Origin of the sequence: Nocardioides furvisabuli (assembly GCF_021083185.1) — a bacterium.
Lineage (GTDB): Bacteria > Actinomycetota > Actinomycetes > Propionibacteriales > Nocardioidaceae > Nocardioides > Nocardioides furvisabuli.
In genome coordinates, this window is sequence record NZ_JAIGQB010000009.1 from 111,775 (window position 1) to 168,576 (window position 56,802).

General features: G+C 71.3%; 55 protein-coding genes (2 of these 55 cut by a window edge). 21 read left to right on the plus strand and 34 right to left on the minus strand.

Annotated features, from left to right (window positions below; all coding sequences use genetic code 11):
- Positions 1-464 carry the beginning of an alpha-glucan family phosphorylase gene (glgP, locus tag K4G59_RS16490; protein ID WP_231252156.1) on the minus strand. Its footprint begins 2,119 nt before the window's first position, so only the first 464 of its 2,583 coding nucleotides appear in the window; its start codon is at positions 462-464; its stop codon lies beyond the left edge, outside the window.
- 182 nt (positions 465-646) lie between these two features.
- Between glgP and K4G59_RS16495 the strand changes: the two genes are divergently transcribed.
- Genes K4G59_RS16495 through glgB form a run of 4 tightly spaced genes read left to right on the plus strand, consistent with a single transcriptional unit; the run spans position 647 to position 7,705 of the window.
- Positions 647-2,641 carry an alpha-1,4-glucan--maltose-1-phosphate maltosyltransferase gene (locus K4G59_RS16495; RefSeq protein WP_231252157.1) on the plus strand — a complete coding sequence of 665 codons (1,995 nt, stop codon included), beginning with the start codon at positions 647-649 and terminating at the stop codon, positions 2,639-2,641.
- Between the two features lie 38 nt (positions 2,642-2,679).
- Positions 2,680-4,407, plus strand: a complete 1,728-nt coding sequence (treS, locus tag K4G59_RS16500; protein ID WP_231252211.1) for a maltose alpha-D-glucosyltransferase — start codon at positions 2,680-2,682, stop codon at positions 4,405-4,407.
- Positions 4,404-5,813, plus strand: a complete 1,410-nt coding sequence (locus tag K4G59_RS16505) for a maltokinase N-terminal cap-like domain-containing protein (RefSeq protein WP_231252158.1) — start codon at positions 4,404-4,406, stop codon at positions 5,811-5,813. The genes treS and K4G59_RS16505 overlap by 4 nt, the downstream gene beginning before the upstream one ends.
- A complete protein-coding gene (gene glgB / locus K4G59_RS16510; protein ID WP_231252159.1) occupies positions 5,810-7,705 on the plus strand; it encodes a 1,4-alpha-glucan branching protein GlgB in 1,896 nt (631 codons plus the stop codon). The genes K4G59_RS16505 and glgB overlap by 4 nt, the downstream gene beginning before the upstream one ends.
- A 27-nt stretch (positions 7,706-7,732) precedes the next feature.
- On the opposite strand, the gene K4G59_RS16515 is transcribed toward glgB, so the two are convergent.
- Positions 7,733-8,611: a hypothetical protein gene (locus K4G59_RS16515; RefSeq protein ID WP_231252160.1), complete on the minus strand. Its 879-nt coding sequence runs from the start codon at positions 8,609-8,611 to the stop codon at positions 7,733-7,735.
- A gap of 175 nt (positions 8,612-8,786) precedes the next feature.
- Between K4G59_RS16515 and K4G59_RS16520 the strand changes: the two genes are divergently transcribed.
- Genes K4G59_RS16520 through ppdK form a run of 3 tightly spaced genes read left to right on the plus strand, consistent with a single transcriptional unit; the run spans position 8,787 to position 14,127 of the window.
- Positions 8,787-10,637 carry a multicopper oxidase domain-containing protein gene (locus K4G59_RS16520; protein ID WP_231252161.1) on the plus strand — a complete coding sequence of 617 codons (1,851 nt, stop codon included), beginning with the start codon at positions 8,787-8,789 and terminating at the stop codon, positions 10,635-10,637.
- A gap of 41 nt (positions 10,638-10,678) precedes the next feature.
- Entirely contained in the window at positions 10,679-11,419 is a 741-nt protein-coding gene (locus K4G59_RS16525) for an NUDIX hydrolase (RefSeq protein ID WP_231252162.1), read from the plus strand.
- 14 nt (positions 11,420-11,433) lie between these two features.
- Positions 11,434-14,127, plus strand: a complete 2,694-nt coding sequence (gene ppdK, locus K4G59_RS16530) for a pyruvate, phosphate dikinase (RefSeq protein ID WP_231252163.1) — start codon at positions 11,434-11,436, stop codon at positions 14,125-14,127.
- On the opposite strand, the gene K4G59_RS16535 is transcribed toward ppdK, so the two are convergent.
- On the minus strand, positions 14,113-15,066 hold the full coding sequence (locus K4G59_RS16535; protein ID WP_231252164.1) for a tetratricopeptide repeat protein: 954 nt from the start codon (positions 15,064-15,066) through the stop codon (positions 14,113-14,115). The genes ppdK and K4G59_RS16535 overlap by 15 nt on opposite strands.
- Positions 15,067-15,124: 58 nt before the next feature.
- On the opposite strand from K4G59_RS16535, the gene K4G59_RS16540 reads away from it, so the two are divergent.
- The 3 genes from K4G59_RS16540 (at position 15,125) to K4G59_RS16550 (ending at position 17,262) form a co-directional block, all read left to right on the plus strand.
- Positions 15,125-15,712, plus strand: coding sequence for a GtrA family protein (locus tag K4G59_RS16540; protein ID WP_231252165.1), 588 nt, complete (start codon positions 15,125-15,127; stop codon positions 15,710-15,712).
- A gap of 101 nt (positions 15,713-15,813) precedes the next feature.
- Positions 15,814-16,548: an SDR family oxidoreductase gene (locus K4G59_RS16545; protein WP_231252166.1), complete on the plus strand. Its 735-nt coding sequence runs from the start codon at positions 15,814-15,816 to the stop codon at positions 16,546-16,548.
- Positions 16,549-16,767: 219 nt separating this feature from the next.
- A complete protein-coding gene (locus tag K4G59_RS16550) occupies positions 16,768-17,262 on the plus strand; it encodes a hypothetical protein (protein WP_231252167.1) in 495 nt (164 codons plus the stop codon).
- Here the strand turns inward: K4G59_RS16550 and meaB are convergent.
- On the minus strand, positions 17,239-18,207 hold the full coding sequence (gene meaB / locus K4G59_RS16555; protein WP_231252168.1) for a methylmalonyl Co-A mutase-associated GTPase MeaB: 969 nt from the start codon (positions 18,205-18,207) through the stop codon (positions 17,239-17,241). The genes K4G59_RS16550 and meaB overlap by 24 nt on opposite strands.
- A gap of 22 nt (positions 18,208-18,229) precedes the next feature.
- Positions 18,230-19,414, minus strand: coding sequence for an acetyl-CoA C-acetyltransferase (locus K4G59_RS16560; RefSeq protein WP_231252169.1), 1,185 nt, complete (start codon positions 19,412-19,414; stop codon positions 18,230-18,232).
- Positions 19,415-19,568: 154 nt separating this feature from the next.
- Here K4G59_RS16560 and mce point away from each other — a divergent pair, with 154 nt between their 5' ends.
- The 4 genes from mce to K4G59_RS16580 all read left to right on the plus strand — a co-directional run bounded on the left by mce (position 19,569) and on the right by K4G59_RS16580 (position 24,181).
- On the plus strand, positions 19,569-20,015 hold the full coding sequence (mce, locus tag K4G59_RS16565; RefSeq protein WP_231252170.1) for a methylmalonyl-CoA epimerase: 447 nt from the start codon (positions 19,569-19,571) through the stop codon (positions 20,013-20,015).
- A 97-nt stretch (positions 20,016-20,112) separates the two neighbouring features.
- The gene (gene ccrA / locus K4G59_RS16570; protein WP_231252171.1) at positions 20,113-21,453 is read left to right on the plus strand and encodes a crotonyl-CoA carboxylase/reductase; all 1,341 of its coding nucleotides are present in this window, start codon (positions 20,113-20,115) and stop codon (positions 21,451-21,453) included.
- 149 nt (positions 21,454-21,602) lie between these two features.
- Positions 21,603-22,874: a coiled-coil domain-containing protein gene (locus K4G59_RS16575; protein WP_231252172.1), complete on the plus strand. Its 1,272-nt coding sequence runs from the start codon at positions 21,603-21,605 to the stop codon at positions 22,872-22,874.
- A 104-nt stretch (positions 22,875-22,978) separates the two neighbouring features.
- Complete coding sequence (locus tag K4G59_RS16580) at positions 22,979-24,181, plus strand: AI-2E family transporter (RefSeq protein WP_231252173.1); 1,203 nt, start codon at positions 22,979-22,981, stop codon at positions 24,179-24,181.
- On the opposite strand, the gene K4G59_RS16585 is transcribed toward K4G59_RS16580, so the two are convergent.
- On the minus strand, positions 24,159-25,166 hold the full coding sequence (locus K4G59_RS16585; RefSeq protein ID WP_231252174.1) for an EamA family transporter: 1,008 nt from the start codon (positions 25,164-25,166) through the stop codon (positions 24,159-24,161). The genes K4G59_RS16580 and K4G59_RS16585 overlap by 23 nt on opposite strands.
- A 38-nt stretch (positions 25,167-25,204) precedes the next feature.
- On the opposite strand from K4G59_RS16585, the gene K4G59_RS16590 reads away from it, so the two are divergent.
- A complete protein-coding gene (locus tag K4G59_RS16590; RefSeq protein WP_231252175.1) occupies positions 25,205-25,741 on the plus strand; it encodes a CGNR zinc finger domain-containing protein in 537 nt (178 codons plus the stop codon).
- Positions 25,742-25,753: 12 nt separating this feature from the next.
- Here the strand turns inward: K4G59_RS16590 and K4G59_RS16595 are convergent, their stop codons facing one another.
- Both K4G59_RS16595 and K4G59_RS16600 read right to left on the minus strand, forming a co-directional pair.
- Positions 25,754-26,521 (minus strand): alpha/beta fold hydrolase, encoded by a 768-nt coding sequence (locus tag K4G59_RS16595; protein ID WP_231252176.1) that lies wholly within the window; start codon positions 26,519-26,521, stop codon positions 25,754-25,756.
- Between the two features lie 53 nt (positions 26,522-26,574).
- Positions 26,575-27,336, minus strand: coding sequence for a hypothetical protein (locus K4G59_RS16600; RefSeq protein ID WP_231252177.1), 762 nt, complete (start codon positions 27,334-27,336; stop codon positions 26,575-26,577).
- A gap of 210 nt (positions 27,337-27,546) precedes the next feature.
- Here K4G59_RS16600 and K4G59_RS16605 point away from each other — a divergent pair, with 210 nt between their 5' ends.
- A complete protein-coding gene (locus K4G59_RS16605) occupies positions 27,547-29,964 on the plus strand; it encodes a helix-turn-helix domain-containing protein (protein ID WP_231252178.1) in 2,418 nt (805 codons plus the stop codon).
- 50 nt (positions 29,965-30,014) lie between these two features.
- Positions 30,015-30,476 carry a VOC family protein gene (locus K4G59_RS16610; RefSeq protein WP_231252179.1) on the plus strand — a complete coding sequence of 154 codons (462 nt, stop codon included), beginning with the start codon at positions 30,015-30,017 and terminating at the stop codon, positions 30,474-30,476.
- A gap of 108 nt (positions 30,477-30,584) precedes the next feature.
- On the opposite strand, the gene K4G59_RS16615 is transcribed toward K4G59_RS16610, so the two are convergent.
- A complete protein-coding gene (locus K4G59_RS16615; protein ID WP_231252180.1) occupies positions 30,585-32,378 on the minus strand; it encodes a 3-hydroxyacyl-CoA dehydrogenase family protein in 1,794 nt (597 codons plus the stop codon).
- A gap of 46 nt (positions 32,379-32,424) precedes the next feature.
- Entirely contained in the window at positions 32,425-33,411 is a 987-nt protein-coding gene (locus K4G59_RS16620) for a hypothetical protein (RefSeq protein ID WP_231252181.1), read from the minus strand.
- On the opposite strand from K4G59_RS16620, the gene nucS reads away from it, so the two are divergent.
- On the plus strand, positions 33,400-34,122 hold the full coding sequence (nucS, locus tag K4G59_RS16625; RefSeq protein ID WP_425572361.1) for an endonuclease NucS: 723 nt from the start codon (positions 33,400-33,402) through the stop codon (positions 34,120-34,122). The genes K4G59_RS16620 and nucS overlap by 12 nt on opposite strands.
- Positions 34,123-34,361: 239 nt before the next feature.
- Positions 34,362-34,817: a DUF952 domain-containing protein gene (locus K4G59_RS16630; protein ID WP_231252183.1), complete on the plus strand. Its 456-nt coding sequence runs from the start codon at positions 34,362-34,364 to the stop codon at positions 34,815-34,817.
- Here K4G59_RS16630 and K4G59_RS16635 read toward each other — a convergent pair.
- The 6 genes from K4G59_RS16635 to K4G59_RS16660 all read right to left on the minus strand — a co-directional run bounded on the left by K4G59_RS16635 (position 34,810) and on the right by K4G59_RS16660 (position 39,567).
- Complete coding sequence (locus K4G59_RS16635; protein WP_231252184.1) at positions 34,810-35,421, minus strand: histidine phosphatase family protein; 612 nt, start codon at positions 35,419-35,421, stop codon at positions 34,810-34,812. The two genes, K4G59_RS16630 and K4G59_RS16635, sit on opposite strands and share 8 nt — an antisense overlap.
- Entirely contained in the window at positions 35,414-36,319 is a 906-nt protein-coding gene (locus tag K4G59_RS16640; RefSeq protein ID WP_231252185.1) for an FAD-dependent oxidoreductase, read from the minus strand. Before K4G59_RS16640 ends, K4G59_RS16635 begins: the two co-directional genes overlap by 8 nt.
- A 12-nt stretch (positions 36,320-36,331) precedes the next feature.
- Positions 36,332-36,862 (minus strand): ferritin, encoded by a 531-nt coding sequence (locus K4G59_RS16645; protein WP_231252186.1) that lies wholly within the window; start codon positions 36,860-36,862, stop codon positions 36,332-36,334.
- A 25-nt stretch (positions 36,863-36,887) separates the two neighbouring features.
- The gene (locus K4G59_RS16650) at positions 36,888-37,118 is read right to left on the minus strand and encodes a hypothetical protein (RefSeq protein ID WP_231252187.1); all 231 of its coding nucleotides are present in this window, start codon (positions 37,116-37,118) and stop codon (positions 36,888-36,890) included.
- Between the two features lie 36 nt (positions 37,119-37,154).
- On the minus strand, positions 37,155-39,173 hold the full coding sequence (locus K4G59_RS16655) for an ethylmalonyl-CoA mutase (RefSeq protein ID WP_231252188.1): 2,019 nt from the start codon (positions 39,171-39,173) through the stop codon (positions 37,155-37,157).
- 181 nt (positions 39,174-39,354) lie between these two features.
- Positions 39,355-39,567 (minus strand): hypothetical protein, encoded by a 213-nt coding sequence (locus K4G59_RS16660; RefSeq protein WP_231252189.1) that lies wholly within the window; start codon positions 39,565-39,567, stop codon positions 39,355-39,357.
- Positions 39,568-39,721: 154 nt separating this feature from the next.
- Between K4G59_RS16660 and K4G59_RS16665 the strand changes: the two genes are divergently transcribed.
- Positions 39,722-40,312: a cob(I)yrinic acid a,c-diamide adenosyltransferase gene (locus K4G59_RS16665; RefSeq protein ID WP_231252190.1), complete on the plus strand. Its 591-nt coding sequence runs from the start codon at positions 39,722-39,724 to the stop codon at positions 40,310-40,312.
- On the opposite strand, the gene K4G59_RS16670 is transcribed toward K4G59_RS16665, so the two are convergent.
- Positions 40,309-41,481, minus strand: coding sequence for an MFS transporter (locus K4G59_RS16670; RefSeq protein WP_231252191.1), 1,173 nt, complete (start codon positions 41,479-41,481; stop codon positions 40,309-40,311). The genes K4G59_RS16665 and K4G59_RS16670 overlap by 4 nt on opposite strands.
- A gap of 80 nt (positions 41,482-41,561) precedes the next feature.
- On the opposite strand from K4G59_RS16670, the gene K4G59_RS16675 reads away from it, so the two are divergent.
- On the plus strand, positions 41,562-42,533 hold the full coding sequence (locus K4G59_RS16675) for a LacI family DNA-binding transcriptional regulator (protein WP_231252192.1): 972 nt from the start codon (positions 41,562-41,564) through the stop codon (positions 42,531-42,533).
- Positions 42,534-42,554: 21 nt separating this feature from the next.
- Here K4G59_RS16675 and K4G59_RS16680 read toward each other — a convergent pair whose 3' ends face one another.
- The 17 genes from K4G59_RS16680 to rho all read right to left on the minus strand — a co-directional run.
- A complete protein-coding gene (locus K4G59_RS16680; RefSeq protein ID WP_224276941.1) occupies positions 42,555-42,998 on the minus strand; it encodes a DUF2550 domain-containing protein in 444 nt (147 codons plus the stop codon).
- Positions 42,999-43,089: 91 nt separating this feature from the next.
- The gene (locus tag K4G59_RS16685; RefSeq protein ID WP_231252193.1) at positions 43,090-43,494 is read right to left on the minus strand and encodes a F0F1 ATP synthase subunit epsilon; all 405 of its coding nucleotides are present in this window, start codon (positions 43,492-43,494) and stop codon (positions 43,090-43,092) included.
- Positions 43,494-44,951, minus strand: a complete 1,458-nt coding sequence (atpD, locus tag K4G59_RS16690) for a F0F1 ATP synthase subunit beta (RefSeq protein WP_231252194.1) — start codon at positions 44,949-44,951, stop codon at positions 43,494-43,496. Before atpD ends, K4G59_RS16685 begins: the two co-directional genes overlap by 1 nt.
- 3 nt (positions 44,952-44,954) lie before the next feature.
- Entirely contained in the window at positions 44,955-45,872 is a 918-nt protein-coding gene (locus tag K4G59_RS16695) for a F0F1 ATP synthase subunit gamma (RefSeq protein ID WP_224276934.1), read from the minus strand.
- Between the two features lie 4 nt (positions 45,873-45,876).
- Positions 45,877-47,517, minus strand: coding sequence for a F0F1 ATP synthase subunit alpha (gene atpA / locus K4G59_RS16700; protein WP_224276932.1), 1,641 nt, complete (start codon positions 47,515-47,517; stop codon positions 45,877-45,879).
- Between the two features lie 50 nt (positions 47,518-47,567).
- The gene (locus tag K4G59_RS16705; protein WP_231252195.1) at positions 47,568-48,362 is read right to left on the minus strand and encodes a F0F1 ATP synthase subunit delta; all 795 of its coding nucleotides are present in this window, start codon (positions 48,360-48,362) and stop codon (positions 47,568-47,570) included.
- Complete coding sequence (locus tag K4G59_RS16710) at positions 48,362-48,916, minus strand: F0F1 ATP synthase subunit B (RefSeq protein ID WP_224276928.1); 555 nt, start codon at positions 48,914-48,916, stop codon at positions 48,362-48,364. The genes K4G59_RS16705 and K4G59_RS16710 overlap by 1 nt, the downstream gene beginning before the upstream one ends.
- Positions 48,917-48,945: 29 nt before the next feature.
- On the minus strand, positions 48,946-49,149 hold the full coding sequence (gene atpE / locus K4G59_RS16715; RefSeq protein ID WP_269800883.1) for an ATP synthase F0 subunit C: 204 nt from the start codon (positions 49,147-49,149) through the stop codon (positions 48,946-48,948).
- An 85-nt stretch (positions 49,150-49,234) separates the two neighbouring features.
- Complete coding sequence (gene atpB, locus K4G59_RS16720; protein WP_231252212.1) at positions 49,235-50,035, minus strand: F0F1 ATP synthase subunit A; 801 nt, start codon at positions 50,033-50,035, stop codon at positions 49,235-49,237.
- Positions 50,036-50,037: 2 nt separating this feature from the next.
- The gene (locus tag K4G59_RS16725) at positions 50,038-50,274 is read right to left on the minus strand and encodes an AtpZ/AtpI family protein (RefSeq protein ID WP_224276926.1); all 237 of its coding nucleotides are present in this window, start codon (positions 50,272-50,274) and stop codon (positions 50,038-50,040) included.
- A gap of 29 nt (positions 50,275-50,303) precedes the next feature.
- Complete coding sequence (locus K4G59_RS16730) at positions 50,304-50,771, minus strand: hypothetical protein (protein ID WP_231252196.1); 468 nt, start codon at positions 50,769-50,771, stop codon at positions 50,304-50,306.
- A gap of 72 nt (positions 50,772-50,843) precedes the next feature.
- Complete coding sequence (locus K4G59_RS16735) at positions 50,844-52,067, minus strand: MraY family glycosyltransferase (protein WP_231252197.1); 1,224 nt, start codon at positions 52,065-52,067, stop codon at positions 50,844-50,846.
- 10 nt (positions 52,068-52,077) lie between these two features.
- The gene (locus K4G59_RS16740; protein WP_231252198.1) at positions 52,078-52,743 is read right to left on the minus strand and encodes an L-threonylcarbamoyladenylate synthase; all 666 of its coding nucleotides are present in this window, start codon (positions 52,741-52,743) and stop codon (positions 52,078-52,080) included.
- Positions 52,740-53,615: a peptide chain release factor N(5)-glutamine methyltransferase gene (gene prmC, locus K4G59_RS16745; protein ID WP_231252199.1), complete on the minus strand. Its 876-nt coding sequence runs from the start codon at positions 53,613-53,615 to the stop codon at positions 52,740-52,742. Before prmC ends, K4G59_RS16740 begins: the two co-directional genes overlap by 4 nt.
- On the minus strand, positions 53,616-54,689 hold the full coding sequence (gene prfA, locus K4G59_RS16750) for a peptide chain release factor 1 (RefSeq protein ID WP_231252200.1): 1,074 nt from the start codon (positions 54,687-54,689) through the stop codon (positions 53,616-53,618).
- Between the two features lie 84 nt (positions 54,690-54,773).
- Entirely contained in the window at positions 54,774-54,998 is a 225-nt protein-coding gene (gene rpmE, locus K4G59_RS16755; protein WP_207084605.1) for a 50S ribosomal protein L31, read from the minus strand.
- 127 nt (positions 54,999-55,125) lie between these two features.
- Positions 55,126-56,802, minus strand: the 3' portion of a protein-coding gene (gene rho / locus K4G59_RS16760) for a transcription termination factor Rho (protein WP_231252201.1). It continues 207 nt past the right edge of the window; the window shows 1,677 of its 1,884 coding nt (coding positions 208-1,884); the start codon falls outside the window, past its right edge — the gene reads right to left on this strand; its stop codon occupies positions 55,126-55,128.

Here is a 56,802-nt window from a genome sequence, read left to right on the forward strand (position 1 = left end):
TGGCGGTAGAACAGGCCGACGCCGACCAGCGGGATGCCGAGGTCCGAGGACGCCTTCAGGTGGTCGCCGGCCAGGATGCCGAGACCGCCGGAGTACTGCGGCAGCACCGAGGCGATGCCGTACTCGGACGAGAAGTAGGCGATGGCACGCGGGGCGTCCTCGCCGGCCTTGCGGGCGTACCAGCGGTCCTCGGAGAGGTAGCGCTGGAGGTCCGCGTGGGCGGCGTCGAGCCGGGCGCGGAAGTCCCCGTCGTCGACGAGCTCGTCGAGGCGCTCGCGGCCCACGGCCCCCAGGAACCGGACCGGGTCGCCGGCCACGTCGCGCCACAGCTGTGGGTCGACGGACGCGAAGACGTCCTGGGTCGGGGGGTGCCACGACCAGCGCAGGTTGCCCGCGAGGACGGACAGGGCGCCGAGGGGCTCGGGAAGGACAGGACGGACGGTGAATCGTCGGAACGCTCGCACGGACCAGCACGCTAGGGCATTTCTTGGATCGATCCAAGAGCCGCGCGGCGAGCCCCTCGCAACTGACGGGCGACGTGGGTGCCCGCCGCACCCGGGCGTACCCCGTCGCGTGGGAGTCAAAGGGGTGAGACCACCTCGCTCCCGGGTTGCGCCCGTGACCCAACGTTCGCAAGTGTGGGGGCATGGTTGGACGCATACCCGTGATGGATGTATCCCCCGTCGTCGACCTCGGTCGGCAGTCGGCGAAGGCGACGGTCGGCGAACCGATGCCGGTCCGGGCGACCGTGTTCCGCGAGGGACACGACCAGCTCGCGGCCGAGGTCGTGGCCACGGACCCTGCCGGGAGGCGTCGCGACCCGGTGCGGATGGTCCCCGACGGAGCTGCACCCAACCGCTACGTCGCCCACGTCACCCCCGACACCGAGGGCGAGTGGACCTTCGAGATCCACTCCTGGTCCGACCCTGTTGCCACCTGGCAGCACGACGCCGGCATCAAGATCCCCGCCGGCGTCGACGTCGAGCTGATGTTCACCGAGGCCAGGCTCCTGCTGGAGCGCGTCGCCGCGGGCACCGGCACCGACAAGCCGGACACCACGTCCGCCGCGCTCGTGAAGGGTGCGATCGCCGCGGCGAGCGACCAAGGACGTCCCGTCGGCGCGCGCCTCGCAGCACTGCAGGACCCCGAGCTGGACGCCGTCCTGCTCGCCCACCCGTTGCGCGAGCTGACCTCGGTGACGGGTCCGTTCCGCTTCCGCGCCGACCGCGTGCGCGCCCTGTACGGCAGCTGGTACGAGTTCTTCCCCCGCTCCGAGGGCGCCACGCGCGACCCGAGGACCGGCAAGGTCGTCTCCGGCACCTTCCGCACGGCGGCGAAGCGGCTCGACCGCGTCGCGGAGATGGGCTTCGACGTCCTCTACCTCCCGCCCATCCACCCGATCGGCGAGCTCAACCGCAAGGGCCCCAACAACACGCTCACGCCCGGTCCCGACGACCCCGGCTCGCCGTGGGCGATCGGCAGCAAGGACGGCGGGCACGACGCGATCCACCCCGAGCTGGGCACCTTCGAGGACTTCGACGCCTTCGTCGCCCGGGCCGGTGAGCTCGGGCTCGAGGTCGCCCTCGACCTCGCCCTCCAGGCCGCGCCGGACCATCCGTGGGTCACCACGCACCCGCAGTTCTTCACCACGCGCGCCGACGGCACGATCGCCTATGCCGAGAACCCGCCGAAGAAGTACCAGGACATCTACCCGATCAACTTCGACAACGACCCGAGCGGCATCTGCCGCGAGGTGCTGCGGATCGTGAAGCTGTGGATCGCCCACGGCGTGCGGATCTTCCGCGTCGACAACCCGCACACCAAGCCGCTGGCGTTCTGGGAGTGGCTGCTCGCCGAGGTACGGCGTACGGACCCCGACGTCATCTTCCTGTCCGAGGCGTTCACGAAGCCGGCGATGATGCACGGCCTCGGTGCGGTGGGCTACCACCAGAGCTACACCTACTTCACCTGGCGCACCGGCAAGCGGGAGATCGAGGAGTACCTCGTCGAGGTCTCGCGCGAGTCCGACCACCTGATGCGCCCGAACTTCTTCGTCAACACACCCGACATCCTCCACGCCTACCTGCAGTACGGCGGCCCGGCGGCGTTCAAGGTCCGTGCGGCCCTCGCGGCGACCGGGTCGCCGAGCTGGGGCGTCTACGCCGGCTACGAGCTGTTCGAGCACGTCGCGGTGAAGCCCGGGTCGGAGGAGTACCTCGACTCGGAGAAGTTCCAGATCCGCATCCGCGACTGGGAGCAGCGCGACGCCGAGGGCACCACCCTCGCGCCCTACCTCACCCGCCTCAACGAGATCCGGCGCCAGCACCCGGCGCTGCAGCTGCTGCGCAACATCACGATCCACGAGAGCGAGGACGACTCCGTCCTGGTCTTCTCCAAGCGCCACACGCTGCCCGACGGCCACGACGACGTGGTGCTGGTGGTCATCAACCTCGACCCCCACGGCACGCGGGAGACCATGGTCCACCTCGACATGCCGGCGCTCGGCCTCGAGTGGCACGAGTCGTTCAACGCCCACGACGAGATCACCGGCGCAGACTGGGGCTGGAGCCGCCACAACTACGTCCGCCTCGATCCCGGACACGAGCCCGCGCACGTCATCAGCGTCAGGAGCAACCGTTGACCGAGCACCACGCGCCAGCCCATCCCACGTCGGCCCACATGCCGACGGACGCGGGGGCCGCCACGGCGGTGCTCAACGCGGAGCCGGACTGGTTCCGCACGGCCGTCTTCTACGAGGTGCTCGTCCGCTCGTTCCGCGACTCCAACGGCGACGGCACGGGTGACTTCAAGGGCCTGATCGAGAAGCTCGACTACCTGGAGTGGCTCGGCGTCGACTGCCTGTGGGTGCCGCCGTTCTTCACCTCGCCGCTGCGCGACGGCGGCTACGACGTGGCCGACTACAACAACATCCTCCCCGAGTGCGGCACGGTCGAGGACTTCCACGAGTTCCTCGACGCCTGCCACCAGCGCGGCATCCGCGTGATCATCGACTTCGTCATGAACCACACGAGCGACGCGCACCCGTGGTTCCAGGCCAGCCGGAGCGACCCCGAGGGTCCCTACGGCGACTTCTACGTCTGGTCCGACACCGACGAGCTCTACCAGGACGCCCGGGTCATCTTCGTCGACACCGAGCCCTCGAACTGGACGTGGGACCCGGTGCGCCAGCAGTACTTCTGGCACCGGTTCTTCCACCACCAGCCCGACCTCAACTTCGACAACCCCAAGGTCCACGACGCGATGCTGGACGCGATGGCGTTCTGGCTCGACATGGGCCTCGACGGCTTCCGCCTCGACGCCGTGCCCTACCTCTACGAGCGCCCCGGCACCAACGGCGAGAACCTGCCCGAGACGCACGACTTCCTCAAGAAGTGCCGCCGCTTCGTCGACGAGCACTACCCCGGCCGCGTGCTGCTGTGCGAGGCCAACCAGTGGCCCGCCGACGTCGTGGAGTACTTCGGCCCCGAGCAGACCGAGGACGGCCGCTGGGTCGGCACCGAGTGCCACATGGCGTTCCACTTCCCGGTGATGCCGCGCATCTTCATGGCCGTGCGTCGCGAGTCGCGCTTCCCCATCTCGGAGATCCTCGAGCAGACGCCGTCGATCCCCGACGGCTGCCAGTGGGGCATCTTCCTGCGCAACCACGACGAGCTGACGCTGGAGATGGTCACCGACGAGGACCGCGACTACATGTGGTCCGAGTACGCCCACGACCCCCGGATGAAGGCCAACATCGGCATCCGCCGCCGGCTCGCGCCGCTGCTCGACAACGACGTGAACCGGATGGAGCTCTTCACCGCGATCCTGCTGTCACTTCCCGGCTCGCCGGTCCTCTACTACGGCGACGAGATCGGCATGGGTGACAACATCTGGCTCGGCGACCGCGACGGCGTGCGTACGCCGATGCAGTGGACGCCCGACCGCAACGCGGGCTTCTCCAACGCCACGCCCGGCAAGCTCCACCTGCCGGCGATCCAGGACCCGGTCTACGGCTACCAGTCGGTGAACGTGGAGGCGCAGCTGGAGAACACCTCCTCGCTGCTGCACTGGACCCGGCGCCTCGTGCACGCACGGCGCCGCCACCCGGCGTTCGGCCTCGGCGACTTCGTCGACCTCGGCGGCTCGAACCCGAGCGTGCTGTCCTACATCCGCGAGCACGAGACCGACGACGGGCGCGACGTCATCCTGTGCGTCAACAACCTCTCGCGCTTCCCGCAGCCGGTCGAGCTCGACCTGCGCCACTGGGAGGGCATGGTGCCCGTCGAGCTGCTCGGCGGCGTGCCGTTCCCGGCCATCGGCGAGCTGCCCTACCTGCTGACGCTCGGCGGCTACGGCTTCCTGTGGCTGCGACTGACGGATCCGAACGGCTCGGGGGTGGAGCAGTGAGTGACGAGACCAGGACGCACGACCTGACGACGTGGATCGGCGAGGCCCGCTGGTTCGGCGGCAAGGGGCGCGAGTGGTCGCTGGCGGGCGTACGCCGTGTCGGTGAGCTGCCGGACGCACCGCCCGGGCTGCGGGTCTCGATCGACCTCGCCGAGGTGGCCTACCGCTCCGAGCAGGGCGAGGAGAGCGAGCTCTACCAGCTCCCGCTGGCGTTCTACTCCGAGCCGCAGGAGCGCCTGGCGCACGCGCTGGTCGGCGAGTGGGACGACTCGTCGTTCGGCCACACCTTCGTCTACGACGCCCTCCACGACCGGGAGTCGATGGCGCTGTGGCTGCGCGCGTTCGCCGCGCCGCCGTCCAGCACCGACCGCGGTCAGCTCGCCTTCCACAGCCTGCCGGGACACGACCTCGACCTCGAGGCGCACTCGACGCTGTTCTCGGGCGAGCAGTCGAACTCCTCGGTCGCGTTCGGCGAGGACGCGCTGATGAAGGTCTTCCGCAAGGTCACGCCCGGGGTCAACCCCGACGTGGCCATCCACCAGGTGCTCACCGAGGCCGGGTCGACCCACGTCGCCTCGCTCTACGGCTGGCTCGACCTGGTGGACGAGGAGACCAACACCACCATCCAGCTCGCGATGCTGCAGCAGTTCCTGCGCACCGCCAGCGACGGCTGGGACCTGGCGCTGGCCAGCGTCCGCAACCTCTTCGCAGAGGCCGACCTGCACGCCGACGAGGTCGGCGGTGACTTCGCGGGAGAGGCCGCCCGCCTGGGCGTGGCGCTGGCCGAGGTCCACGCCGACCTGGCCGCGCACTTCCCCGTGGAGGAGCGCGACGCCGACGCCGTCGGCGCCCTGGCGAGCGCCATGGAGGGGCGGCTCGAGGCCGCTCTCGAGGTGGTGCCCGGCCTGGCCGAGCACGAGGCGGGCCTGCGGGCGACGTACGCCCGGCTGCGCGACCTCGACCGCGTCGAGGTCCAGCAGGTCCACGGAGACCTGCACCTGGGCCAGACGCTGCGCACCGCACGCGGCTGGAAGATCGTCGACTTCGAGGGCGAGCCGGCCAAGCCGCTCGCCGAGCGGCTCAAGCCCGACTCGGTGTGGCGCGACGTCGCGGGGATGATCCGCTCCTTCGACTACGCCCCGCGCGTGGTCGCCCTCACCGCGGGCGACTACGACGCCGGCGAGGCCGACCAGCGGACCTACCGGGCCGCGGAGTGGTCGGCCCGCAACCGCGAGGCCTTCCTCGCCGCCTACACCGCGAAACGCGGTGACGACGTCGACGCGGCCGCCACCTTGCTGCTCGATGCCTACCTCGCGGACAAAGCCGTCTACGAGGCCGTCTACGAAGCCCGCAACCGACCGGGATGGCTGTCCATCCCGCTGGCAGCGTTGGGAGAGACGTCATGACCGACCCGCACGGCACCACCCGCACCTACGCCCCCGGGGAGCTCGACCTCCACCTCATCGGCGAGGGCCGCCACGAGGAGCTGTGGAGGGTGCTCGGCGCGCAGCCGACCGACACCGGCACCTCCTTCCGGGTCTGGGCGCCCAACGCGCTCGAGGTCCAGGTGGCCGGCGAGTGGGCCGGCTGGGACGGCGCGGCCCACCCCATGACGAAGCTCGACGGCTCGGGCGTGTGGCACGCCCACGTCGAGGGCGTCGGCTCCGGCTCGCAGTACAAGTACCGGCTCCGCGGCGCGGACGGCCAGTGGGGCGACCGGGCCGACCCGCTCGCGCAGTACGCCGAGAAGCCGCCGAGCTCGGCCTCGGTGGTCTGGCGTTCCCAGCACGAGTGGAACGACGACGCCTGGCTGGAGGCGCGTCGCACCAGCCAGCCCGTCGACGAGGCGATGTCGATCTACGAGGTGCACCTCGCCTCGTGGCGCAAGCACTACTCCGGCGAGATCTACACCTGGGACCAGCTGGCCGACGCCCTCGTGCCGTACGTCTCCGACCTCGGCTTCACGCACGTCGAGTTCATGCCGGTGATGCAGCACCCCTTCGGCGGCTCGTGGGGCTACCACGTCACGTCCTACTTCGCCCCCGACGCCCGTTTCGGCGACCCCGACGGGCTCAAGCGGCTCATCGACCGGCTCCACCAGGCCGGCGTCGGCGTCATCCTCGACTGGGTGCCCGGTCACTTCGCCACCGACGAGTGGGCACTGGCGCGCTTCGACGGCACGCCGCTCTACGAGGACCCCAACCCCCAGCGCGGCTGGCACAAGGAGTGGGGCTCGCACATCTTCAACTTCGGGCGCCACGAGGTCCGCAACTTCCTCTACGCCAACGCGGTCTACTGGCTCGAGGAGTACCACGCCGACGGCCTGCGCGTGGACGGCGTCGCCTCGATGATCTACCTCGACTACGCCCGCGAGCACGGCGAGTGGTCGCCCAACGTCCATGGCGGCCGCGAGAACCTCGAGGCCGTGCAGTTCCTCCAGGAGATGAACGCCACCGTCTACAAGCGCGTCCCCGGCATCGTCACGATCGCCGAGGAGTCCACCGCGTGGCCCGGCGTCACCGGGCCCACCAGCGACGGCGGCCTGGGCTTCGGCTTCAAGTGGAACATGGGCTGGATGCACGACTCGCTCAACTACGTCTCCCAGGACCCGCTCTACCGCAGCCACCACCACGGCCAGATGACCTTCTCGCTGGTCTACGCCTACGCGGAGAACTACGTCCTGCCGATCAGCCACGACGAGGTCGTGCACGGCAAGGGGTCCCTGCTGCGCAAGATGCCGGGAGACCGCTGGCAGCAGCTGGCCAACCTGCGCGCCTACCTGGCCTACATGTGGGCCCACCCCGGCAAGCAGCTGCTCTTCATGGGCTGCGAGTTCGGTCAGGAGTCCGAGTGGGCCGAGAGCCGCGAGCTCGACTGGTGGCTCCTCGAGCACCCCGAGCACGCCGGCGTGCACGCCATGGTCCGCGACATGAACGCCACGTACGCCGCCTCGGGCGCGCTGTGGGGTCGGGACAACGACCCCGCAGGCTTCGCGTGGATCGACGCCAACGACGCGGGGCGCAACACGTTCTCGTTCGTGCGTCGCTCCCCCGGCCACCCCGACCTGGTCTGCGTGGCCAACTTCGCCGGCACCCCGCACGAGGGCTACCGCCTGGGGCTCCCGGAGGCCGGGCGGTGGACCGAGGTGCTCAACACCGACGCCGAGTCCTACTACGGCTCCGGGGTGGGCAACCTGGGCTCGATCACCGCGGTCGCCGGTGAGCACCACGGCCAGCCGGCGCACGCCGACATCGTCGTGCCCCCGCTCGCGACGGTCTGGTTCCGGGCCGCCGACTGAAGCGGCGGCCCGGAGCCGGACCGCTGGTCAGGTGAGGGTGATCATCCTCAGCATCCCCATCATCGCGTGCGGCATGCCGCCCATGTCGGGGTCGGGGAAGAAGCACATCACCACGTACTGGCCCGGTGGCAGCTCGTAGTCGACCGTCATGCTTCGCCCGGGGCTGAGCGTGCCCGTCGCCAGCTCGCCGGGCAGCAGCCACGACGGAGGCGGTCCCTGCTCCTCGCTCTGCAGGAAGTCCAGCACCTGGTCCGTGGTCGTCCCGGACGCCACCTGCTGCAGCACGACGAAGTGCGGCATCCCCGAGCTGCGCTTGTTCTTGAACAGGAAGCGGCCCTCGGCGGGGAGCCCGGACGCACCGCCCCAGGCAGGTCCGCCCTTGGCGAGGACGACGCCGTCGGTCCGCGGCGCCGAGGACGACCGCGCGGGTCCCCTGACGACGAGTGTCCTGCCGGTCACGAGGCCGCGTTCGCCGATGGAGAACGGCGTGTACGCGCCCGGACGTGGGAAGACGATGGTGCCGGAGCCGCCGCCGGCGAGACCGCCGACGATCGTGGACCGGGTGATTGCCCGCCTCAGCGCCTTCATGTTGTTCTTCGCACCGAACTTGTTGACGTCGGCGGTGAAGTCGTCGACGTCGTAGCCCTTCTTGAAGGTCACGAACTCGACGATCCCGGGGCCCTTGACCTCCAGGTGCACCCGCCCAGCCCTCAGGCTCCTCGGGCCCTTCACCCTGATCGTCTTCTTCGTCAGTGTCGCGACGAGGTGGGGCATCGCCGCGCGTGCGGCGGTCGTGGTGGTGGCTGCGCCGGAGGCGGCGCCAGTCGTGGGAGCGAGCAGGGCGGGCGAGCTCGCCAGCGCTGTGGCGCACACGACCGCCACCACCCTGCGCAGTCCGGTGGGCACGTGCATGATGGTCCGACCCTTCTCGTGAGCGAGAGTGCCGCCCGTCGGCACCGTCTTCCAGTAGTGCCACGGATCCGGGGAGTCGTCATCACCGATTTTCACCATGTTCGCGCGAGGTCCAGACCAGCGCCGCGCGCAGGTGCCGACGCCGTGCTCGTCATGCACACTCGGGACGATGACGGGCATCCTGCGCAGCGGGCCGGTGGTCTGGCTGGTCGGCGTCGTCGCGTTCGTGGCAGTGGCGGTGGTTCTCGACGTGGGCGCGGTCCAGCGCCCGGGCGGACGAACGGCGGCAGCCCAGCCGGTGCGCAACGCCACGATCGTCGTCGAGGAGGGCGGCACCCGCACCGGCTTCGCCACGCCCGAGGTGACCGTCGGCGGTGGCGGGACCGTCACCGTGGTCAACCTCGACACCATGGACCACACCGTCACCTCGGTCGCACGCAGGTCTGACGGGGCGCCCGTGTTCGACGTGCGGGTTCCGGCCGGCACGTCGGTGACTGTCCCGGGCGTCGAGGGACTGTCCGCCGGCGCGTGGACGTTCTTCTGCAAGTTCCACCCCTCCATGCGCGGGGTGATCACCGTCGAGGGTGTCGCCGGCGGGGTCGAGCCCGAGCACACGCGCTTCGAGCAGCCGTTGGTCGTCCCGAGCACGCGGCGCGGAGCCGACATCAGGTTGGTCATGCGGCGGGCGAAGGTCCGGACCCTTCCCGAGGGGCCGCGCACCTCGATGTGGACCTACGACGGCACCTACCCGGGGCCCACCATCAAGCGACGCGGCGGGCGAGGCACCGAGGTCACCGTCGTCAACCGCCTCCCCCGCGGCGCCGGTGCCATGTCGACCCACCTCCACGGCGACCACCACGCGTCCGCGGACGACGGGCAGCCGACCTCCCACCTCATCCGTCGCGGCGAGGGGCGGACCTATCGATACCCACTGGTGGTCGACGGCCGCCCGGAGCCGGGATCCTTCTTCTGGTACCACGACCACCGCATGGACCGCACCGCCCGCAACAACTGGCGTGGGCTGCAGGGCATGTTCATCGTCACCGACCCTCCCGTCCCGGGGCTCCGGCTGCCCACGGGGCGACGCGACGTGCCACTGATGATCTCGGAACGCTCGTTCACGAGCGGCAACCAGCTGACCGACCCGTTCGCGGACGGGCCCGACATGGTGGGTCACCACGGCGAGATGTCGTGGACGGGTGACAACGCGCCCCCCGACGACGCCACGGTCGGCGACACGGTGCTGGTCAACGGCCGCCACGCTCCGTACCTTGCGGTGTCGGCGACCCGCCACCGCCTGCGCCTGCTCAACTCGTCGCCGTTCTCCAGCTACAACTTCACCCTGTCCGACGGCAGGCCGTTCCTGCAGGTCGGCACCGGCAGCGGTCTGCTCCCGAAGTCCGTCGTACGCTCGAGCGTGCTGCTCGGGCCGGCGCAGCGGGCCGACGTCGTCGTGGACTTCAGCGGTGCGACGGGGCAACGTCTCGTGCTCGCGTCGGTCCCGGCCGCGCGCGGGACGACGGGCGACGACGCGCGCGAGACCGCCGTCATGGAGTTCCGGGTCGGCCGACCGGCGAGGGACTCCTCGCGGCTGCCGTCACGGTTGCCGTCACCCCGGCTGGTCGCGCCTGTCCGGGCCTCGGTGGCGAAGACATGGACCTTCGGCCTGGAGGAGTCGCGCCGCGGTAGCGCCTGGTCCATCAACGGGCGTGCCTTCGATCCGGGACGGGTCGACCACCGCGTACGCCTCGGCACGGTGGAGCGTTGGCGGCTGCGCAACACCAGCGACGTCACCCACTACGTCCATGTCCACGCCCAGCAGTGGCGCACGCTCCTGCGTGACGGACGGCGCCCACCGCCGTGGGAGCGCGGGCTCGAGGACACCTGGCGGCTCGAGCCCGGGGAGGAGGTCGAGATCGCCGCCCGCTTCACCGACTACACCGGCCCCTTCATGATCCACTGCCACATGCTCGATCACGAGGACCACGGGATGATGGCGCGCTTCGACGTCACCCGATGACGTCCTCCGCTGCGCTGCGGTGCCGCGGCTAGGGTGAGGGCGTGCCCAGCCCGATCACCGTGACGCCCGCCGAGGGCGTCGTACGCCTCGCCTGGACGGGCGAGGTCAGCACCGACGAGCTGCGGCGCGAGATCGCCGAGGCGATGACCGAGCAGCCCCGCGTCGAGGCGCTGGTCGACGCCGACGACGCGGTGGCGCAGCGGGCCGCCACCTGGGCGGGCCTGCACCGCGAGGGTGTACGCCGTGGTGTGGGCTCCGACGGACAGCCGCGCGACCAGATCGTCTTCGCCCGGCTCGTCACCGACGAGCCGGTCCACGAGCCGGGGGGCTTCCGCTCGCTGCTCAACTCGTTCCTCCCTCGCAAGCGGGCCATCTCGCAGATGCTGGTGCGTGACACCGACGACCGTGTGCTGCTGTGCCAGCTGACCTACAAGCGCGACTGGGACCTGCCGGGCGGCGTCGTGGAGGTGGGCGAGTCCCCGCGCATCGCGGTGGAGCGCGAGGTGGAGGAGGAGCTCGGCCTGACCCTCGCGGCGCGATCGCTCGTGCTCACCGACTGGCTGCCTGCCTGGGGCGGCTGGGACGACGCGGTCTGCCTGGTCTTCGACGGGGGCACCCACCAGGCATCGGTCCTCGACGCCGTGGTCAAGCAGGAGCGCGAGATCCGCGACGCCCGCTTCTGCACCCTCGAGGAGGTCGACGAGCTCGCCGCCGACTTCACCGCGCGACGCATCCGGGCCGCGGTCGGCGGCCACGAGCCGTATACGGAGTCCGGTCGCTGAGGCAAGATGCCTGCATGGCTTGGGTCTACGAATTCTCAGAAGGCAGCAAGGACCAGAAGGACCTCCTCGGCGGCAAGGGGGCCAACCTCGCCGAGATGACCAACCTCGGGCTCCCGGTGCCACCGGGCTTCACGATCTCCACCGAGACCTGTCGGGCCTACCTGGCGCTGCAGGAGTCGGGCGAGGGCGGCGAGCCGGACGGCCTCGCCGAGGAGGTCACCGAGCACCTCGAGCGGCTCGAGTCCGCGATGGGCAGGCGTCTGGGCGACGCAGGAGACCCGCTGCTGGTGTCGGTGCGCTCGGGTGCGAAGTTCTCCATGCCCGGGATGATGGAGACGGTCCTCAACGTCGGGCTCAACGACGAGTCGGTCGGCGGCCTCGCTGCGCGCAGCTCCGACGAGCGCTTCGCCCTCGACTCCTACCGGCGCCTGCTCCAGATGTTCGGCCAGACGGTGCTCCACGTCGACGGCGAGCTCTTCGCCGAGGCCCTCGACGAGACCAAGCGCGCCCTCGGCACCGAGTCCGACCTCGACCTGGGCGCCGACGACCTTCGCGCACTCGTCGAGCGGTTCAAGGCGATCATCGAGGAAGAGACCGGCGACGAGTTCCCCCAGGACCCCCGCGAGCAGATGGACCTCGCGATCCGTGCGGTCTTCGAGTCCTGGAACACCGACCGGGCGCGCCTCTACCGGCGCCAGGAGCGGATCCCCGAGGACCTCGGCACGGCGGTCAATGTGCAGGCGATGGTCTTCGGCAACTTCGGCATGGACTCCGGCTCCGGCGTCGCCTTCACCCGCGACCCGGCGAGCGGCGAGCAGGGCGTCTACGGCGACTACCTGCAGAACGCGCAGGGCGAGGACGTCGTCGCCGGGATCCGCAACACGGTGACGCTGGCCGACATGGCCGAGATCGACCGCCGGTCCCACGACGACCTGCTCGACATCATGACGCGCCTGGAGCGGCACTACCGCGACATGTGCGACATCGAGTTCACCGTCGAGCGCGGCAAGCTCTGGATGCTCCAGACCCGCGTCGGCAAGCGGACACCGGAGGCGGCGTTCCGCATCGCCGTCCACATGGTCGACGAGGGCCTGATCCAGATGGACGAGGCCGTCCTGCGGGTGACCGGCGACCAGCTCGCGCAGCTGATGTTCCCGCGCTTCGACGCGACCTCCGAGCGCACCCTGCTCGCCCAGGGGATGAACGCCTCACCCGGCGCGGCCGTCGGCAGGTGCGTCTTCGACTCCGACACCGCCGTCGAGTGGGCGGCGCGGGGCGAGGACGTGATCCTGGTGCGCAAGGAGACCAACCCCGACGACCTGCGCGGCATGGTCGCCGCTCGCGGGATCCTCACCAGCCGGGGAGGCAAGACCTCGCACGCCGCCGTGGTGGCGCGCGGCATGGGAAGGACGTGCGTGTGCGGCGCCGAGTCGCTCGACGTCGACACCAAGGCCAAGGAGTTCCGCGTCCGCGACGGCGAGACCGTCCGCGAGGGCGACGTGATCTCCATCGACGGCACCACCGGCGAGGTCTTCGCCGGTGCCGTGCCGGTGGCCGACTCCGTCGTCGTGCGCCACTTCGAGGGCGAGAAGCTCGACGACGACCTCGCCCACGCGGTCGCGCGGATCATGGCGCACGCCGACGGCGCCCGCCGCCTGCGGGTGCGCACCAACGCCGACACCCCGGAGGACGCCGCCCGTGCTCGTCGCTTCGGCGCCCAGGGCATCGGCCTGTGCCGCACCGAGCACATGTTCCTCGGCGAGCGGCGCGAGCTGGTCGAGAAGCTGATCGTCGCCGAGGACGAGGCCGGTGTGGAAGGGGCGCTGGCCGCACTCCTGCCGCTGCAGCGCCAGGACTTCACCGAGATCCTCGAGGCGATGGACGGCCTGCCGGTGACCATCCGGCTCCTCGACCCGCCGCTGCACGAGTTCCTGCCCGACCTCACCGACCTGAGCGTCGAGGTGGCCCTGGCCGAGGAGCGCGGCCAGGTCGACCAGCGCGCCGCCACCCTGCTCACCCACGTGCGGCGCCTCCACGAGCAGAACCCGATGCTCGGGCTGCGCGGCGTCCGGCTCGGGATCCAGATCCCCGGCCTCTTCCTCATGCAGGCGCGGGCGATGGCCGAGGCTGCTGCCGATCGGATGGCCGTCCACGGCACCCCCCGACCGGAGATCATGGTGCCGCTCGTCGCCAGCGTCCGCGAGCTCGAGATCGTCCGGGCGGACATCGAGCGGGTCATCGCGGAGGTCGAGGAGGACCGCGGCATCAAGCTCGACATCGCGATCGGCACGATGATCGAGCTGCCGCGCGCCGCGTTCCTGGCCGACCGGATCGCCAAGCGTGCCGACTTCTTCTCCTTCGGCACCAACGACCTGACCCAGATGGCGTGGGGCTTCTCCCGCGACGACGTGGAGTCGTCGTTCTTCTCGCGCTACTTCGAGCACGGCATCTTCGACGTCTCGCCGTTCGAGTCCCTGGACCAGCGCGGCGTGGGTGGCATGGTCGAGATGGGCACGACCAAGGGCCGCGAGACCAAGCCCGACCTGAAGGTCGGCGTGTGCGGCGAGCACGGCGGCGACCCGCGATCGGTCCACTTCTTCGACGACGTCGGGCTCAACTACGTCTCGTGCTCGCCCTTCCGGGTGCCGGTGGCCCGGCTCGAGGCCGGACGCTCGGTCCTGGGCAAGCGCGACTCAGAAGAGCGCTGAGGCGAGGTTGCGACGACCCGCGAGCACGCGCGGGTCGTCGTTGCCGACTGCGGCGAAGAGCCCGAGCAGGTGGTCGCGGGCCTTCGACCGCTCCGGGTCGGCCGTGCGCGCGACCAGGTTCACCAGCCGGGTGAAGGCGTCCTCGACGTGCCCGCCGAGCATGTCGAGGTCGGCGACCAGCGTCTGGGCGTCCACGTCGTCGGGGGCGTCGGCCGCGGCGGCTCGCGCCTGGGCCAGGTCGACGCCCTGGGTGCGCTGCATGACCTTGGCGATCGCCAGGCCGCCGGCCGCCTCGACGTCCGCGGGATTGGCCTCGACGAGCTTCTGGTACTCCGCGACGGCGCTGTCGATGTCACCGGCTGCGAGCGCGTCCTGGGCGGGCGCGTAGCGGGGATCCACGACCTCCTCCTCGCCCTCGGCGGAGGGCGCGCCGCCGGTGCGGGGCTGGTGCCGGCCGGTGATTCCCTGCGTGGTGAGCTGCTGGGCGACCTGGGTCAGCGCGGTGCGCAGCTCCTCGATCGGCAGCGGGTCCTGCAGGAGCGGCATCGGGCGTCCGTCGACCACGGCGACCACGAGCGGGATCGAGGGGATCTGCATGGCCTGCGCGATCTGCGGCGCGGCGTCGATGTCGACGAGGCCGAGCAGGAAGCGGCCCTCGTGCTCGCCCACCACGGTCGCCAGGTCGTCGGCGAGCTGCCCGCTCTCGGGCATCCGGGTGCGGCTGTAGAAGGCCAGGAGCACCGGTGCGGTCATCGACTGCTCGAGCATCCCCTGGAAGTTCTGCTCGTCCACGACCACGCTGTACGACGACGCGGCGCCGGTCGGCGTACCGGTCTGCGCACCGGTCGGGGCACCTGCGGGAGCGGCGGGCTGCGGGGCGGGCTTGCCCAGCCCGGAGAGGTCGATGGCACCTGGGCGGCTGAACGGCTGCTGCGTCATGGACACAATCCTAGGGAGAGACGCCACGGGCGCGGGCACGGGTCGGTAGCCTCGCCGCATGGGATCCCGGCGAGCCGCGCTGATGACACGCCATCGTCGCAACTTCGGGCTGCTGGGGCGCTTCGGACTGGTCGGTGCGTCCGGGGTGCTGGTCAACCTGCTGACCATCGTGGTGCTGCGCCGCCTGGGCCCCCACTTCGACGACGCGGTCGTGGCCCTCGGGTCCACCGGCTTCAACATCCGCTGGTACCACGTCTACTCCACCCTGGCCTTCCTGGTGGCGAACCTCTCGAACTTCCAGCTCAACCGCACCTGGACCTTCCGCAGCAGCAAGGCGCAGCGGTGGTGGTCGGAGTACTGGCCGTTCCTGGTGGTCGGCTTCGGCGGCCAGCTGGTGGGCCTGGCGCTCCTCACCCTCCTGATGCACCCCCACTCCGCCGTGAGCCTGCCGACCGAGGTCTTCGACGACTCCTCGGGGCTGCGCAACCGGCTCTACTGGTCGCAGCTGATCGTCATCGGCCTCGTCACGCCGCTGTCGTTCGTGTTCAACAAGCTCTGGACGTTCGCGGCGGTCCGGACCGGCCGGCTGGACCTCGCCGACCCCATCCGTGAGGGTGAAGTGATGGCTGGGAAGGATGGGACCTGAACGGTCCCGACTGTGGCCGAGACGTGCACCGTCTCGCCTGTCACCGCGCCTGCGCTGCGTGGTAGAAACTCCCCGGAGTTCGACGGGAGGGACGCCACTCAATGACGACATCGGGGTCGTACGACTTCGCCGGCTACCAGGTCCTGGTCGTCGGTGGCACGCGAGGCGAGGGCCACGCGATCGCGTCGTCCTTCGTCTCGTGCGGCGCCTCGGTGACGGTGACCGGCACGATGATGCTGCGCTCGCTCTACGACTCCGACCTCTCGGCCTTCGACTACGAGTCGGTCAACCTGGCCCGCCAGGACTCCATCGACCACCTCGCGGCGACCATCGACCACATCGACGTGCTCGTGCTCGCCGCCACCTGCCACCTCCCCTACGGCCTGCCGGCCGGTGAGCACGACTTCATCGTCGAGGCGTCCCGCTCGGGCTTGCTGGGTCCGACCTTCCTCACCACTCGGCTGCGGCTCAAGCTCGGCCAGAGCCCGGCGCTCGGCGGTGGGTGCGTGGTCAACACCGGCGCCGTACGCACCTGGCTGGAGCTGTCGCACACGCCCGAGAGGGCCCACGCCGAGCTGGTCGCCTCGACGACGCGCGCCGCGGGCAACTGGGCCGGGCTCGGCGTGCGGGTCAACTCCGTCGCCCGCTCACCCCGCCCCGTCCTTCCCCGCCAGTTCGCCCCCCGCCCGGTCGCGTCCGCCGGCAGCCGGGTCGCCGGCGGCACGCTCGTGCGCGACCCACGGTCAGCCACCGACGGTGCCGTCGCCGACGCCGTGCTCTTCCTCGCCAGCAGCTCGGCGTCGCGGATCACCGGCCACACGCTCACGATCACCTGAGGCTCACCCGACCGGGGTGAGCTCGCGCTCGGGCTCCCGTCCGGGTCGGCCGCGCAGGAGCTGCGCGGCGACGCGTCCTCCTCGATTCGAGCGAAATGCTCCGCGATCGGCGTCCGGGCGGTTACGGTCCATGCACTCGTTGGCAACAAGAGATCCACAAGTGCTTCGCGGCCGCCTCGGGCTCCGTCGCTTTCCCGTCGTTCGGAAGGACGTGCTCACGTGACTGCTGAACTCATCTCCTCACCCGCCACCCGGCGCCGTACGTCGTGGGCGGGGCGCGCGTCGCAGCACCGTCGCCAGCAGGTCGGCTCCCGCGACGCCCGCACCGACGCCCAGGTCGAGGCGCTCTGGCTGTCCCTCGTCGAGGTGCTCCGCGCGATGGACGACCCGTCGTCGGCCGTGCTCTGCACGGTTGGCGGTGCCCCGGTGGCGGCCTACGGCCTGCCGAAGCCCGAGGTCCCGCGCGTCTCCCGCCAGGCCGGCACCGCCTTCGCCACTCGCACCCGCCCGGACGGTCCGGCCGGGGAGATCGAGACGGTGGAGCTCACCGCCGGACGGCGCCACACCGTGATCGCGTCCGTCCCCGGGGCGGACGCCGACCACCTGCTCTCGGTCACCGCGGAGGGCGTCAGCCCGCCGCTCCTGGAGGCCTGGACCCGGCGGGCCGCCGAGGACCTGCGCCAGGCGCTGTCAGTCGCCGCCGCGATCGAGTAGCCGGTCCGCCGCGGCGTAGGGATCGGTCTCCCCCGCCGCGACCCGGGCGGCGAGCACCTCGACGAGGTCGTCGCCGCCGTCGGTCCCGCTCCAGCGCTCGCGCAACGCGGCCAGGGCGATCGCCTCGACCTCGCGCCGCGCCCGGAGCGTACGCCGCCTCGCGAGCTCGCCGGCCTGCTCCAGCCAGGCCGCGTGGCGGTCGACCTCCCCGAGCAGGCCGTCGATCCCCTCCCCCGTGCTGGCCACGGTCATCAGCACCGGCGGACGCCAGGCGCCCTCGTTCCGCTCGCCGAGGGACAGCATCGTGCGCAGCTCTCGCCGGGTGCGCTCGGCGCCCTCACGGTCGGCCTTGTTGACGACGTAGAGGTCACCGACCTCGAGGATGCCTGCCTTCGCGGCCTGGATCCCGTCACCCATCCCCGGCGCCAGGAGCACGAGCGTGGTGTCGGCCAGCCCGGCCACCTCGACCTCGCTCTGGCCCACGCCGACGGTCTCGACGACGACCACGTCGCAGCCGGCCGCGTCGAGGACCCGCACCGCCTGCGGGGTCGACCAGGCGAGGCCGCCGAGGTGGCCACGGGCCCCCATCGAGCGGATGTAGACGTCCTTGTCGAGCGCGTGGTCGCCCATCCGCACCCGGTCGCCGAGCAGCGCTCCGCCGGAGAAGGGCGACGACGGGTCGATGGCCAGCACGCCCACACGCTTGCCCGCGCGGCGCATGCCCGCCACCAGCGCGTTGGTCGACGTCGACTTGCCGACACCCGGCGGCCCGGTGACGCCCAGCACGTGCGCGTGACCGGTGTGCGGGTTGAGGGCGGCCATCACCTCGCGCAGCAGCGGGGAGGCGTCCTCCACGAGGGTGATCAGGCGCGCGACCGCCGCCGCCTCGCCCGCACGTGCCCGTGCGACGAGGTCGGGGACCGCTTGTGGGCCCCGCCGCGTCACGACCGCCGCCTCGCGGCCGGGGTCACCGAGCAGGCACGCGGATGATGAGCGCGTCGCCCTGCCCGCCACCGCCGCAGAGCGCCGCCGCACCGGTGCCACCGCCACGGCGCTGGAGCTCCAGCGCGAGGTGGAGCACGATCCGGGCACCGGACATCCCGACCGGGTGGCCGAGGGCGATGGCGCCGCCGTTGACGTTGACCTTGTCCTGCTCCACTCCGAGCTGGCGCGCGGACTCGATGCCGACGGCCGCGAAGGCCTCGTTGAGCTCGAAGAGGTCGATGTCGGAGACCGCGATGCCCTCCTTCTCGGCCGCCTTGGCGATGGCGTGGGCCGGCTGGAGCTGCAGCGAGGAGTCCGGGCCGGCGACCTGGCCCGAGGCGCCGATCTCGGCGAGCCACGTGAGGCCGAGCTCCTCGGCCTTGGCCTTGCTCATCACCACGACCGCGCAGGCGCCGTCGGAGATCTGCGAGGCGGACCCCGCGGTGATGCTGCCGCCCTTGGCGACGGGCCGCAGGCCGGAGAGCGACTCGACGGTGGTGTCACTGCGTACGCCCTCGTCCTCCGCGACCGTGACCTCGCCACGGCGGGTGGAGATCGTGACCGGGACGACCTCGTCGTCGAAGACGCCGTTCTTCCACGCCAGCGCCGCGCGCTGGTGGGACTGGGCAGCGAAGGCGTCCTGCTCCTCGCGGGTGAGGTTGGCGCCGGCGGCGTTGCAGCCGTCGGTCAGGCTGATCATCGCCTGGTCGGTGAACTGGTCGTGGAGCGCGTCGTAGGCCATCGAGTCGACGAGAGCGGTGTCGCCGTACTTGAAGCCCTCGCGGCTCTTCGGCAGCAGGTGGGGCGCCTGCGTCATCGACTCCATGCCTCCGGCGACGACGATCTCGTGCTCGCCGGCGCGGATCAACTGGTCGGCCATCGCGATGGCGTTGATGCCGGAGAGGCAGACCTTGTTGATGGTGATGGAGGGGACGCTCATCGGGATGCCGCCCTTGACGGCCGCCTGGCGGGCGGTGATCTGGCCGGCGCCGGCCTGGATGACCTGGCCCATGATCACGTAGTCCACCTGCTCGCCGGTGACGCCGGCCCTCTCCAGCGCGCCCTTGATGGCCACGCCGCCGAGGTCGGCCGCCGACTGGTCCTTGAGTCCGCCGAGCAGGCGGCCGATCGGGGTGCGAGCCCCGGCAACGATCACGGAACCGGTCATGAGCTTCTCCTCCAGGCATGCGGGGTGGTGGGTGCTACCTCCGACGACGATACCCATGACGCCGGTCGGCGCGGCAGGGTGTGGCAGCCGCCCGGAGTGAGGCACACGTCACACCTCCTCGCGCCCCACGCCTGCGGAGTGCACGATGACCCCCATGAGCGCGCCCGACCTCCCAGACGACCTCCAGCACCTCTTCACCGCGATCGACCACGTCGGCATCGCGGTGCCCGACCTCGACGCGGCGATGGCCTTCTACCGCGACTCCTACGGGATGCGCGTGCTCCACGAGGAGACCAACGAGGAGCAGGGCGTGCGTGAGGCGATGGTCGGCGTCGGCGACTCCGGCTCCTGCATCCAGCTGCTGGCACCGCTGACGCCCGAGTCGACGATCGCCAAGTTCCTCGACCGCAACGGACAGGGCATCCAGCAGCTCGCGTTCCGGGTCGAGGACGTCGAGCACGTCGCCGACGTGCTCCGCGGGCGCGGACTGCGCCTGCTGTACGACGCGCCTCGGCGCGGCACGTCGGGCAGCCGCGTGAACTTCATCCACCCCAAGGACGCCGGCGGGGTGCTCGTCGAGCTCGTCGAGCCCGTCCGCTAGCACCCGGCGCGAGGAATCTCACACCTCGCACCACGCAAGGTTACTCGCCGGTACGTTGACCCCGATCGCGCCATTGATGCCTCACCAGGAGCCCCTCGTGCACAACATCCTCGAAGCCATCCAGTCCGGCAACGCCACCTCGGAGGACTTCGCCTCCTTGGAGCTGCCCGAGTCCTACCGCGCCGCCTTCGTCAAGAAGGACGAGGTCGACATGTTCGAGGGGGTGGCCTCCCGGGACAAGGACCCCCGCAAGTCCCTCCACGTCGACGAGGTGCCGCTGCCCGAGCTCGGTCCGGGCGAGGCGTTCGTGGCCGTGATGGCCAGCGCCATCAACTACAACACCGTGTGGACCTCGATCTTCGAGCCCGTCTCGACCTTCGGCTTCCTCGAGCGCTACGGCCGCAACTCCGAGCTGACCAAGCGCCACGACCTGCCCTACCACGTGGTCGGCTCCGACCTCTCCGGCGTCGTGCTCAAGGTCGGCGCCGGCGTCACCAAGTGGAAGCCGGGCGACCGCGTCGTCGCGCACTGCCTCTCGGTCGAGCTCGAGGGCCCCGACGGCCACGACGACACGATGCTCGACACCGAGCAGCGGATCTGGGGCTTCGAGACCAACTTCGGCGGCCTCGCCGACGTGGCGATGGTCAAGGCCAACCAGCTCATGCCCAAGCCCGAGCACCTCACCTGGGAGGAGGCCGCCTCCCCCGGCCTCGTGAACTGCACGGCGTACCGACAGCTGGTCTCCAAGAACGGCGGCGACATGAAGCAGGGCGACAACGTCCTCATCTGGGGCGCCTCGGGCGGCCTGGGCGGCTTCGCGACGCAGTACGCCCTCAACGGCGGCGCGACCCCCGTCTGCGTGGTCTCCAACGAGGAGAAGGCCGCCATCGCCCGCAGCATGGGCGCGGAGCTGATCATCAACCGCTCCGAGGAGGGCTACAAGTTCTGGAACGACGAGAACACCCAGCAGGACCCGAAGGAGTGGAAGCGCTTCGGCGCGAGGATCCGCGAGCTCACCGGCGGCGAGGACATCGACATCGTCTTCGAGCACCCCGGCCGTGAGACCTTCGGTGCGTCGGTCTTCGTCACCCGCAAGGGCGGCACCATCACCACGTGCGCGTCGACCTCGGGCTACATGCACGAGTACGACAACCGCTACCTGTGGATGAACCTCAAGCGCATCATCTCCAGCCACTTCGCCAACTACCGCGAGTCGTGGGAGGCCAACCGCCTCATCGCCAAGGGCAAGATCCACCCCACCCTGTCGAAGACCTACACGCTCGAGGAGGTCGGCCAGGCCTCGCTCGACGTGCACCACAACTCCCACCAGGGCAAGGTCGGCGTCCTGTGCCTCTCGCCCGAGGAGGGACTCGGCGTCCTCGACCACGAGATGCGCGCGCAGCACGAGAGCGCGATCAACCGCTTCCGCGGCGTCTGAGGGGTCCGCACGCCCCGACGAGACACTGCTCACACCCCGGTTCGCCCGACTCCCTCGGAGTCGTCCGCGAGCCGGGGTGTGATGTTGTCGGGCCATCGGCAAGACTGGCACCCACGCAGTCAGTTCGACCGAGAGAGGGTGCCTCGACCATGAGCTCCGACAAGAGCCTGTCCATCTTCGACGAGCCGGAGTCCGCCGACGACGCGGCCGAGGAGACCCAGGTGCTCCCGGTCACGGCGAAGGACGAACCGCAGGTCGCGAAGCCCCGTGCCGACACCCGTGCCGCGACCCCCGCCACTCCGTCAACTCCTGCCTCGGACGCCGAGGCGACGCGCCGCTCGCCGGTGGTCCCGCCCGCAGCCCGGCCGGCTCAGGCTGCCGCCCAGGCCCCGTCGCCCGCGTCCTCCGCCGCACCGACGCCGGCCGGGGCGACCCCGCTGCCCGTCGTACGCCGCGGTGGCTACGACAAGGCAGCGGTCGACCAGCGCGTCGGCCAGCTCCAGACCGAGAAGTCCGGCCTGGCCACCAGCCTCGCCAGCAGCGAGCAGCGCGTCATCGAGCTCGAGGCCGAGCTCGCGGCCGCCCGCGAGGAGCTGCAGGAGAACGCCAACCCGACGTACGCCGGGCTGGGCGGGCGCGCCTCCTCGATGCTCAAGATGGCCGAGGACGAAGCGGCCGACGTACGCCGTGCCGGGCACCGCGACGCCGACGACATCCGCAAGGCCGCCGAGCGCGATGCCACGAGCATCCGCGCCGACGCCGCCCGCGAGGCCGACGACATGCGCATGGTGCAGCTCAAGGAGCTCGACGAGATGCGCGCGCGCCTCACCGCGGACGCCGAGACCGAGCGCAGCCTGGCCAGGGCCGAGGCCGAGGACGTCCTGGCCGCCGCGCGCCGCGAGTCCGATCAGCTGCGCCTGGCCGCGCAGCAGGAGACCAACGAGATGCGGGTGACCGCGACCCGCGAGGCCGAGCAGGCCCGCGCCGCCGCGGACCGCGAGGTCCAGGAGGCCCGACGCACGCTCGCGGTCGAGAAGGAGCGCCTGACCCGCGAGGCCGCCGAGCACCACAGCAACGCCACGGCCGAGACCCAGCGCCTCGTCGCCGAGGCCGAGGCACGGGCCACCGCCGCCGAGCAGCGCGCCCGCGAGGCCACGGCCCAGGCCAACGCCCACCGCCAGCAGGCGCAGGCCGAGGCCGAGGGGCTCCTCACCCGCGCGCGTCGCGAGGCCGAGCAGGTCGTCGCCTCGGCCCGCACCCAGGCCGACTCGATCGGGGCCACCCGGGTGGCGGAGGCCGAGCGCGAGCTCGCCAACATCCAGGCCGAGGTCGATCGGGTCGCCAAGCGACGCGACGCCATCACCGCCCAGCTCGGCGCCCTGCGCGACGTCGTCGCCGGCTTCGGCGAGGACGAGTCCTGAGCTGGCGCCACCGGCTCCGGGAGGCCGTCGCCCCGCGCGACGCCGAGACCCAGCCAGGCTCCGCCGCGACCGACCTGCCCCCCGGCGCCGGGGTCCAGGAGGTCGTGGAGAAGGTCAGCGAGGACGCCGACCGCGCCGAGGCGGCCGCCGAGGCCGCCGAGGACTCGGCGAAGTCGGCCGCGGAGATCGCCGAGCAGATCGACGATGCCATCGACCTCGTGGTCGACGAGGCGGCGCCGGCGCCCTACGTCCCGGCGGAGGTTCCGGCGGCACCTCTGCTGCTGCGTCACTCGCCGTTCAAGATCGGGTTCTTCGGAGCCTTCGGCGCGCTGGTCGCCGTCTTCTTGTCCCAGCAGCTGCTGAGCATCTCCTCGATCCTGATCCTGCTCGTGATGTCGATGTTCCTCGCCATCGGGCTCAACCCTGTCGTGGAGCTCTTCATGCGCCGCGGCATCCGGCGCGGGCTCTCCGTGCTGCTGGTGCTGGTCGTGGTGATCGGGGTGCTCGCGCTCTTCGTGGTCGCCATCGCCCCGGTGATCAGCGAGCAGATCACGGCGATCACCCGCAACGCCCCGGGGTGGCTCGACGACCTCCAGGCCAACTCGCAGGTCCAGAAGCTCGACGACCGGTACGACGTCATCGCCAAGGCGCGCGACTACATCCAGAACGGCGACTTCGGCCAGAAGGTCTTCGGCGGCGCGCTCGGCGTCGGGCTGCGGGTGCTGTCGGCGGTCGCCAACAGCTTCATCGTCCTGGTGCTGATGATCTACTTCCTGGCCTCGCTGCCCAGCATCAAGCACGCCGCCTACTCCTTGGCGCCGGCCTCCAAGCGGCCGCGCGTCAGCGAGCTCGGCGACAAGATCATCCGCTCGACCGGCGCCTACGTCGCCGGCGCCTTCCTCGTCGCCCTGTGCGCGGGGCTCAGCACGCTGGCGTTCTCGTTCATCGTGGGACTCGGCGAGTACGCCTTCGCCCTCGCCTTCGTGGTCGGGCTGTTCTCGCTGATCCCGGTCGTCGGTGCCTTCGTGTCGGGCGCGCTCATGACGCTGCTCGCGCTGACGGTCTCACCCACGGTGGCGCTGGTGGCGCTGGTTTACTACGTCGCCTACCAGCAGGTGGAGTCCTACCTGATCTACCCGCGGATCATGAAGAAGTCGGTCGACATCCCCGGCTCGGTGACCGTCGTGGCCGCGCTCGTGGGCGGCTCGCTCCTGGGGATCGTCGGCGCCCTGCTCGCGGTGCCGGTGGCCGCGGCCCTGCTCCTGCTGCACCGAGAGGTGTTCCTCAGGCGGCAGGACGCCCTCTGACCGACACGGGGTCGGGATCCGAGTCGGGCTCGGGGAGCGGCTCCACCACCAGAGACGTACGCCCCTCCCCCAGCTTGACCACGACGACGCCGGCGAGCACGAGCAGGCCGCCGGCGAGCTGGACGGTGCGCGGCAGCTCGCCGAGCAGCAGCCAGGCCCAGAGGACGGCGGCGAGGACCTCGCCGAGCGCGACGAAGGACGCCAGGCGGCTCCCGAGGCGACGCCCTGCCTCGATGCCGGTGACGTAGGCCAGGGCCGCGGTCACCAGGCCGAGGGCGACCACGGTCGCCCACCACGGCACGGTGAAGCCGTCGTAGGCAGCGTCTGCGGTCGAGGCCCGGAAGGGCAGCACGCCGCTGGCACCGGCCGTCGACAGGACGACGCTCGCGACGAACAGGCCACCGGCGGCGAGGCTGATGCCGGGCAGCCCGTTGGACTCGTCGGCGGAGATGACGAAGTACGACGCCGCACCCACCATCGCCCCGAGCGCCCACAGCACCCCGACCGCGCTGAGGTCGGCCCCGGAGAGGACGTCCAGCACCAGCACGAGACCGCAGGCGGCCAGGGCGGCGCCGAGCACCGTCAGCCTGGAGGGCCGCTGACCGTGGCGGAGCCAGAGCCACATGACGACCGCGACCGGGGCGGTGTACTCCAGCAGGAGCGCGACACTGACCTGCATGTAGGTGACGGCGTAGAAGTAGCACAGCTGGGCACCGGCGACGGCGGTGATCCCGTAGACCGTGATCACTCCGGCGTTGTCGCGCAACAGGTGCCAGCGGCCCCGCAGGGCCAGCAGGCCGGGGACCAGGAGGACGAGGGCGGCCAGGACGGTGCGCACGGTGACCGCGGCCCCGGCGCTCCACCCGGTGTCGAGCAGGCCGCGGGCGAGTGCGCCCGACATGCCGAAGCTCACGGCGGAGGCGAGCGCGAGGAACAGGCCGGCCGCTGTCCGGGAGGATGTGGTGTCATGAGTCAAAGCCGTCACAGTCATGACGCTAGGGCGCGTTGCTGTAATGTGTCAACATGCTTTTCACGGATGACACGGACGCGGCCCTGCAGGCAGCGGTCGCGCTGGTGAACTCGACCGACGAGCCGGGCGACCCCCTCGGCTCGCTCGAGGACCTCTCCGCCTTCCTCACGGCCTGGTCCTACACCGGACGCCACGACGCCGGTGCCGAGGAGCTCGCCTCCCTGCGCCGGCTCCGACCCGCCCTGCGCGAGCTGCTGCTGGCCGAGCGCGACGAGGCCGCGGAGATCGTCAACCACATGCTCGCCCGTGCCCGGGCGCTCCCCCAGCTCCAGCGCCACGACCAGTGGGACTGGCACCTGCACGCCGTGGAGCCGGACCGGCCGCTCGACGAGCGCGTCATCGTGGAGACCGCGATGGCGATGGTCGACGTGATCCGGGCGAACGAGATGACCCGACTCGACCGCTGCGCCGCCGACGACTGCGACGACGTGGTGCTCGACCTGTCCCGCAACCGCTCGCGCCGCTACTGCTCGACCACCTGCGGCAACCGTGAGGCCGTCGCGGCCTACCGCGCCCGCCAGAAGGCCTGACGCCGGCACCGCTCAGGCCAGGAAGCGCCTCAGCACCTCGAGGAAGACCTCGGGCTGCTCGGAGTGCACCCAGTGCCCCGCACCCTTGACCAGCACCCGGCGGTTGCGGGGGAAGCGGCGGTCCATCTCCTCGGCGTGCTCGTCGGCGATGTAGTCCGAGTCCGCCCCGCCGACCCACAGCACCGGGCCGTCGTACGTCTCCTCGCCGAGCGCCTCGGCGGGCCAGCCCGTGAGCTCCGGCATCGAGTCGGCGAGCAGGTCCAGGTTCAGCTGCCAGTGCCACCCGTCGTCGCTGCGACGCAGGTTCTGGAGCAGGAAGCTGCGCACCACCGGGTTCGGCACGGCCTCGCGCAGGGCGTCCTCGGCCTCGGAGCGGGACCCCAGCGCGGCCAGGTCGAGGCCCTGCATGGTCTCGATGTAGCCCACGAACTCGCGCCCGCTCGGGTACGCCACCGGCGCGACGTCGACGACCGCGAGCCGCTCGACCAGCCGGGGGTGGCGCAGCGCCAGGCACATCGCGATCTTGCCGCCCATCGAGTGCCCGACGAGGGCCACCGGCTCGTCACCGAGCTCGGCGGCCACCAGGTCGGCGAGCTCGAGGTAGTCGAAGGTCTCGGTCCACGGGGAACGTCCGTGGTTGGGCATGTCGAGCAGCAGGACACGGTGCTCTTCGCTGAGCGCCTTGGCAGCCTGGGTCCAGTTCCTGCCCTGGCCGAAGAGGCCGTGGCAGAAGACGACGCGGGACCCGGTCTCGCCGAGCTCGGTGCGGTGCAGGCTCACCCCGACATCCTGACGTGCGGGTGGTGCGGCGAGGTCGAGGGGGTCGAGCCGGCTCAGAAGTCGAAGCCGTCGAACATTCCGCCGATGCCGTCCCCGATGCTGCCGAACATGTCGCCGAGCCCCTCGCCCATCGCGCCCAGGCCCTCGCCGAGACCGTCGAAGCCTCCGCCGAAGAGCATGCCCATGAACATCCAGTCCATCGGGCCGAAGGTGCCGAAGTAGCCCTGGGCGTAGGGCTGGTAGGCCCGGCCGCCCTGCCAGTAGGGCACCCGGCGCGAGCCGACCATGACCTTGCGGATGTCGGGCTCGGCGCCGGCGCGGACGCGCTCGACGTCGAGGGCGCAGGCGGGCACGTCGCGCGGAGCGCCACCGGGCGGGGTCCACGGCACGTCGGCCACCGACAGCCCGTGGCGCGGGTCGAAGAAGCAGGGCGGGCGGCGCTGCGGGAGGGGTTCGCCGGCGACGCGGGCCCGCACGCACGCCATCGCGTAGCGGCCGTCCTCGAGGATCTCGGTCACGTGGCGCACGTCCTCGGGACGGCTGAGCGCGGCAGCCGCCGTCTTCGCGGACTCGTAGGAATCGAGGGCGCGCTGGTAGTCCGCGTTGGCGCCCGGGTCGAGCTGCTCGCCCGCGAGGTCGATGTCGAGGTCCTGGAGCTCCACGCCGAGGGCGGTGACGTCCTCCTCGGCGAGCTTCTTCACCGGTGCGACCTCGGCCTCGGCGCGGGCCAGCTCACGCTTCTTGCTCGACCTGCCGGCTCCCACGGCGAGCGCCGTGAGACCTCCGAGGACGACGAGCACGAGCACGAGTTCCATGCCGCCAGAGTACGCAGAACCTGCAAGAGCAGGCCGCCCATCGACCCCCGACGATGTGCGACCTGCTCCGGCACGTGGCCCGTGGGCGTCGGGACCATCCCCTCGTGCGGTCCCCACGCCCGTGGCGCTCGAGAAGACTCCCGCGAACCTGCGGGGGTCGGCATCCGTAGTCCTACCTATCTCTCCGGTCCGGGACGATAGATTCGATCCGTGCTGTCCCCCTGTCTCGGTCGTGAGGACCTCCGGCGTGCGCTGGACCGGGCGCTCGAGGAGTCGCGCTGGGTCACCGTGGTCGGTCCTCCCGGCAGCGGCAAGACGTTGCTCGTGCGCCACACCGCGGAGGGGTTGGGTGCCACGTGGGTGGACGCCCGCGCCCTGCGCCACCTCGACGAGGTGCTCCTCGCCGCCCTCGGCGGTCTCGGCGCCGAGACCGCTCCCGGTGACACCCCGGCCGGCGCCCTCGGCCGCGCGCTCGACGGACGAGACTGCGTGCTCGTCCTCGACGGCCTCGACCTCGACGCCACCGGCGCCGGTCCGGCCATCGAGGCGATGCTCGAGGGCACCACCGACGTACGCGTCGTCGTGACGGCCCGCGCCACCGCCGGCGAGCCGCACGAGTCCGTCGTACGCGTGGGGCCGTTGCCCGTGCCCCACCAGCGCGCGCCGCTGGAGGGTCCGGCCGTCGAGCTGTTCCTGCGAGGCATCCGTGCCGCGGGCGGACCGCTCGTCGACCTCACCTCGCAGGCCCACGAGGTACGCCGCCTGTTGAGCGCCACCGGCGGGCTGCCGCTCCTCATCGAGCAGGTGGCCGTGCAGTCCGCGCTGGTCGGGCTCAGCAACGCGATGTCGACCGTCAGCCTCGACCAGGCCGTCGACTCCGCGCACGGTCTGCTGGACCCGTCGAGCGCCACTGCGCTGCGCCGCATCGGCCTGCTGGACTTCCCCGTCGGTCTGGGTGTGCTCGCCCACGTGCTCGAGCGGTCCCCCGCCGAGGCCGCCGAGCTCGCGGGCGACCTCGTGCGTCGCAGCCTGCTCGAGGTCGACCGGCGCGGGCACTTCGACACGCTCTCCCCCATCCGCGGACGAGCCCGCGCACTCGCCGACCCCGACGACGTCGTGGCCGTCGGCTCCGGGCTCCTCGCCTGGGCCCAGAGCCATGCCCCCGACCACGACAACTTCGGGGCAGCGGACGCCGAGTGGCTCCGCGACCTCCCGGCCATGCGCCACGCCGTCCTCACCGCCTGCGCCGACCCCGCCAGCCGCGCCGAGGGCTACTCGGTCGCCAACCGGATCTTCTCCTCGCTCTACACCTCCATGCGCGCCCGGGAGGCGCTCGAGATCCTCGAGGGCGCGCTGTCGAGCGGCGACGGCCCCTCGGACATCGGCGCCCAGGTCGCGCGCCGCGCCGGCATCGCGGCCTCGGAGGTGCGCGGCACCTACGAGGGCCTCTGGCTGCTCGACCGTGCCGACGAGCACGCCTCGGCAGCACCGCGGCCCGAGGAGCAGCTGGCCAAGACGGCGTCCATCCGCGCCGAGATGCACCTCGACGCCGGAGACACCGCCCGCGCCGAGGCGGAGGCGAAGCGGGCCATCAGCCTCGACCCCGACGGATCGATCCGCCGGCAGGCCACCCGCACCCTCGCCGACGTGTACGCCTCCCAGGGCCGCTTCGCCGAGGCGGCCCGGGCCGTGAGCGACGCGATGCCCGCGCGGATCAGCCGCGACGAGCGCTGGATCGACCTGTCCGCACGCACGATCCTGGCCCGCATCGCACTCGAGCAGGGGCGGATCGCCGAGGCCGTGGCCGGCGCCCGCGCGGTGGTGCTGGAGGCCCGGGAGCTTGCCGAGGACCGGGTCGGGCTGCTGGCAGAGACGCTGCTGCGCGGCATCGACCCGACGTGGCAGGCCAGGGACGTCGTGCGCGACACGCTGCCGTGGGCCGTACGCCTCCCCGTCCTCGCGCAGGACGGGCGCGACCTGCTCGTCGCGGGCGAGACCCGACAGGCAGCCGGGCTCGCCGCCGACGTCGTGGCGCTCGCCGACTCTGCGCGCCTGGGTCGCGACGGCGTCGAGGCGCGGCTGCTGCTCGGGCGGGCGCTTGTCGGCCTCGGCGACCTCGACCAGGCCACGACGACGTACCTCACTGCGCTCGACAGCTGTCACGCCATGCGGCTGCCTCTGCGTGCTGCGGACGCGCTCGACGGCCTCGCAGGGGTGGCGCAGGCGCGCGACCTCCCGGAGGCCCGGCTCCTGGCGGCGGCCGCCTTCGCCCTGCGTACGCCGCGCATGGCGGTGCGCTGGGGCTACTCCGCCGACTATGACGTGGTCCCGGCGAACCGGGCTCCTGCGGAGTGGATCGACGGCGCCGAGCTCTCCGACGACGCCGTCGCACTGGTGACGGCTGCCTTCACCCGGCCGGGCCCGAGCGCGCCGTCGGTCCTCGACGCCCTGACCGCCGCCGAGCGCCAGGTCGCCGACCGGGTCGCGCACGGCCTCACCAGCCGGCAGATCGCCGAGGAGCTCTTCGTCTCCCCGCGCACGGTCGACGCGCACCTGACCCACATCTACCGCAAGCTCGACATCAACACCCGAGCGCGCCTGGCCGCGCTCGTCGTCGACAGCCGCTGAGCCCGGCGCAGGGGTCGCCCACTGTCGGTGGGGTGGTCCACGATGGACCGATGAGCCGGACCATCCAGGTGACCTTCGACGCCCACGACCCCGAGACGCTCTCCCGCTTCTGGGCCGACGCGACGGGCTACGTCAACCCTCCGCCGCCCGGGCGCGAGCTGGAGCCCGGGCAGGACCCGTTCGAGGCATGGCACGCCTTCCTCGCCGAGGTGGGTGTGCCGGAGTCGGAGTGGAACTCCGCGTCCGCCGCGCAGGACCCTGACGGGACCGGACCGCGGCTGTTCTTCCAACGGGTGCCCGAGGGCGCGACCGTGAAGAACCGTGTGCACCTCGACCTGCGCGCCGCTCCCGGGCTGGAGGGCGAGGAGCGGATGGCCGCGCTCGAGTCGGAGGCCGAGCGGCTGGTCGCGCTCGGCGCCACCCGTGTCGAGCGCCACGAGCCCGCCCCGCCGATGACCCCCGGGCACATCGTGATGAGCGACCCCGAGGGCAACGTGTTCTGCCTCGACTGACCAGCACGGCCCGAGGGACGAGGTCCGCGCGTGGGGTCAGTCGGGTCGAGCGACCGCAGCGACCGAGCCTGCGAGGTCGCGAAGCGTGTCGAGACAGCTGACGCCGGCTCAGCGGGCGCTGTAGTCCCGGAACCCTCGGCCGGTCTTGCGACCGAGGTAGCCCGCGGTCACCAGGTGCTCGAGCAGCGGCGCCGGGGAGAAGCCGGGCTCGCGGAACTCGAGGTAGAGCTCCCTCTGGATCGCCAGCGACACGTCGTTGCCGACCACGTCGAGGAGCTCGAAGGGTCCCATCGGCAGGGCGCAGCCCTGCTTCATCGCGGTGTCGATGTCGTCGGCGGTGGCGTAGTGCGCCTCGAGCATCTTGACCGCGTCGTTGAGATAGGGGAACAGCAGCGCGTTCACGATGAACCCGGAGCGGTCACCGCACTTCACGGCCACCTTCCCGACGCGCTCGCACAGTGCGAGCACGGTCTCGGTCACAGCCTCGTCGGTGGCGACGGTGGAGACGACCTCGACCAGCTTCATGATCGCGGCGGGGTTGAAGAAGTGCATGCCGATGACGTCCTGGGGACGCTTGGTCACCTTGGCCATCGAGATGATCGGCAACGACGACGTCGTGGTGGCCAGGATCGCGCCAGGCTTGCAGATCTCGTCGAGGTTCTCGAAGAGCGTGGTCTTGACGGCGAGGTCCTCCGCGATCGCCTCGACCACGAGGTCGACGTCCTTGAGGTCGTCGAGCGAGGTCGTGCCGCGCACCCGGCCCAGCACCTCGGACTTCTGCTCCTCGGTCGCGCGACCGCGCTGGATCTGCTTGTCGAAGTTCTTGGTGATGGTCGCGACCACACCGTCGACCTTGTCCTGGCCGCGCCCGGTGAAGAGCACGTCGTAGCCCGCCTTGGCGAAGACCTCGACGATGCCGGAGGCCATCGTGCCGGTGCCGACGACGCCGACGAGCTTGATGTCGTGGCGCAGCTGAGGCTTGTCGTCGGCGCTCGGGGTCTGGGCGTCCGCGACCACGATCGGGGAGTCGGGCGCCTCGTAGGTGTAGAAGCCGCGGCCCGACTTGCGACCGAGCAGGCCGGCGGTGACGTACTGCTTCAGGATCGGCGCGGGCGCGTGGAGGCGGTCGCGGCCCTGCTTGTACATCGTGTCGAGGATCTCGTAGGCGGTGTCGAGGCCGATCAGGTCGAGCAGCGCCAGCGGGCCCATCGGGTAGCCGCAGCCGAAGCGCATGGCCGCGTCGATGTCCTCGCGGGAGGCGTACTTGCCCTCGTACATCGCGACGGCGTGGTTGAGGTAGCCGAAGAGGAGCGTGTTGGCGATGAAGCCGGCCTTGTCGCCGCACACGACCGGGTTCTTGCCGAGGCTGCGCAGCAGGCCCTGGACGTCGGCGAGGACGTCGGGCTCGGTGACCACCGTGCGGATGATCTCGACGAGGTTCTGCACCGGCGCGGGGTTGAAGAAGTGGACGCCCACCACGCGGCCGGGCTTGGCGTTGGCCGTGGAGATCTCGGTGACGCTGAGCGAGGAGGTGTTGGTGGCGAGCACCGCGTCGGGGCGCACGATGTCGTCCAGCGCACGGAAGATCGACTTCTTGACCTCGAGCGACTCCACGACGGCCTCGACGACGAGGTCGGCCACGGCCAGGTCGGCCATCTCGGTGGTCAGGGTGATCCGGCCGAGCAGCTCGGCCTGTTGCTCCGTCGTCATCTTCTCGCGCTTCACCGCGCGGCCCGTCGAGTGCTCGAGGTGCTCGCGACCGCGCTGGACGCCTGCCTCGTTCTGCTCGACGCCGATGACCGTGAAGCCGTTGCGGGCGAAGACCTCGGCGATGCCGGCGCCCATCGTGCCGAGGCCGATGACGCCGACGGTGCTGAACTCGCGGGTGATTTCGTCGCTCATGGACGCATGCTCCCACGCGGGCGATCCCCGGTGGGTGTGGGAACCGTCACTCCCCGGAGGGTTCTCCCAGGGTGGTCGAGGGGCGTACGACGACCACCTCGTCGCCCGGACGGACCGGTCCGGGGCGCACCACCTTGGCGCACAGCCCGCGCAGCCGCCTGGGCTTGCCCTCGGGGCCGTTGACGAAGCCCATCGCGTCCTTGCCGAAGCGGGCGATGAACTTGCCGCAGCCGTTGTGCGGCTGGTCGGTCACCACGATCACCGCCCCCTCCGGGCCGCCGATGTGCAGCTCGCTCCACGCCGGCAGGTGGTCGTGCGAGAGGTCGAGGTCGAGGAACATCTGGTCGCCGGCGAGTGCCTCGCGCCGAGGGTCCTGGGCCAGGAACTCCACGAGCCGGTGGCTCATGATGTTGAGCTGCATGTCGGGGTGCGCCGACCCGTCCGGCGTACGCCGACTGCCGCGCTCGGCCCAGGTGTCCCCCACCAGCCCCTCCGCGAGGTCGAGGTGGCCGACCTCGAGCACCTCGCGCTCCCCGGGCGCCGGCCGACGGATGACGGCGCGGAGCGTGCCGACCTCCCGCGGCGCGGCATCGAGGACAGGGAGGAAGTCGGCGAGGTCCGCGGCGGTGCGGTGCGAGCGCAGCACGCGACGAACGAGCACACGGCCGGACTCCTCGCGCATCGCGGACAGCGGACCCGGCAGCGGCTCACCGGACGGGATCTCGGCGAAGCCGAGGTCGGCGTACGTCGCCGCCTCGGGGCCGGCGAAGGGCAGGGCCGTCAGCTGGCCGTGGCCCTTGGCGGCGAGCCGCTCGCAGGCCGCCTCGACCAGCGCACGCGCGGTGCTCCCGTCGAGGTCGACGCCCGGCGCGAGGTGCGCGAGGTGGGCGTGCCCGTCGAGCAGGTCGACCCGGGCGTGGCCGAGCGCGGGATCGCCGGCCACCACGACGAACCCGGGCCCGTGGGAGGTGTCCTCGATGCCGAGCTGCGCGAGGTCGCGCTGCCGCGCGGGACGTACTGCGTGGTCGGTCACGGGGTCACTGTAGATTCGCCCGTCGTGAGGATCGTCGTCGCGCGCTGCCAGGTGGACTACGCAGGACGGCTCTCGGCCCACCTGCCCCTCGCCACCCGAGTCCTGATGCTGAAGTCGGACGGGTCGGTGCTGATCCACTCCGACGGCGGGTCCTACAAGCCGCTCAACTGGATGTCGCCTCCGTGCACGGTCCGCGAGGGCGTGTCCGAGGACGGCCGCGCCGAGTGGCTGGTGAGCGCCGCCAAGTCCGACGACACCCTGCGCATCCTCATCGACGAGGTCCTGCACGACACCTCCCACGACCTCGGCATCGACCCCGGCCTGCAGAAGGACGGCGTCGAGAAGCACCTCCAGGAGCTGCTCGCCGAGCATCCGGCGAGCCTGGCCGCGGGGTTGACGCTGGTGCGCCGCGAGTTCATGACCGCCATCGGTCCCGTCGACCTGATGTGCCGTGACGCCGACGGACTGTCGGTCGCCGTGGAGATCAAGCGGCGCGGCGAGATCGACGGCGTCGAGCAGCTCACCCGCTACCTCGACCTCCTCAACCGCGACCCCGCACTGACGCGCAAGGGGGCGGTGCGCGGCATCTTCGCCGCCCAGGAGATCAAGCCGCAGGCCCGCGTGCTGGCCACCGACCGCGGCATCGCCTGCGCACTCGTCGACTACGACGCGCTGCGCGGGATGGACGACGCGGAGCACCGGCTCTTCTGAGCGCCAACGCTCTCCACAGCCGCTGCGCCCAGATGAACTTCCACCCGCACAGGTGGAACTTCAGGCTTGAGAACGCCGACCTGAGCGCAGAACCGGATGAACTTCCACTCGTGCGCGTGGAAGTTCATGCTCCTGCGTATCGCGTAGCGCGCCTCCCCCGCACCGCCGCACCTCGCCGTTCGATCCCGAGGTGGCCACCGCGTCGTCGCGCGAGCGCCCCACGTCGTTACCCTCGCACGGTGCCCGACACCTCACCGGAGACCGTGCCCGACCGCATCTTCCACATCGCCACCGACGCGGACTGGCGCCGCACCCTGGAGACCGGCACCTACTCGACCTCGACCGTGGGCCGCACGCTGGAGGATGAGGGCTTCATCCACGCGTCGAGGCGCGAGCAGGTGCAGGGCGTCTTCGACCGCTACTACCGCGGCCTCGGGGAGCACCTGGTCCTGCTGACCATCGACCCGGCGCGGCTCACCGGTGCAGAGGTGCGCGTCGAGGCGGTCGGCGCCGACACCTACCCCCACGTCTACGGCCCGATCAACCGCAGTGCCGTCGTCGACGTGGCCCCCCTCGATCGCCGGGGCGGCACCGAGACGCTGATGTCGCTGTGGATCGGTGGCATGGCGGTGCGGATGGGCGTCGCCCTCGCCGTGATGGCGCTCGTGACCGTGGTGGTGCTGGTGCTCAGCTAAGCGGGCGGTCGGCCCACGACCGGGCCACCCAGCCGTCCGCGTCACCCTCGAGGGCCACCACGCCGCAGTTCGGCATCGGCCGGTCGCGCGAGTGGCTCAGCGCCAGGTTGCGCGCCACCGCGGACAGGGCCATGCACATCACCCCGCCGTGGCTGACGACCAGCACCGACTCACCGCGGTGCGCGTCGGCGATCTCGTCCAGCACCGCGGCGTAGCGCTCGACCACGTCCTCGCCGCTCTCCCCGCCGGGGATCCGCGCGGCGAGGTCACCGTCGAGCCAGGCGGCGAAGGTCTTCGCGAAGGGGTCGGGGTCCCCGGTCGTGCCGGCGGCGTCGCCGACGCCGAACTCGCGCAGCCCCGTGCGTACGACGACGTCGGCGCCGAGCGCGGCCGCCACGATCTCGCCGGTCTGCACGGCGCGGGCCATGTCGCTGGTCCACACGCGGGAGATGCGTTCGGGCGCCAACCGCTCGGCGAGCGCCCGCGCCTGGTCGCGCCCCAGCGGGCTCAGCCAGCCCCCGGCGTCGCTCAGCAGCTCGCTCTCGTAGACCGCCTCGCCGTGCCGGGCCACGAACACCCGGGCGGCGCACTGCAGGTCACCCACCGGCCAACCCCACCACCTCGGCGGCGCAGCCCCACGACAGGGTGACGCCCGCGCCACCGTGGCCGTAGACGTGGACCACGTCGCCGACCCGCTCGAGCCGGACCGTGGGGCGAGCCGGACGGAGCCCGACCTTGTGCCGCAGGACCCGCGCGCCCTCCAGCTCCGGCACGAGCGCGGTCGCTCGGTGCAGGACCGCCTCGGCCGTCGTCGGGTCCGGGGTGCGGCTCCACTCCCCCTCCTCGGCCGTGCCGCCGACGACGATCTCTCGCGCCCTCGGGACCACGTAGGTCGGTCCGTCAGCGTCGAGCGTCCACCGCTCCAGCCCGACCTGCTCGAGGACGACCACCTGCCCGCGCACGGGTGTGACGCCCGGATCCGCACTGAAGTGCCGCGCGCCCAGCCCGGTCGCGTGGATGACGAGCGCGCCGCCGGTGGGCAGCGCGGACAGGTTCATCCGCGTCAGCGTGCCGCCGAGCTCCTCGATGCGGGCCGTGAGCCAGCGGAGGTGGACCGGCATGTCGACGACCGGGCTCACGAAGGTCCAGCCGTCCGCGTAGCCGGGAGGAAGAGCGGTCTCGCGGTCCAGCGACGGCACGGCCGCGCGCCACCACGGGTCGGGCTGCGGGGTGCGCAGCACCTCGATCCCGGTGAGCATCCGCACGCCGGTGCGCTCGTCGCGGGCGAGGTCGGCCAGGACGGCGTAGGACGTCGCGGCCCAGGCGGTGACCCGGTCCTGCGGCAGCGCGCGGTAGGGATACCAGAGCGCGGCGGCGACCACGGACGTCGTCTCCAGCGGCAGGTCGCGCGCCACCACGTCGACGCGGTGGCCGGCCTCCAGCAGCCGCACCGCGCAGGTCAGCCCGACGACACCGGCCCCGACGACGATCACACGCCCCATGGGCCCAGTGTGTCAGCCTCCGGCGCCGGCCTGGCGCGGAGCGGTGGCGTCCTCGCCCTCCGCGCCCTGCTCGCGGGCGACGTACTCCTCGATGTCCTCGATGTCGTCGTGGTTGCGCCTCACCACCGCGAGCAGGTCGCTCATGGTCGCGACCTCCTCGACCTGCTCCTTGATGAACCACTGCATGAACTGCTCGGAGGCAAAATCGCTCTCCTCGCGCGCGATGCGCAGCAGGCCGTTGATCTGGTCGGTGACCGTCCGCTCCTGCGCCAGCGCCAGCTCGACGGGCGCGACGAGGTCGGCGAAGATCGAGGTGGGGGCGGCGACGGCCGGGATGGTGACCTCGGCGTCGGTGTCGAGGAGGTACTGCACCATCATCATCGCGTGGCTGCGCTCCTCGAGCGCCTGATCGTAGAAGAAAGCCGCCATGCGGGGCATGGTCAGCGCGTCGTAGTAGATCGCGCAGGCGAGGTACTGGTTGTGCGCGGACAGCTCGTTGCCGATCTGGGCGTTGAGCTGCTCGACGAAGCGGGGGGCGGGCACGACGGCCTCCTGGTCGGTGGGACCCTCACGCCGCGAGGGTCTTCTTCCTGTCCTTGTCCTGCTGCAGCTTCTTGGTCTTCACGAGCTTGCGCCTGTGGACCGTGTAGCCGTCGGGCAGCGTGCCTTCCTTGAGCATCCTCAGGGGACAGCGGCCGCACTTGGTGCGGGAGACGCAGCACTTCTTCTTGGGCAGCTGGGCAACCTTGCCGGTCGACGCGCCGGACTTCTTGCTCCCGCCCTTGCTCTTCTTGCCCACGCCGCGACGATAGCAGGTTCTTAGGACAGGCTTACCTCAGTCCAGGTCGTTGGCCGCCCGGATGACATCCACGATGCCCCCCATGATCTCGGTGAGCCCGTAGTCCTTCGGCGTGTACACCGCCGCGACCCCGAGCTCGCGCAGCCGCCGTCCGTCGGCGTCGGGGATGATCCCCCCGACGATGACGGGCAGGCCGCCCAGGCCGGCCTCGGTGAGCCCGTCGAGGACGTCGGGCACCAGCTCCATGTGCGAGCCGGACAGGATCGACAGGCCGATGCAGTGCACGTCCTCGGCGACGGCCGCTGCCACGATCTGCTGCGGCGTGAGGCGGATGCCCTGGTAGATGACCTCGAACCCGGCGTCGCGGGCGCGTACGGCGACCTGCTCGGCGCCGTTCGAGTGCCCGTCCAGCCCCGGCTTGCCGACCAGGAGGCGCAACCGGCCCCCCAGCTCCTCGCCGGTGGCACGGACCCGTTCGCGCACCGCGACGAGATCGGCGCCGGCCTCGGCCACCACGGCGCCGGAGACGCCGGTCGGGCCTCGGTACTCGCCGAACACCTCGCGCAGGGTGGCGGCCCACTCCCCGGTCGTCGCGCCGGCGCGCGCCGCGACCAGCGTCGGGGCCATCAGGTTCTCATCGGTCCTCGCCGCCGCGGCCAGGGCCTCCAGCGCCTCGGCGACCTCGGACTCGTCACGCTGCTGCTTCCACGCCTCGACGCTCGCACGAGCGGTCCGCTCGGCCTCCGGGTCGGCGGCCATGATCGCGGCGTCGAGGTCCGCCGTCAGCGGCGACGGCTCGGTCGACTCGAACGTGTTGACGCCGACGATGATCTCCTCGCCGGACTCGATGCGGGCACGACGCGCGGCGTGGGAGGACACCAGCTCGGACTTCATGTAGTCGACGGCGGCGATCGCCCCGCCCATCTCCTGCACCCGGTCGATCTCGGCCCTCGCGCCCTCGACCAGCTCGGCGACCTTGGCCTCGATGACGTGCGAGCCGTCGAAGATGTCGTCGTACTCCAGCAGGTCGGACTCGAAGGCGAGCACCTGCTGCAGCCGCAGCGACCACTGCTGGTCCCACGGGCGCGGCAGCCCCAGCGCCTCGTTCCAGGCGGGCAGCTGGAGAGCGCGGGCACGGGCGTTCTTGGACAGCGTCACGCCGAGCATCTCCAGCACGATGCGCTGGACGTTGTTCTCCGGCTGCGCCTCGGTGAGCCCGAGGGAGTTGACCTGCACGCCGTAGCGGAAGCGACGCATCTTCGGGTCCCGCACGCCGTAGCGGTCGCGGGTGATCTCGTCCCAGAGCTGGACGAAGGCCCGCATCTTGCAGGTCTCCTCCACGAACCGGACGCCGGCGTTGACGAAGAACGAGATGCGGCCGACGACCTTCTCGAAGTCCTCCTCCGACACCTGTCCGGCGGCCTTCACCTCGTCGAGCACGGCGATGGCCGTGCTGAGCGCGTAGGCGAGCTCCTGCGTCGGCGTCGCCCCGGCCTCCTGGAGGTGGTAGCTGCAGATGTTGATCGGGTTCCACTTGGGGATCTGGTGCACCGTGTAGGCGATCATGTCGGCGATGAGCCGCATCGAGGCCTCGGGCGGGAACGCGTAGGTCCCCCGGGAGAGGTACTCCTTGATGATGTCGTTCTGGGTGGTGCCGGCGAGCTGCCCGGCGACCTCCTCGGGCGAGGGGTCGCCCCCCGGAACGGCTCCAGCCTGCTCCTCGGCGACCACCTGGTAGAGAGCGAGCATCCACATCGCGACCGCGTTGATGGTCATCGAGGTGTTCATCTCGGTCAGGGGGATCCCGGCGAAGAGCTTGCGCATCTCGCCCAGGTGCGGGACGGGTACGCCGACCTTGCCGACCTCTCCCCGGCTCAGCGGGCTGTCGGGGTCGTAGCCGGTCTGCGTGGGCAGGTCGAACGCCACGCTGAGCCCGGTCTGGCCCTTGGCCAGGTTGGTGCGGTAGAGCGCGTTGGACGCCTCGGCGGTGGAGTGGCCGGCGTACGTGCGCATCACCCAGGGCCGGTCTTTGGCCGGACGCTCCGATTCGGTCATGGCGTCAGGTTAGGACTCGGGTTACCCGTCAGTCACCGGTTGGGCGTGTGACGGATGCCTCAGACCGGCCCCGACCCCGACCGGGCTCAGGCGGTCGCGGCGACGCGCTCGACGTCGATGGCGTGCGCCAACCGCGTCAGGTGGGCCATCCGCCGCACGGCGGGCCCGGGGTTGCGGACCGTCAGGTGGTGCCCGGAGAGCAAGGCGTGACGGGTGGCCACGGCGAGGAGCCGCAGCGCGTGGCGTCAATGGTGGTCACGTCGCTCATGTCGACGACGACGTCGTCGTCGCCGGACTCGAGGCAGCCGTAGATCGCGTTGCGCACCTCACCGGTGCTGCGGACGTCGAAGGCCCCGTGCAGCACCAGGGTGGACCCGTCCCAGGTGATCTCCATCGGGTGCTCCTCTCGACGTCCCCCGACGCCGCTGCGTGACCAGTGTCACTCCTACAGACGTAGTTGTACCCCGCCCGGTTGCATCCACGCTTCACCTTTTTCGGCGAGTCACCGCCGGGGGCGCTCCTGACGGGCCGCCAGTAGGCTCCCGGACATGGTCAACCTGACACGCATCTACACCCGCACCGGGGACGCCGGGCGCACCCGGCTCGGCGACATGAGCGAGACCTCGAAGACCGACCTGCGCCTCGAGGCGTACGCCTGCGTCGACGAGGGCAACGCCCACATCGGCGTCGCGCTGGCGCACGCCTCGCTCGACGGAAGCCTCGACGAGGACGTCGTCGCGGTGCTCACCCACGTGCAGAACGACCTCTTCGACGTCGGCGCCGACCTCTGCACGCCGGTGGTGCCCGACCCGGAGTACCCGCCCCTGCGCATCGAGCAGGACTACGTCGACCGCCTCGAGCAGTGGTGCGACCACTACAACGAGTCGCTGCCGGCGCTGCGCTCCTTCATCCTCAACGGCGGCACGACCGCGGCAGCGCACCTGCACGTGGCGCGCACCGTCGTACGCCGAGCGGAGCGGGCCGGCTGGGCGGCCTGGGAGGAGCACGAGGAGACGATGAATCCGCTGTCGATCACCTACCTCAACCGGCTCTCGGACCTGCTGTTCATCCTCGCCCGCCACGCCAACCGCGAGAACGGCGACGTGCTGTGGGTGCCGGGCGGGGAGCGCTCGAGCTAGCCGACCGGGCTGGTCTCGCGGTCGTCGCGACCCTCGCGCGCCGCGGGGACCACCAGCGCCGCCGGCATCAGCAGGACGGCGACCACCAGCAGAGCCTTGAGGGTGCCGACCTCGTCGCCGACGAACCCCAGCAGGGGCGGACCGGCGAGGAAGGCGGCGTAGCCGATCGTCGACACCACGCTGACGCGCGCGGCAGCGTTCCGCGGGTCGTCGGCGGCGGCGCTCATGCCGACGGGGAAGCCGAGCGACGCGCCCACGCCCCAGAGCACGATGCCCGCCACGACCAGGACGGGCTGCTCGGCGAGCACGATGAGCAGCACGCCGGTGCCGGCCAGCGCCATCGTGCTCCACAGCACGGTGACGCGGCCGAAGCGGTCGATGAGCCCGGTGCCGGCGATGCGACCGGCCGTCATGGCCAGCACGAAGACGGCGAAGCCGCCGACGCCCACCGAGTGCGACACGTCGTGCCCGTCGACGAGCGCGACCGCGAGCCAGTCGTTGGCGGTTCCCTCGGTCATGGCGAGCGCCAGCACCATCACACCGATGAGCAGCGTGCGCGGCTCGAGCCAGGCGCGGGCCGCGGAGGTGAAGTGCCCCTCGGGCGTCTCGACCACCGGCAGGAAGGCCGGCGAGGAGCGCCACACCAGGACGACGGACAGGAGCACGATGCCGACGAGGTGCGCCACGGCCGGCACGCCGACCTCGATGAGCAGCACCCCCAGGAGTGCGCCGACCACCGTGCCGCCGCTGAAGCCGGCGTGGAAGCGCGGCATGATCGTGCGGCGCAGGCCGCGCTCGACCTCGGCACCCTCGACGTTCATCGCCACGTCCCACACGCCGATGCCGAGGCCGTAGACGAAGAGCCCCGCCACGGTCACCCACAGCAGGTTGCCCAGCCCGAGCGCTGCGGCCAGCATGCCGACGGTCGCCGCGCCGGCTCCCACCCGCACGACCTGGACGGTCCCCCAGCGCGTGATGACGGCTCCGGTCGTGGGCAGCGCCAGCAGCGAGCCCAGGGCGATCGAGAGCAGCACCAGGCCCAGCTGGCCGTTGGTCAGCCCGAAGCTCGACCGCACCTCGGGGATCCGGGAGACCCAGCTGGCGAAGACCAGCCCGTTGAGGAAGAACGTCAGGCCGACGGCGTTGCGGGCGGCGGTCAGCGTGGGCACAGGAGCTCCTCGGCGCGCGGACGCTCGCGGCGTCCGGCGAATCGTTTCGATCGAATCGATTCGATGCTAGCCTCTCCCCCGTGTCCGGTCCAACCCGCGCCCCCACCCTGGCCGACGTCGCCGCGTCCGCCGGGGTCTCGCTCTCGACCGCGTCCCTCACCTTCTCGGGCAACAAGCCGGTCTCGGCCACGACGCGCGAGCGGGTGCTCGCCGCGGCCGCCGAGCTCGGCTACTCCGGCCCGAACCCGCTCGCCCGCAACCTGCGCCAGGGCCGCAGCGGCGTCGTCGGCATCGCCGTCGGCCAGCTGAGCACGGCCTTCCGCGACCCCGCCGCCCTGGCGATGCTGGACGCGGTGTCGGAGGTCCTCGGCGCGGCCGGTCTCGGCCTGCTGCTGATGAGCGACGACGACGACCATGCGCGACTCCCCCTCGACGCCGTCATCTACGACATCTGCGGGCGCGAGACGTGGGCGGCGTACGCCGACCTGGTGGCCCGCGACGTGCCGTTGGTCGTGGTCGAGGGACCCGCGTGGCCCGGCTCGACCTACATCGACATCGAGCACCGCGTCGGCTCGGCCGCGCTCGCGGAGCACCTGCACGCGCTCGGCCACCGCGACGTCGCCACCGTGACGCTGGCGGCCTCCCACCCGCAGCGCGAGCGCGAGGCCGGGTTGCGCGACGTCTTTCCGCACGCCCGGGTCCTGGGGGCGTGCGAGAGTGACGTCGCCGCCGTCCAGTCCCTCGTCGCCCACCACCTGGACGACCGTGGTCCGGTGACCGCGATCGTGTGCCAGAGCGACGTGCAGGCCGCCGGCGTGGTCCTCGAGGCGCGCCGACGCGGCCTGCGGGTTCCCGAGGACCTGAGTGTGGCCGGCTTCGACGGGGTGGCCACCCCTTGGCTCGACCTCGAGCTGACCACCGTCGTGCAGCCGCTGGCCGACAAGGGTCACGCGACGGCCGAGGCAGTCCTGGGTCGCATCGCGGGAGCCGACGTCAGCGACGTGCTGCTCCCGGTCGCGCTGAGGGTCGGCGACTCGACCGCACCTGCCTGAGCCCGGACCGGCGAGCTCGGGTCAGCGACGGTTCCAGTCGGTGCCGGGCGGACCGGACTCCAGCCACGACTGGAAGCCGGTGAGCGAGGCCTCGCTCATGGCGATCTCCAGCGGCTCGCCGTCGTAGTGGCACGAGGCCACCACGTGCCCGTCGTAGAGCGACACCTCCTCCGGCCCCTCCGGGGAGCGCCGGCCGGAGTAGTCCAGGAGGTCGCGGGCCCACACCCGCTTGGGGCGGGGTGAGAGCGAGAAGATCCGGAACCACTCCAGCGACTGGCCGGAGTAGCGCCCGATGCCGAGCAGCCAACCGCGACCGGGCCGCTCGGTGCGGACACGGTAGCTGAGCTCGAAGGTGCCGCCGTGGCGCGCGAGCAGGCGCCGCCGCACGATCAGCGAGATGCCGTAGAGCAGCGCAAGGAGAAGGACGAGCCCGACGAGGTCGAGCACCCACTCCCAGACCGGCATCCACACCTCCCACCAACGCCCCCGCACACAGGTGAGCGCACGAACCCTGCGGTTCGTGCGCTCACCCTAGCGGTCGTGCGGGAGGGCTCCGTCAGGAGGCCCGCTCGGCGGCACGGATCCGTGCCTCCGCACGGCGTACGGCCTCCTGCGCGGCGTCGTCGTCCTCGCCCGAGCTCCTGGCCCGCTCGAGGTCCTGACGCGCCTTCTCCAGGTCGATCTCGTGCGACATCTCGGCGCGCTCCGACAGGATCGAGACGCGGTTGTCGGCCACCGACAGGAAGCCGGCGTCGACGGCCGCGACCCAGGTCTCGCCCTCGACGGTCTGCACGTCCACGACGCCCTCGATGATCGAGGACAGCAGCGGTGCGTGGTTCGGCAGGATGCCGACGTCGCCCTCGGTGGTGCGGGCGATGACCATGGTGGCCTGGCCCGACCAGACGAGCCGGTCGGCAGCGACCAGCTCGACCTGCAGGACGGCGCCGCCTGCGTCAGCCATCAGAGGCTCTTCTGGATCTCGGCCCACTTCTGCTCGACGTCGTCCAGACCGCCGCACATGAAGAAGGCCTGCTCGGCCACGTGGTCGTACTCACCGTCGGCGATCTTGTTGAACGCCTCGATGGTGTCGGCCACCGGGACGGTCGAACCCTCGATGCCGGTGAACTGCTTGGCGACGTAGGTGTTCTGCGACAGGAAGCGCTGGATGCGACGCGCCCGCGACACGATGACCCGGTCCTCCTCGGAGAGCTCGTCGACACCGAGGATCGCGATGATGTCCTGGAGCTCCTTGTTGCGCTGCAGGATCTGCTTGACCCGCACCGCACAGCGGTAGTGGTCGTCGCCGATGTACTGCGGGTCGAGGATGCGCGAGGTCGACGTCAGGGGGTCCACGGCCGGGTAGATGCCGAGCGAGGCGATCTCGCGCGACAGCTCGGTCGTGGCGTCCAGGTGGGCGAACGTCGTGGCCGGGGCCGGGTCGGTGTAGTCGTCGGCGGGGACGTAGATCGCCTGCAGCGAGGTGATCGAGTGACCACGCGTCGAGGTGATGCGCTCCTGCAGCTGACCCATCTCGTCGGCCAGGTTGGGCTGGTAGCCCACGGCAGACGGCATGCGGCCGAGCAGCGTGGAGACCTCGGAGCCGGCCTGGGTGAAGCGGAAGATGTTGTCGATGAAGAGCAGCACGTCCTGCTTCTGCACGTCGCGGAAGTACTCCGCCATCGTCAGCGCCGACAGGGCCACCCGCAGACGCGTGCCCGGCGGCTCGTCCATCTGACCGAAGACGAGGGCGGTCTGGCCGAGGACGCCGGCCTCCTCCATCTCGACGATGAGGTCGTTGCCCTCACGGGTGCGCTCGCCGACACCGGCGAACACCGACACACCGCCGTGGTCCTTCGCGACTCGCGCGATCATCTCCTGGATGAGCACGGTCTTGCCGACGCCGGCACCACCGAACAGGCCGATCTTGCCGCCCTGCACGTAGGGGGTGAGCAGGTCGATGACCTTGATGCCGGTCTCGAACATCTGGGTCTTCGACTCCAGCTGGTCGAAGGCCGGCGCCTTGCGGTGGATGCCCCAGCGCTCGGCGGGCTCGAAGGTCTCGCCCTCCTTGAGGTTGAGCACGTCGCCGGTGGTGTTGAACACCTTGCCGAGCGTCGCGTCGCCCACGGGGACGGTGATCGACGCACCCGTGTCGACGACCTGGCCGCCGCGCACGAGGCCGTCGGTCGGCTTCATGGAGATGGCGCGGACCATGCCGTCACCGATGTGCTGGGCGACCTCGAGGATGATCGACCTGGTCTCGCCGCTCAGCTCGAACTCGTGCGTGAGCGCGTTGTAGATCGGGGGCATCGCGTCGGACGGGAACTCGATGTCCACGACCGGGCCGATGACGCGGGCGATGCGGCCCACGCCGCCTGCCGAGGTGGTCTCGGCGGACTCGTTGATGGTGGCAGTCATATCTCATTCACTCCCGGCTTGTGCGTCGGCCAGCGCGTTGACGCCACCGACGATCTCGCTGATTTCCTGTGTGATGCCAGCCTGGCGAGCCTGGTTGGCGATGCGCTTGTACTTCTTGATGAGCTCGTCCGCGTTGTCCGTGGCCGACTTCATCGCCTTCTGACGCGCAGCCAGCTCGGACGCGGCCGCCTGCAGCAGGGCGAAGAAGATCCGGCTCTGCACGTAGCGCGGCAGCAACGAGTCGAGCACGTCGCTGGGCGAGGGCTCGAACTCGTAGAGCGGCAGCAGGTCGCCCGCCTCGGGCGGCTCGGTGCCCTCCACGACCTCGAGCGGCAGGAGGCGTACGGCGGTCGGTTCCTGGCTGAGCATGGAGCGGAACCGCGTGTAGACGACGTGCACCTCGTCGACGTCCGCGAGGTCGTCACCCTCCTCGGCGAGGAAGGTGGCGATCAGCGTCGCGCCGATCTCGGCCGCGACGTCGTACGTCGGCTGGTCGGAGAAGCCCGTCCACGACTGCACCACGCGGCGCTGACGGAACTTGAAGTAGGCCTCGGCCTTGCGACCGGAGGTGTAGAGGTCGACGTCCTTGCCCTCGCCCTTGAGCTTCTCGATGAGCCGCTCGGCCTCCTTGAGCACGCTCGAGGAGTAGGCGCCGGCGAGACCACGGTCAGAGGTGACGATCAGGATCGCCGCCTTCTTCGGGTTCTCCGGCTCGAGGGTGAGGGCGTGGTCGACGTTGGAGAACGTCGCCACGGCCGACACCGCACGGGTGAGCTCACGGGCGTAGGGCGCTGCGGCCTGGGCCCGCTGCTGCGCCTTGATGATGCGGGACGCGGCGATGAGCTCCATGGCACGCGTGATCTTCTTCATCGACTCCGTCGACTTGATCCGCGCGCGGTACTCGCGTACCGAGAGAGCCATTGCGTCAGCCTCGCTTCTGCTTGACGATCTGCTCCTGCTCGACGTCCTCGTCCTCGAGGGCGACGTGCTCTTCCTTGCCGGCCTTGATGCTCTGGCCGTCGGAGGTCTCGAACTGGTCGAGGAAGGAGTCGTAGGCCTGCGCGAGCTGGTCCTCGGTGGAGTCCTCGAACTTCGAGGTCTCCCGGATGCCCGCGAGGATGCCCTCGTGGCTGCGGCGCAGGTAGTCGAGGAACTCGTTCTCGAAGCGGAGCACGTCCTCGGTGGGCACCTTGTCCAGGCGACCCGAGGTGCCGGTCCACAGCGAGACGGTCATCTCCTCGACCGGGTAGGGCGAGTACTGCGGCTGCTTCAGCAGGGCCATCAGGCGCTGGCCGCGGTCGAGCTGCTGGCGCGAGGCCGCGTCGAGGTCGGAGGCGAACATCGCGAACGCCTCCATCGCGCGGAACTGCGCGAGGTCGACCTTGAGCGAGCCGGTGACGGCCTTCATGGCCTTCGTCATCGCCGAGCCACCCACGCGCGAGACCGAGACACCCACGTCGATGGCGGGGCGCTGGTTGGCCGCGAACAGGTCCGACTGCAAGAAGATCTGGCCGTCGGTGATCGAGATGACGTTGGTCGGGATGAACGCCGAGACGTCGTTGGCCTTGGTCTCGATGATCGGCAGGCCCGTCATCGAGCCCTTGCCCATCTCGTCGGAGAGCTTGGCGCAACGCTCGAGCAGCCGGCTGTGCAGGTAGAAGACGTCACCGGGGTAGGCCTCGCGGCCCGGCGGGCGACGCAGCAGCAGCGACACGGCGCGGTAGGCCTCGGCCTGCTTGGTCAGGTCGTCGAACACGATCAGGACGTGCTTGCCGGCGTACATCCAGTGCTGGCCGATGGCCGAGCCGGTGTAGGGGGCGAGGTACTTGAAGCCGGCGGAGTCGGACGCCGGGGAGGCCACGATGGTCGTGTACTCCAGCGCGCCGGCCTCCTCGAGGGCGCCACGCACGGAGGCGATGGTCGAGCCCTTCTGGCCGATGGCGACATAGATGCAGCGGACCTGCTTGTCCGGGTCGCCGGACTCCCAGTTGGCCTTCTGGTTGATGATCGTGTCGATCGCGATCGTCGTCTTGCCGGTCGCGCGGTCACCGATGATCAGCTGGCGCTGGCCGCGGCCGATGGGCGTCAGGGCGTCGATGGCCTTGATGCCGGTGGCGAGCGGCTCGTGCACCGACTTGCGCACCATGACACCGGGAGCCTGGAGCTCCAGCGCGCGGCGCTCGTCGGAGGCGATGTCGCCGAGGCCGTCGATCGGGTTGCCGAGCGGGTCGACGACGCGGCCGAGGTAGTTCTCGCCGACGGGCACCGAGAGGATCTCGCCCGTGCGACGCACGGTCTGGCCCTCCTCGATCTTGTCGAAGTCACCCAGGACCACGACACCGACCTCGCGGGTGTCGAGGTTCAGCGCGATGCCGAGCGTGCCGTCCTCGAACTCGAGCAGCTCGTTGGCCATGACCGAGGGCAGGCCGCTGACGCGAGCGATGCCGTCGGCGGCCTCTGCGACCGTGCCGACCTCTTCCTTGGCCGCCGTGTCGGGCTCGTAGTCCGACACGAAGCGCTGAAGCGCGTCCCGGATCTCGTCCGGACGGATGGACAGCTCCGTCATTTCATTCACCTGTTCTCTGGGTCTGCTGGAGTCTTGGATGTCTAGGGGCGTCAGCCGGCGAGCCGGCGACCGGCTTCGTCGAGACGGCTGGACACCGTCCCGTCGATGACGTCGTCACCGATCTCGACGCGGATGCCACCGATGACCTCGGGGTCGACGATGACGTTGAGGTGCACGTCGCGGCCGTAGGACCGCGCGAGCGCGGCGGCCAGGCGGTCGCGGTCGGCGTCGGCGAGCGGTCGGGCGACGCGTACGGTCGCCACTCCCTCGCCGCGGACCTCGGCCGCCACCTTCTGGTACGCCGCGAGGGCGACCGCCACGGTGCGGTGGCTCCCGGACAGCGACTGCTGCACGAGCGCCACCGTGGCGGGGAGGACCTTGTCGCCGAGCAGCTCCGTGACCAGCGCCGCCTTGTCGGAGCGGCTGCGGGCCGGGTCGGAGAGCGCGTCGCGCAGCTCCGGGTTGGCCTGCACGAGACGACCCACTGCGAAGACCTCGTCCTCGAGGCGGTGGGCGTGGTCGCCGGTGGAGCGCACCGTCGCGACCACGCCGAGCTGCTCGAGGGTGTCGCTCAGGTCACGGCCCGAGGTCCACCGCTGCGCGACGGCCGTCGTCACCACGGTCAGGGCTTCCGGGGAGACCTTGTCGGCGAGCACACTGCGCAGCAGGTCGGCCTTGGCCTCCCCGCGCAGCGACACGTCGGTGGCGACGCGGCGCAGGCCCGGCTCGGCGCGGAGCAGGTCCGCCGTCCCGAACAGGTCCTGGCCCACCCGGCCCAGGTCGCCGGTGCTCGGGAGCACAGCGGCGGCCGCGGCGTAGGCGTCTGCGGACGCACCTCGCATCATCAGTTGACGCTCCCCGTGGTGGTGCCGTTCTGCGCCTCGAGGTCGGTGAGGAACCGCTCGACGACGCGGCTCTGGCGAGCCTCGTCCTCCAGGCTCTCGCCCACGATGCGTCCGGCCAGGCCGGTCGCGAGCGTGCCCACCTCGGCACGGAGCGAGGTGATCGCCTGCTGGCGCTCGGCCTCGATCTGCGCCTTGCCGTGCTCGACGATGCGCGAGGACTCGGCCTGGGCCGTCTCCCGCATCTCGGCGACGATCCGGGCGCCCTGCTCACGCGCCTCCTCACGGATGCGCGCGGCCTCGTGCCGGGCGTCGCCGAGCTGCTTCTCGAGCTCGGCGAGCTTGGCGTCGGCCTCGGCCTGCTTGGACTCGGCCGCGGCGATGCCACCCTCGATCGCCTGCGTGCGCTCGGCGAAGGTCTGCTCGAAGCGGGGCGCGACGAACTTCCAGATGAGGAAGAACAGGATGCCGAAGGTGACGAGCGACAGGGCGAACTCGACGGGCACGAAGCCCAACGGGTTCTCGACCGCGGCCGCCACCACGATGTGGTCCGTCATGCGATGGTCCTAACTGGGGTCGGACTGGTTCAGAGGACGAACGCGAGGGCGATGCCGATGATGGCGAGCGCCTCAGCCAGGGCGAAGCCGAGGATGGCGATCGACTGCAGGCGGCCCTGGGCCTCCGGCTGACGTGCCACACCGGAGATGTAGGCCGCGAAGATCAGGCCGATGCCGACGCCGGGGCCGATGGCCGCGAGTCCGTAGCCGATCATGTTGAGGTTGCCGTCCACGGCTGTTTCCTTTCGGTTGTTTCTACTTGAGAGATGGGGTCAAGCTGCTCGGGCGGCCCCGGGGCAGTGGACGCCCCGGCGCGACTCAGTGCTCGTCGGCGAGCGCACCCGAGATGTACATGGCGTTCAGCAGGGTGAACACGTAGGCCTGGAGGAACTGCACCAGGAGCTCGAGGAACGAGATCGCGATGGCGAGGACCCACGCGAGCGGACCCGCGACGTAGCCGATGCCGCCGTACTCGATGAGGAACAGGCCGCCGGTGGAGAACAGGATCAGCAGCAGGTGGCCCGCGAACATGTTGGCGAACAGACGCAGCGCCAGCGTCGCGGGGCGGACGAGGATGTTGGAGAAGAACTCCAGCGGCACCAGGAGCGGGTACATCACCGGGCTGACGCCGGACGGGACGCTCTGGAGCTTGAGGTAGCCGATGAGGCCGTGCTTGTGGATGCCGACGCCGTTGTAGATGACCCAGCTCAGACCGGCGAGCGCGTAGGCCATGGAGGCACGAGAGAAGGTCGGGAACTGGATCGCCGGGATCGAGGCGAACGCGTTGTTGATCAGCAGGAAGAAGAAGAGCGCCACCAGGTAGGGCACGAACTTCGCGAAGTCCCGGCTGCCGATGATGTCGCGGCCGATCGAGTTGCGGACCATGCCGTAGGCGGCCTCGCCGGCGAACTGCAGGCGACCCGGCACGATCGAGGCACGGCGGAACGCGGCGTAGAAGAAGGCGAAGACGATGACGGCGCCGAGGACCAGCTGGACCATGGGCTTGGTCACCGCGAGTCCACCGAGCTCGAACAGCGGGACCTCGGAGAAGTCGAAGCTCGCGGGGCCCGGAGCGACGTAGCCTTCACCTTCCGCTGCCATCGTGATGCCGGTCTTCATGGTCACCCGTTCTCCTGCCGATCTGCCTTGTTGAACCGTGCGTATGTCATGTAGAGCCCGAAGCCGGCACCGATCAGGATGCCGATCGCCACGAGGAAGGTCGTTCCGAGCCACCGGTCGAGCGCCCAGCCAGCAAGACCGTAGACACCCACACCCGAGACGACGTAGCCGAAGGCGTGCCAGGGGTCGCCCTTGGGGGAGTCGTCGGGTGAGGCCGTCGGGGGAAGCTGTCGAGCCATCGCGCCCCGCACACTAGCAGCGGATTCGGTCATCGCTCACCCCCGGGGTGATCGACCAGCCGGTCGGCCTCGGAGTCGGTGTAGACGGGGATCCGCTGGCGGGTGGCGGCGACCAGCTGGCCGGCCATCCAGAGCAGGGTCACGGTGATGACGCCGGCGGCGAACCAGCCGCGCGAGAGCGTCGCGGCACCCATGTCGGCGCGCTCGATCGAGGCCACGACGAGCGCCAGGACGAGGAGCTGGAGCACGTAGGTCATCAGCGCCACGAGCAGCGACGCTGCCGGGACCAGGCGCGCCACGAGGCTCACCGTGCCCGTGCCGAGCGCGAAGACCGCCAGCGTCACGCCGCCTCCGACGAGCGCACCGACGACGGCCGGACGACCGTCGAGGACGGCGGCGAGGAGGCCCAGGAGGAGGACCGCGACGAGGGCCGAACCCAGTGCCGCGGTCAACGGGGAGAGCCCGCTGCGGGTCCTGTTCTTCGACTCGGTCGTCATGTCGGCGGCCTGTCCGTGGAGGTCGGTCTGGGTGCTCGTGAAAACTATCACAAAGTCCTGCGGCCCCCTGCATCAGGGTCCGCGGACGCCCTCCCCCGGCTGGTCCACCGGCTCGAGCCGATCGTCGTCGCCCGGGTGGCGGCCCTCGATCGCGGCGTTCTCGGGCAGGCCGGTGTCCCCTAGCCCCGTCTTGCGCGGGCGGTGCAGCTTGGGCAGGACGAAGGTCATCGTGACGGTGAGGGCCAGCATGGATCCCAGGCTCCACCAGACCCACGGGTCGTCCCTGAGGCTCACGATCACGGCGCCCGCAGCGAGCGTGAAGGCCCACATCCACATGATCAGCACGGCACGGCGCTGCGAGTGGCCGATCTCGAGCAGGCGGTGGTGCAGGTGCTGCTTGTCGGCACTCATCGGCGAGCGGCCCGCCCGCGTGCGGCGTACGACGGCGAGCACGAGGTCCACGATCGGCACCATCAGCAGCGAGATGGGCAGCAGCACCGGCAGCACGGTGACGAAGAGGCTGTTGCCCTCCGAGGTCGGCATGCCGAAGAACTGGCCGGTGAGCGTGAGCGCGCTGGCCGACAGCACCAGCCCGATCAGCATCGACCCGGAGTCGCCCATGAAGAGTCGAGCGGGGTGGAAGTTGTGCGGGAGGAACCCCGCGCACGCCCCGGCCAGCGCCGCGCTCAGCAGGGCGCCGGTGGTGGCGAGGGTGAGGTTGTTCTCCGCCGACAGCGTGTAGCAGTAGAGGAAGAACGCGGACGCGCCGATGCCGACCACGCCGGCTGCCAGCCCGTCGAGCCCGTCGACGAAGTTGACCGCGTTCATCGTGCCGATGACCACGACCAGTGTGAGCAGCGCGCTCTGGGCGTCGTCGAGGGCGAACTGGGTGCCGTCGGGCGAGGGGAAGTAGTAGAACCGCACCCCCATCGCGACCAGCAGGCCCGCGGCGAGCACCTGGCCGCCCAGCTTGGTGAGGGCGTCGAGGTCGAAGATGTCGTCGATGACGCCGACCGCGCAGACCAGGGCCCCCGCCAGCAGCACGACGCCCGCGTCCTTGAAGACGAAGCCCTCGCTGCGGGTGCCGAGGAACGGCAGCTCGCGGGCGACGAGGTAGGCGGCCGCCAGTCCCCCGAGCATCGCCAGTCCCCCGAGGTAGGGAATCGGCTCGGCGTGCACGTCGCGGTCGCGCACCGCGGCCACCGCACCGGTGCGCAGGGCGATCTCGCGGGCGATGACCGTGAGGAGGTAGGTCACCGCGAGGGCGACCAGGAAGACGAGGAGGTATTCGCGCAAAGAGCGCCCCTCAGCCCTCGTCGGCGAGCACGACGCCGTGCTCCTCGATGGCGGCGTTGAGCACCTCGAGCGAGAGCGCGCCCAGCCGCAGGACCCGGCCGTCGGGGACGGTGACGTCGATGATGGTGGAGGCCTCCCCGCCCGGCGACGAGCCGCCGTCGACGATGACGGCGACGGCGTCGCCCAGCATCTCCTCGGCGGCGTCGGCGTCGGTGGCCGCGGGGCGGCCGGTGATGTTGGCCGAGCTGACGGCGAGCGGGCCGGTGCGCTCGAGGACGGCCAGGGCCACCTCGTCGTCGGGCATCCGGACCGCGACCGTGCCGCGGGTCTCACCCAGGTCCCACACGAGCGAGGGCTGCTGCCGGCACACGAGGGTCAGCGGTCCGGGCCAGAACTTCTCGACGAGCGTGCGCGCCCACGGGGGCACGCCCTCGGCGAGCGCGTCGAGCGTGGTCGCGGCAGAGACCAGGACCGGCGGCGGCATCTCGCGCCCGCGGCCCTTGGCCTCGAGCAGTGCCTTCACCGCGTCGTGCGAGAACGCGTCGGCGGCGATGCCGTAGACGGTGTCGGTGGGGATCACCACCAGCTCTCCGCGTCGTACGGCGCCGGCGGCGGCGGTCACCGCCGCCTCCCGCTCCTCCTCGCTCGAGGTCGCAAGCCTGTCCACGACGCTCATCGTGCCAGCCTCGCGGTCACGTAGCGCGCCCGACCCGCGAGGTCGCGGTGGTCGGCCACGTCCTGCCAGCGTCCGGTGGCGGCGAAGACGGCCGGGGCGGACTCCCCCTGCACGTCCGCGTGCTCCGCCCCGACCACTCCCCCGGGGCGCAGCAGCAGTGCCGCGCGCTGCTCCAGCACGCGCATCGCGTCGAGACCGTCGTCACCGGAGAAGAGCGCGAGGTGCGGGTCGTGGTCGCGCGCCTCCGCCGCCACGGACTCCCACGCCTCGAGGGGGATGTAGGGCGGGTTGCAGACCACGACGTCGACGGTGCCGGCGAGATCGTCGAAGGCGGTGGCGAGGTCGCCGTGGCGCAGGTCGACGCCGGTGCCGGCCAGGTTGCGCTCGGCCCAGGCCAGGGCGCCCTCGTCGAGCTCGACGGCGTGCACCACGGCGTCGGGGACCTCGTCGGCGACCGCCTTCGCGATGGCGCCGGAGCCCGTGCAGAGGTCGACGACCACCGGGGGTCTCGACACGCCGGTGGCGAGCTGCGCGTGCTCGATCGCCCAGCCGGCCAGCAGCTCGGTCTCGGGCCGCGGCACGAAGACCCCCGGACCAACGGCCAGCTCCACGTGGCGGAACGCCGCGGTGCCGGTCAGGTGCTGGAGCGGCTCGCGGGCGGCACGACGCGCGACCAGGGCGGCGTACTGCTCCTGCTGGGGCCCGGTCAGGTCGCCGACCAGGGGCAGCCGGCCCAGGCCCACGTCGAGGACGTGGGCGAGGAGCAGGTCCGCGTCGCGCTGGGGCGAGGCCACACCGGCCTTGGCGAGCTGCTCGGCGGCCGTACGCCGTGCTGCACCGGCGCGCACCTTCTGCTCCACCTCCCCCTCCATCTAGGACTCCAGCGCCGCGAGGCGCGCCGCCATGTCGGTCTCGACGCACGAGTCGAGCACCGGCTGGAGGTCGCCGTCGAGCACCTGGTCGAGGTTGTAGGACTTGTAGCCCGTGCGGTGGTCGGAGATCCGGTTCTCCGGGAAGTTGTAGGTGCGGATCCGCTCCGATCGGTCCACCGTGCGCACCTGCGAGCGGCGCGCGTCGCTGGCCTCCGCGTCGGCGGCGTCCTGGGCCGCCTGGAGCAGCCGCGAGCGCAGGATCCGCATCGCGGACTCCTTGTTCTGCAGCTGGCTCTTCTCGTTCTGGCAGCTCGCCACGATCCCGGTCGGGACGTGGGTGATGCGGACGGCCGAGTCGGTGGTGTTGACGCTCTGCCCACCGGGGCCGCTGGAGCGGTAGACGTCGATGCGCAGGTCGTTGTCGTCGATGGTCACGTCGACCGGCTCCGCCTCGGGCGACACCAGCACGCCGGCGGCCGAGGTGTGCACGCGACCCTGCGACTCCGTGACAGGCACTCGCTGGACCCGGTGCACGCCGCCCTCGAACTTGAGCAGGGCGTACGGCGCCTGGCCGGGCTCGACGGTGCCGCGGGCCTTCACCGCCGCGGTGACCGACTTGAAGCCGCCGAGGTCGGACTCGGTGGCGTCGAGCACCTCGACGCTCCAGCCGCGGGTCTCGGCGTAGCGGGAGTACATCCGCAGCAGGTCACCGGCGAAGAGCGCCGACTCCTCGCCGCCCTCGCCGGACTTGATCTCCAGCAGCGCGTCCTTGCCGTCGGCGGCGTCGCGCGGCACCAGCAGCCGGCGCAGGCGCTCCGAGGCGACCTCGCGCCGTGCCGCCAGCTCCTCGGCCTCAGCGGCGAAGGCGGGGTCGACGGCGCCGAGCTCGCGCGCGGCCTCGACGTCGTCGCCGAGCTGGAGCCACTCCTGCCACGTGGTCACGACCGCGGTCAGCTCGGCGTAGCGCTGGTTGAGCTCCTTGGCCAGCCGCTGGTCGGCGTGGGTCTCCGGGAGGGCCAGTCGCTGCTCGATCTCGGCGTGCTCCTGGCGCATGCCCTCGACGGCCTCGAACATCGCACTCCTTCTGGATTCCCCGGCTGGACAGACGACAAGGCGCCGGCCACCCGCACGGAGCGGGCGACCGGCGCCTGACGTGGACTACTTCTTCTCGGCCGGGGCCTTCTTGGCGTAGCGGGCCTCGAAGCGGGCGACGCGGCCACCGGTGTCGAGGATCTTCTGCTTGCCGGTGTAGAACGGGTGGCACTGCGAGCAGACGTCGGCGTGGAGCTTGCCGGAGGTCGCGGTGCTGCGGGTGGTGAACGACGCGCCGCAGGTGCAGGTGACGGCGGTCTCGACGTAGTCGGGGTGGGTGTCCTTCTTCATGGTGTCCTCTCAGGTGTTCCGGGTCGCCTGCGTGGATCGCATGTGACGTGAACCGGAACCGACGCACAAGTGTGCCACCGGTCCGAACGCCCGCGCCAATCCAGGCATTCCCGCGTGGGCGAGCGCCTCAGCGGGCGCCGATGACCTTGCTGACGGCCTGTGACGAGTCGGCCGCCGCGAGCTGCTTGCGGATGTCGCCGACGACCGCTCCCTCGGCGGGTGCGAGGAGCTTCTCCTCGTGCCGGGTCCCGGACGCGACGACGTCGACGGCCGGCACGATGCCCCGAGCCGCACGCTCCGCGCTGAGCGCCAGCTCCCAGTTCTCGGTGCCGGCGATCTCCTCGAGGAAGAACTCGTCCGTGGCCGAGCCGGTGCCCACCGCGACCGTCGCCAGCACGGTCAGCGAGCCGGCGTCCTCGATCTTGCGCGCGGCGCCGAAGAACTCCTTCGTGGGGTGCACCGCAGAGGCGTCGACGATGCCCGCGAGCACGCGGCCGTTGGCCGGGGCGGCGAGGTTGTAGGCACGGCCGAGGCGGGTGAGCGAGTCCAGCAGGACCACGACGTCGTGGCCGAGCTCGACGAGCCGCTTGGCCCGCTCGATCGCGAGCTCGGCGACCAGGGTGTGGTCGGCGGGCTGCCGGTCGAAGGTCGAGGCGACGACCTCTCCTTTGACGGCGCGCTGGAAGTCGGTGACCTCCTCGGGCCGCGCGTCGACGAGCACGACCATCACGTGGCACTCGGGGTTGTTGGTGGTCACCGCCTGCGCGATCGACTGCAGCAGGGACGTCGCGCCCGTGCGCGGCGGGGTGAGGATGAGGCCGCGCTGTCCCTTGCCGACCGGCGCGGCGATGTCGATGACCTTGCCCGTGGGGTTGGCGTCGTCGGTGGCCAGGCGGAGCCGCTGGTGCGGGTGCACCGGCACGGCGTCGGAGAACTCCGGGCGCTCCTTGGCGCCCTCGGCCTCGGTGCCGTTGATGCTGTCGATGCGGACCATCGGGTTGAACTTCTCCCGACGCTCCCCCTCGCGCGGCTGGCGGACCTGGCCGACCACCGCGTCGCCGCGACGCAGGTGGTACTTGCGCACCATCGACAGCGACAGGTAGACGTCCTCGGGTCCGGGCAGGTAGCCCGAGGTGCGCACGAAGGCGCAGTTGTCGAGCACGTCGAGGATGCCGGCGGCCGGCACCAGGACGTCGTCCTCGAGGATCGTGGTGTCGGGCTCGCTGCGGTTGCCCCCGGTGCGCGGCGTCGTACGGTCGCGACCGCGACGGCGGCGGTTGCGACGGCTGCCACCCTCGCCGTCCTCGTCGTCGTCCTGCTGGTCCTGGCGCTGGTCCTGCTGGCGGTCCTGGTTGCGGTCCTGCGCCCGCTGCTCCTGGGCCCGCTGCTCCTGGGCCCGTTGCTCGCGCTGGTCCTGGCGCTGGTCCTGCTGACGGTCCTGGTTGCGCTGGCCCTGCTGGTTGCCCTGCTTCTGGGCGCCCTGCTGGTTGCCCTGCTTCTGCCCCTGCTGCTTGTCGCTCTTCTGGTCCTGCTTGTCCTGCTGCTTGTCCTGCTTCTGCTTCTGCTCGGGCTGCTTCTGCTCCGCGGCCTCGGCAGCCTGCTCCGCGGCGCGCTGCTTGCGGGTGCGGGTGCGCACGGTCGTCTGAGGTGCCGGCTCCTCGGAGCGGGCCGCCTCGTCGGTGCGGGCGGGAGCCGGGTCCGGGGCCGGCGCGGCTTCCTGCTGGGCCGGCTCCTCGGCCGGCTTCTGGCTCGACTTCTGGCTCGACTTCTGGGCCGGCTTCTGGGCCGACGCGTTCGGGGACTG

Bases quoted from the DNA above. Each gene is read 5' to 3' on its own strand.
- mce (WP_231252170.1), top strand. From the start codon at position 19,569: ATGAGCGCGCCCGACCTCCCAGACGACCTCCAGCACCTCTTCACCGCG.
- K4G59_RS16695 (WP_224276934.1), bottom strand. From the start codon at position 45,872: ATGGCTCTCTCGGTACGCGAGTACCGCGCGCGGATCAAGTCGACGGAG.
- K4G59_RS16660 (WP_231252189.1), bottom strand. From the start codon at position 39,567: ATGGAGATCACCTGGGACGGGTCCACCCTGGTGCTGCACGGGGCCTTC.
- treS (WP_231252211.1), top strand. From the start codon at position 2,680: ATGCCGACGGACGCGGGGGCCGCCACGGCGGTGCTCAACGCGGAGCCG.
- atpA (WP_224276932.1), bottom strand. From the start codon at position 47,517: ATGACGGAGCTGTCCATCCGTCCGGACGAGATCCGGGACGCGCTTCAG.
- K4G59_RS16705 (WP_231252195.1), bottom strand. From the start codon at position 48,362: ATGATGCGAGGTGCGTCCGCAGACGCCTACGCCGCGGCCGCCGCTGTG.
- K4G59_RS16640 (WP_231252185.1), bottom strand. From the start codon at position 36,319: ATGGGGCGTGTGATCGTCGTCGGGGCCGGTGTCGTCGGGCTGACCTGC.
- atpB (WP_231252212.1), bottom strand. From the start codon at position 50,035: ATGAAGACCGGCATCACGATGGCAGCGGAAGGTGAAGGCTACGTCGCT.
- atpD (WP_231252194.1), bottom strand. From the start codon at position 44,951: ATGACTGCCACCATCAACGAGTCCGCCGAGACCACCTCGGCAGGCGGC.
- K4G59_RS16730 (WP_231252196.1), bottom strand. From the start codon at position 50,771: ATGACGACCGAGTCGAAGAACAGGACCCGCAGCGGGCTCTCCCCGTTG.
- K4G59_RS16665 (WP_231252190.1), top strand. From the start codon at position 39,722: ATGGTCAACCTGACACGCATCTACACCCGCACCGGGGACGCCGGGCGC.
- K4G59_RS16495 (WP_231252157.1), top strand. From the start codon at position 647: ATGGTTGGACGCATACCCGTGATGGATGTATCCCCCGTCGTCGACCTC.
- K4G59_RS16545 (WP_231252166.1), top strand. From the start codon at position 15,814: ATGACGACATCGGGGTCGTACGACTTCGCCGGCTACCAGGTCCTGGTC.
- K4G59_RS16655 (WP_231252188.1), bottom strand. From the start codon at position 39,173: ATGACCGAATCGGAGCGTCCGGCCAAAGACCGGCCCTGGGTGATGCGC.
- K4G59_RS16600 (WP_231252177.1), bottom strand. From the start codon at position 27,336: ATGGAACTCGTGCTCGTGCTCGTCGTCCTCGGAGGTCTCACGGCGCTC.
- K4G59_RS16540 (WP_231252165.1), top strand. From the start codon at position 15,125: ATGGGATCCCGGCGAGCCGCGCTGATGACACGCCATCGTCGCAACTTC.
- K4G59_RS16740 (WP_231252198.1), bottom strand. From the start codon at position 52,743: ATGAGCGTCGTGGACAGGCTTGCGACCTCGAGCGAGGAGGAGCGGGAG.
- K4G59_RS16590 (WP_231252175.1), top strand. From the start codon at position 25,205: ATGCTTTTCACGGATGACACGGACGCGGCCCTGCAGGCAGCGGTCGCG.
- glgB (WP_231252159.1), top strand. From the start codon at position 5,810: ATGACCGACCCGCACGGCACCACCCGCACCTACGCCCCCGGGGAGCTC.
- K4G59_RS16610 (WP_231252179.1), top strand. From the start codon at position 30,015: ATGAGCCGGACCATCCAGGTGACCTTCGACGCCCACGACCCCGAGACG.
- K4G59_RS16575 (WP_231252172.1), top strand. From the start codon at position 21,603: ATGAGCTCCGACAAGAGCCTGTCCATCTTCGACGAGCCGGAGTCCGCC.
- prfA (WP_231252200.1), bottom strand. From the start codon at position 54,689: ATGTTCGAGGCCGTCGAGGGCATGCGCCAGGAGCACGCCGAGATCGAG.
- rpmE (WP_207084605.1), bottom strand. From the start codon at position 54,998: ATGAAGAAGGACACCCACCCCGACTACGTCGAGACCGCCGTCACCTGC.
- K4G59_RS16725 (WP_224276926.1), bottom strand. From the start codon at position 50,274: ATGGCTCGACAGCTTCCCCCGACGGCCTCACCCGACGACTCCCCCAAG.
- K4G59_RS16680 (WP_224276941.1), bottom strand. From the start codon at position 42,998: ATGCCGGTCTGGGAGTGGGTGCTCGACCTCGTCGGGCTCGTCCTTCTC.
- K4G59_RS16520 (WP_231252161.1), top strand. From the start codon at position 8,787: ATGACGGGCATCCTGCGCAGCGGGCCGGTGGTCTGGCTGGTCGGCGTC.
- K4G59_RS16560 (WP_231252169.1), bottom strand. From the start codon at position 19,414: ATGACCGGTTCCGTGATCGTTGCCGGGGCTCGCACCCCGATCGGCCGC.
- K4G59_RS16615 (WP_231252180.1), bottom strand. From the start codon at position 32,378: ATGAGCGACGAAATCACCCGCGAGTTCAGCACCGTCGGCGTCATCGGC.
- prmC (WP_231252199.1), bottom strand. From the start codon at position 53,615: ATGGAGGGGGAGGTGGAGCAGAAGGTGCGCGCCGGTGCAGCACGGCGT.
- ppdK (WP_231252163.1), top strand. From the start codon at position 11,434: ATGGCTTGGGTCTACGAATTCTCAGAAGGCAGCAAGGACCAGAAGGAC.
- K4G59_RS16710 (WP_224276928.1), bottom strand. From the start codon at position 48,916: ATGACGGACCACATCGTGGTGGCGGCCGCGGTCGAGAACCCGTTGGGC.
- K4G59_RS16535 (WP_231252164.1), bottom strand. From the start codon at position 15,066: ATGACGCAGCAGCCGTTCAGCCGCCCAGGTGCCATCGACCTCTCCGGG.
- K4G59_RS16685 (WP_231252193.1), bottom strand. From the start codon at position 43,494: ATGGCTGACGCAGGCGGCGCCGTCCTGCAGGTCGAGCTGGTCGCTGCC.